The 57,100-nt window shown below is 59.3% G+C and carries 52 protein-coding genes (1 of these 52 cut by a window edge); 25 read left to right on the top strand and 27 right to left on the bottom strand.

Features of this window, described 5'->3' with window-relative positions; all coding sequences use genetic code 11:
• From KI231_RS26790 to rpsU, 4 genes are all read right to left on the bottom strand, one after another.
• Positions 1–314, bottom strand: the 5' end (the start) of a protein-coding gene (locus KI231_RS26790; protein WP_103304419.1) for a bifunctional diguanylate cyclase/phosphodiesterase. It extends 3,433 nt beyond the left edge of the window; the window shows 314 of its 3,747 coding nt (coding positions 1–314); its start codon is at positions 312–314; its stop codon lies beyond the left edge, outside the window.
• 126 nt (positions 315–440) lie between these two features.
• Positions 441–2,288, bottom strand: a complete 1,848-nt coding sequence (gene rpoD, locus KI231_RS26785) for an RNA polymerase sigma factor RpoD (protein WP_103304418.1) — start codon at positions 2,286–2,288, stop codon at positions 441–443.
• Positions 2,289–2,355: 67 nt separating this feature from the next.
• Positions 2,356–4,320, bottom strand: coding sequence for a DNA primase (dnaG, locus tag KI231_RS26780; protein ID WP_213026752.1), 1,965 nt, complete (start codon positions 4,318–4,320; stop codon positions 2,356–2,358).
• Between the two features lie 485 nt (positions 4,321–4,805).
• Positions 4,806–5,021, bottom strand: a complete 216-nt coding sequence (rpsU, locus tag KI231_RS26775) for a 30S ribosomal protein S21 (RefSeq protein WP_002551877.1) — start codon at positions 5,019–5,021, stop codon at positions 4,806–4,808.
• 199 nt (positions 5,022–5,220) lie between these two features.
• Between rpsU and tsaD the strand changes: the two genes are divergently transcribed.
• Positions 5,221–6,246, top strand: a complete 1,026-nt coding sequence (gene tsaD / locus KI231_RS26770; RefSeq protein WP_213026751.1) for a tRNA (adenosine(37)-N6)-threonylcarbamoyltransferase complex transferase subunit TsaD — start codon at positions 5,221–5,223, stop codon at positions 6,244–6,246.
• Between the two features lie 23 nt (positions 6,247–6,269).
• Here tsaD and plsY read toward each other — a convergent pair whose 3' ends face one another.
• Positions 6,270–6,839, bottom strand: coding sequence for a glycerol-3-phosphate 1-O-acyltransferase PlsY (gene plsY, locus KI231_RS26765; protein ID WP_103304415.1), 570 nt, complete (start codon positions 6,837–6,839; stop codon positions 6,270–6,272).
• Positions 6,840–6,913: 74 nt separating this feature from the next.
• On the opposite strand from plsY, the gene folB reads away from it, so the two are divergent.
• Both folB and folK read left to right on the top strand, forming a co-directional pair.
• On the top strand, positions 6,914–7,270 hold the full coding sequence (gene folB / locus KI231_RS26760) for a dihydroneopterin aldolase (protein WP_056786656.1): 357 nt from the start codon (positions 6,914–6,916) through the stop codon (positions 7,268–7,270).
• Positions 7,261–7,779 (top strand): 2-amino-4-hydroxy-6-hydroxymethyldihydropteridine diphosphokinase, encoded by a 519-nt coding sequence (gene folK / locus KI231_RS26755; protein ID WP_213026750.1) that lies wholly within the window; start codon positions 7,261–7,263, stop codon positions 7,777–7,779. Before folB ends, folK begins: the two co-directional genes overlap by 10 nt.
• A gap of 82 nt (positions 7,780–7,861) precedes the next feature.
• Here the strand turns inward: folK and KI231_RS26750 are convergent, their stop codons facing one another.
• From KI231_RS26750 to KI231_RS26700, 11 genes are all read right to left on the bottom strand, one after another.
• Positions 7,862–9,091 (bottom strand): multifunctional CCA addition/repair protein, encoded by a 1,230-nt coding sequence (locus tag KI231_RS26750; RefSeq protein ID WP_213026749.1) that lies wholly within the window; start codon positions 9,089–9,091, stop codon positions 7,862–7,864.
• Between the two features lie 63 nt (positions 9,092–9,154).
• Entirely contained in the window at positions 9,155–10,717 is a 1,563-nt protein-coding gene (locus KI231_RS26745; protein ID WP_213026748.1) for a SpoVR family protein, read from the bottom strand.
• Complete coding sequence (locus KI231_RS26740) at positions 10,714–11,985, bottom strand: YeaH/YhbH family protein (RefSeq protein ID WP_007910114.1); 1,272 nt, start codon at positions 11,983–11,985, stop codon at positions 10,714–10,716. The genes KI231_RS26745 and KI231_RS26740 overlap by 4 nt, the downstream gene beginning before the upstream one ends.
• A 121-nt stretch (positions 11,986–12,106) precedes the next feature.
• Positions 12,107–14,029 carry a PrkA family serine protein kinase gene (locus tag KI231_RS26735; protein ID WP_007910115.1) on the bottom strand — a complete coding sequence of 641 codons (1,923 nt, stop codon included), beginning with the start codon at positions 14,027–14,029 and terminating at the stop codon, positions 12,107–12,109.
• Positions 14,030–14,327: 298 nt separating this feature from the next.
• Complete coding sequence (gene glpE / locus KI231_RS26730) at positions 14,328–14,657, bottom strand: thiosulfate sulfurtransferase GlpE (protein ID WP_016983139.1); 330 nt, start codon at positions 14,655–14,657, stop codon at positions 14,328–14,330.
• Positions 14,658–14,690: 33 nt separating this feature from the next.
• Positions 14,691–15,572 (bottom strand): symmetrical bis(5'-nucleosyl)-tetraphosphatase, encoded by an 882-nt coding sequence (locus KI231_RS26725; RefSeq protein ID WP_213026747.1) that lies wholly within the window; start codon positions 15,570–15,572, stop codon positions 14,691–14,693.
• The gene (gene apaG / locus KI231_RS26720) at positions 15,572–15,952 is read right to left on the bottom strand and encodes a Co2+/Mg2+ efflux facilitator ApaG/CorD (RefSeq protein ID WP_213026746.1); all 381 of its coding nucleotides are present in this window, start codon (positions 15,950–15,952) and stop codon (positions 15,572–15,574) included. Before apaG ends, KI231_RS26725 begins: the two co-directional genes overlap by 1 nt.
• A gap of 114 nt (positions 15,953–16,066) precedes the next feature.
• Positions 16,067–16,885: a 16S rRNA (adenine(1518)-N(6)/adenine(1519)-N(6))-dimethyltransferase RsmA gene (gene rsmA, locus KI231_RS26715; RefSeq protein ID WP_103304408.1), complete on the bottom strand. Its 819-nt coding sequence runs from the start codon at positions 16,883–16,885 to the stop codon at positions 16,067–16,069.
• A complete protein-coding gene (pdxA, locus tag KI231_RS26710; RefSeq protein ID WP_213026745.1) occupies positions 16,882–17,871 on the bottom strand; it encodes a 4-hydroxythreonine-4-phosphate dehydrogenase PdxA in 990 nt (329 codons plus the stop codon). The genes rsmA and pdxA overlap by 4 nt, the downstream gene beginning before the upstream one ends.
• On the bottom strand, positions 17,868–19,184 hold the full coding sequence (gene surA / locus KI231_RS26705) for a peptidylprolyl isomerase SurA (RefSeq protein ID WP_146041241.1): 1,317 nt from the start codon (positions 19,182–19,184) through the stop codon (positions 17,868–17,870). Before surA ends, pdxA begins: the two co-directional genes overlap by 4 nt.
• Positions 19,165–21,963 carry an LPS-assembly protein LptD gene (locus KI231_RS26700; protein WP_213026744.1) on the bottom strand — a complete coding sequence of 933 codons (2,799 nt, stop codon included), beginning with the start codon at positions 21,961–21,963 and terminating at the stop codon, positions 19,165–19,167. The genes surA and KI231_RS26700 overlap by 20 nt, the downstream gene beginning before the upstream one ends.
• A gap of 130 nt (positions 21,964–22,093) precedes the next feature.
• Here KI231_RS26700 and KI231_RS26695 point away from each other — a divergent pair, with 130 nt between their 5' ends.
• From KI231_RS26695 to KI231_RS26685, 3 genes are read left to right on the top strand one after another with little or no spacing between them, the layout of a single operon-like run.
• The gene (locus KI231_RS26695; protein WP_103304405.1) at positions 22,094–23,113 is read left to right on the top strand and encodes an aminoglycoside phosphotransferase family protein; all 1,020 of its coding nucleotides are present in this window, start codon (positions 22,094–22,096) and stop codon (positions 23,111–23,113) included.
• A complete protein-coding gene (murU, locus tag KI231_RS26690; protein WP_103304404.1) occupies positions 23,110–23,781 on the top strand; it encodes an N-acetylmuramate alpha-1-phosphate uridylyltransferase MurU in 672 nt (223 codons plus the stop codon). The genes KI231_RS26695 and murU overlap by 4 nt, the downstream gene beginning before the upstream one ends.
• 1 nt (position 23,782) lies before the next feature.
• Entirely contained in the window at positions 23,783–24,550 is a 768-nt protein-coding gene (locus tag KI231_RS26685; RefSeq protein WP_213026743.1) for a TerB family tellurite resistance protein, read from the top strand.
• A gap of 135 nt (positions 24,551–24,685) precedes the next feature.
• Here KI231_RS26685 and KI231_RS26680 read toward each other — a convergent pair whose 3' ends face one another.
• On the bottom strand, positions 24,686–25,675 hold the full coding sequence (locus KI231_RS26680; RefSeq protein ID WP_213026742.1) for an alpha/beta hydrolase family protein: 990 nt from the start codon (positions 25,673–25,675) through the stop codon (positions 24,686–24,688).
• 74 nt (positions 25,676–25,749) lie between these two features.
• Between KI231_RS26680 and KI231_RS26675 the strand changes: the two genes are divergently transcribed.
• The 10 genes from KI231_RS26675 (at position 25,750) to trpE (ending at position 38,387) form a co-directional block, all read left to right on the top strand.
• Positions 25,750–28,146 (top strand): PAS domain-containing sensor histidine kinase, encoded by a 2,397-nt coding sequence (locus tag KI231_RS26675; RefSeq protein ID WP_213026741.1) that lies wholly within the window; start codon positions 25,750–25,752, stop codon positions 28,144–28,146.
• 126 nt (positions 28,147–28,272) lie between these two features.
• Positions 28,273–28,902 carry a response regulator gene (locus tag KI231_RS26670; protein WP_103304495.1) on the top strand — a complete coding sequence of 210 codons (630 nt, stop codon included), beginning with the start codon at positions 28,273–28,275 and terminating at the stop codon, positions 28,900–28,902.
• 348 nt (positions 28,903–29,250) lie between these two features.
• Positions 29,251–30,375 carry an ABC transporter ATP-binding protein gene (locus KI231_RS26665; protein WP_103304399.1) on the top strand — a complete coding sequence of 375 codons (1,125 nt, stop codon included), beginning with the start codon at positions 29,251–29,253 and terminating at the stop codon, positions 30,373–30,375.
• A gap of 49 nt (positions 30,376–30,424) precedes the next feature.
• Positions 30,425–31,468, top strand: coding sequence for an ABC transporter substrate-binding protein (locus KI231_RS26660; protein ID WP_213026740.1), 1,044 nt, complete (start codon positions 30,425–30,427; stop codon positions 31,466–31,468).
• A gap of 305 nt (positions 31,469–31,773) precedes the next feature.
• Entirely contained in the window at positions 31,774–33,021 is a 1,248-nt protein-coding gene (locus KI231_RS26655) for an ABC transporter permease (RefSeq protein WP_213026739.1), read from the top strand.
• 12 nt (positions 33,022–33,033) lie between these two features.
• The gene (locus KI231_RS26650; RefSeq protein ID WP_064589486.1) at positions 33,034–33,858 is read left to right on the top strand and encodes an ABC transporter permease; all 825 of its coding nucleotides are present in this window, start codon (positions 33,034–33,036) and stop codon (positions 33,856–33,858) included.
• A 226-nt stretch (positions 33,859–34,084) separates the two neighbouring features.
• Positions 34,085–35,233 carry an iron-containing alcohol dehydrogenase gene (locus KI231_RS26645; RefSeq protein WP_213026738.1) on the top strand — a complete coding sequence of 383 codons (1,149 nt, stop codon included), beginning with the start codon at positions 34,085–34,087 and terminating at the stop codon, positions 35,231–35,233.
• A gap of 114 nt (positions 35,234–35,347) precedes the next feature.
• Positions 35,348–36,022: a ribulose-phosphate 3-epimerase gene (gene rpe, locus KI231_RS26640; protein WP_003228808.1), complete on the top strand. Its 675-nt coding sequence runs from the start codon at positions 35,348–35,350 to the stop codon at positions 36,020–36,022.
• Positions 36,019–36,837 carry a phosphoglycolate phosphatase gene (locus KI231_RS26635; RefSeq protein ID WP_103304395.1) on the top strand — a complete coding sequence of 273 codons (819 nt, stop codon included), beginning with the start codon at positions 36,019–36,021 and terminating at the stop codon, positions 36,835–36,837. Before rpe ends, KI231_RS26635 begins: the two co-directional genes overlap by 4 nt.
• Positions 36,838–36,908: 71 nt before the next feature.
• Entirely contained in the window at positions 36,909–38,387 is a 1,479-nt protein-coding gene (gene trpE, locus KI231_RS26630; RefSeq protein WP_213026737.1) for an anthranilate synthase component I, read from the top strand.
• A gap of 306 nt (positions 38,388–38,693) precedes the next feature.
• On the opposite strand, the gene estP is transcribed toward trpE, so the two are convergent.
• Entirely contained in the window at positions 38,694–40,601 is a 1,908-nt protein-coding gene (gene estP, locus KI231_RS26625; protein ID WP_213026736.1) for an esterase EstP, read from the bottom strand.
• A 407-nt stretch (positions 40,602–41,008) separates the two neighbouring features.
• On the opposite strand from estP, the gene KI231_RS26620 reads away from it, so the two are divergent.
• The 4 genes from KI231_RS26620 (at position 41,009) to KI231_RS26605 (ending at position 44,293) form a co-directional block, all read left to right on the top strand.
• Entirely contained in the window at positions 41,009–41,602 is a 594-nt protein-coding gene (locus tag KI231_RS26620) for an aminodeoxychorismate/anthranilate synthase component II (RefSeq protein ID WP_213026735.1), read from the top strand.
• Between the two features lie 9 nt (positions 41,603–41,611).
• On the top strand, positions 41,612–42,661 hold the full coding sequence (gene trpD, locus KI231_RS26615) for an anthranilate phosphoribosyltransferase (RefSeq protein ID WP_213026734.1): 1,050 nt from the start codon (positions 41,612–41,614) through the stop codon (positions 42,659–42,661).
• Positions 42,658–43,497, top strand: a complete 840-nt coding sequence (trpC, locus tag KI231_RS26610) for an indole-3-glycerol phosphate synthase TrpC (protein WP_103304390.1) — start codon at positions 42,658–42,660, stop codon at positions 43,495–43,497. The genes trpD and trpC overlap by 4 nt, the downstream gene beginning before the upstream one ends.
• Before the next feature lie 97 nt (positions 43,498–43,594).
• The gene (locus KI231_RS26605) at positions 43,595–44,293 is read left to right on the top strand and encodes a lipoate--protein ligase family protein (protein ID WP_213026733.1); all 699 of its coding nucleotides are present in this window, start codon (positions 43,595–43,597) and stop codon (positions 44,291–44,293) included.
• Positions 44,294–44,304: 11 nt separating this feature from the next.
• Here the strand turns inward: KI231_RS26605 and crp are convergent, their stop codons facing one another.
• Positions 44,305–44,949, bottom strand: a complete 645-nt coding sequence (gene crp / locus KI231_RS26600) for a cAMP-activated global transcriptional regulator CRP (RefSeq protein WP_103304388.1) — start codon at positions 44,947–44,949, stop codon at positions 44,305–44,307.
• A 237-nt stretch (positions 44,950–45,186) separates the two neighbouring features.
• Between crp and KI231_RS26595 the strand changes: the two genes are divergently transcribed.
• Together KI231_RS26595 and speD are read left to right on the top strand one after the other, a co-directional pair.
• On the top strand, positions 45,187–45,609 hold the full coding sequence (locus tag KI231_RS26595) for an OsmC family protein (protein WP_007941657.1): 423 nt from the start codon (positions 45,187–45,189) through the stop codon (positions 45,607–45,609).
• Between the two features lie 237 nt (positions 45,610–45,846).
• Complete coding sequence (gene speD / locus KI231_RS26590) at positions 45,847–46,641, top strand: adenosylmethionine decarboxylase (protein ID WP_103304387.1); 795 nt, start codon at positions 45,847–45,849, stop codon at positions 46,639–46,641.
• A 119-nt stretch (positions 46,642–46,760) separates the two neighbouring features.
• On the opposite strand, the gene coq7 is transcribed toward speD, so the two are convergent.
• The 6 genes from coq7 to hemJ form a co-directional block, all read right to left on the bottom strand.
• Entirely contained in the window at positions 46,761–47,408 is a 648-nt protein-coding gene (gene coq7, locus KI231_RS26585) for a 2-polyprenyl-3-methyl-6-methoxy-1,4-benzoquinone monooxygenase (RefSeq protein WP_103304494.1), read from the bottom strand.
• A 194-nt stretch (positions 47,409–47,602) separates the two neighbouring features.
• Complete coding sequence (locus KI231_RS26580; RefSeq protein WP_003228789.1) at positions 47,603–47,941, bottom strand: histidine triad nucleotide-binding protein; 339 nt, start codon at positions 47,939–47,941, stop codon at positions 47,603–47,605.
• Between the two features lie 81 nt (positions 47,942–48,022).
• The gene (locus KI231_RS26575) at positions 48,023–48,811 is read right to left on the bottom strand and encodes an SDR family NAD(P)-dependent oxidoreductase (RefSeq protein ID WP_025113537.1); all 789 of its coding nucleotides are present in this window, start codon (positions 48,809–48,811) and stop codon (positions 48,023–48,025) included.
• A 61-nt stretch (positions 48,812–48,872) separates the two neighbouring features.
• On the bottom strand, positions 48,873–49,829 hold the full coding sequence (locus tag KI231_RS26570; protein ID WP_213026732.1) for a DUF805 domain-containing protein: 957 nt from the start codon (positions 49,827–49,829) through the stop codon (positions 48,873–48,875).
• A 77-nt stretch (positions 49,830–49,906) separates the two neighbouring features.
• Positions 49,907–50,875 (bottom strand): NAD(P)H-dependent flavin oxidoreductase, encoded by a 969-nt coding sequence (locus tag KI231_RS26565; RefSeq protein ID WP_213026731.1) that lies wholly within the window; start codon positions 50,873–50,875, stop codon positions 49,907–49,909.
• Between the two features lie 33 nt (positions 50,876–50,908).
• Positions 50,909–51,337 (bottom strand): protoporphyrinogen oxidase HemJ, encoded by a 429-nt coding sequence (hemJ, locus tag KI231_RS26560; protein WP_034155111.1) that lies wholly within the window; start codon positions 51,335–51,337, stop codon positions 50,909–50,911.
• Positions 51,338–51,472: 135 nt separating this feature from the next.
• Between hemJ and argC the strand changes: the two genes are divergently transcribed.
• Both argC and erpA read left to right on the top strand, forming a co-directional pair.
• Positions 51,473–52,507, top strand: a complete 1,035-nt coding sequence (argC, locus tag KI231_RS26555) for an N-acetyl-gamma-glutamyl-phosphate reductase (RefSeq protein ID WP_213026730.1) — start codon at positions 51,473–51,475, stop codon at positions 52,505–52,507.
• A 168-nt stretch (positions 52,508–52,675) separates the two neighbouring features.
• The gene (gene erpA, locus KI231_RS26550) at positions 52,676–53,026 is read left to right on the top strand and encodes an iron-sulfur cluster insertion protein ErpA (RefSeq protein WP_003228776.1); all 351 of its coding nucleotides are present in this window, start codon (positions 52,676–52,678) and stop codon (positions 53,024–53,026) included.
• Between the two features lie 74 nt (positions 53,027–53,100).
• Here erpA and KI231_RS26545 read toward each other — a convergent pair whose 3' ends face one another.
• Positions 53,101–54,192 carry an anhydro-N-acetylmuramic acid kinase gene (locus KI231_RS26545; protein ID WP_213026729.1) on the bottom strand — a complete coding sequence of 364 codons (1,092 nt, stop codon included), beginning with the start codon at positions 54,190–54,192 and terminating at the stop codon, positions 53,101–53,103.
• A 3-nt stretch (positions 54,193–54,195) separates the two neighbouring features.
• Positions 54,196–55,620 carry a peptidoglycan DD-metalloendopeptidase family protein gene (locus KI231_RS26540; protein WP_213026728.1) on the bottom strand — a complete coding sequence of 475 codons (1,425 nt, stop codon included), beginning with the start codon at positions 55,618–55,620 and terminating at the stop codon, positions 54,196–54,198.
• A 213-nt stretch (positions 55,621–55,833) separates the two neighbouring features.
• Here KI231_RS26540 and tyrS point away from each other — a divergent pair, with 213 nt between their 5' ends.
• Entirely contained in the window at positions 55,834–57,033 is a 1,200-nt protein-coding gene (gene tyrS / locus KI231_RS26535) for a tyrosine--tRNA ligase (RefSeq protein ID WP_213026727.1), read from the top strand.
• Positions 57,034–57,100 lie beyond the last annotated feature (67 nt).

The following is a 57,100-nucleotide window of genomic DNA, read 5'->3' as shown; positions in this document are numbered from 1 at the left end:
ATGATGCCCGGCAGCAGGTCGATCTTGCCTGCTTTTACCTGCTCCAGCACCACCGTCCAGCTCACCGGCTCGATGGGGGTGAGCTTGATCGCCAGCCGTTGGCGAATCACATCGATATAGTCAGCCGCGAGCCCCTGATAACGCGCCTGGTCATCGCGAAACTCGAAGGGCGGCCACGACGCATCTACACCCAGGCGCAAGTCCGGATGAGCCGCCAGCCAGCTACGTTCTTCATCGGTCAGAGTCAGCGCGTCAGCCGTTGCGGTCCAGATCATCAGTGACAGCAAAAAAAGCACGGACGCCAATCTGGGCATAACGCTCTCGTTATGGCTCGGGGATGATTGTTTCGAGTGTAGACGGGGTATGCGGGGGAGGGGCGTTGCGAGGAATTTAATCTGCCATATAAACAAAACCCCCGGCCTGGGCCGGGGATTCTGGTATCACTCGTCGAGGAAGGAGCGCAGATGCTCGCTTCGCGTCGGGTGGCGCAGCTTGCGCAGCGCCTTGGCTTCGATCTGACGGATCCGCTCACGCGTTACGTCAAACTGTTTGCCCACTTCTTCGAGCGTATGGTCGGTGTTCATGTCGATACCGAAACGCATGCGCAGTACTTTGGCTTCACGGGCAGTAAGGCCGGACAGCACTTCGCGAGTCGCTTCTTTCAGGCTCTCAACAGTGGCGACATCGATTGGCGACTGCATGGTCGAGTCTTCGATGAAGTCACCCAGATGGGAGTCTTCGTCATCACCGATCGGGGTTTCCATGGAGATCGGCTCTTTAGCGATCTTCAATACCTTGCGGATCTTGTCCTCAGGCATTTCCATGCGTTCGCCCAGCTCTTCCGGGGTCGGTTCGCGACCCATTTCCTGCAACATCTGCCGGGAAATGCGGTTGAGCTTGTTGATCGTCTCGATCATGTGCACCGGAATACGGATGGTGCGGGCCTGGTCGGCGATCGAGCGAGTGATCGCCTGACGGATCCACCAGGTGGCATAAGTCGAGAACTTGTAACCACGACGGTATTCGAACTTGTCCACCGCTTTCATCAGGCCGATATTGCCTTCCTGGATCAGATCGAGGAACTGCAGGCCGCGGTTGGTGTATTTCTTGGCGATCGAGATCACCAGACGCAAGTTGGCTTCAACCATCTCTTTCTTCGCGCGGCGGGCCTTGGCCTCACCGATCGACATGCGACGGTTGATGTCCTTGATTTCTGCGATGGTCAGACCGGTCTCGGTCTCCAGCGCAGTCAGTTTCTGCTGGCAACGAATGATGTCCGGCTGAACACGACCGATGGCCTCGGCGTACTTGCTCTTGCCTTTGGCCAGGGCGTCGGACCAGCTTTCGTCGACTTCGTTACCCGGGAACTGACGCAGGAAATCGGCGCGTGGCATACGTGCATCACGTACGCACAGTTGCATGATCGCGCGCTCTTGCTGACGCAGGCGATCCAGGGCGCTGCGAACACGCTCGACCAGGGCTTCGAATTGCTTCGGCACCAGTTTGATCGGCATGAACAGCTCGGCCAGGGCCAGCAACTCGGCAATCGCAGCCTTGTTGTGACGACCGTGCTTTTTCAGGGCCTTGCGAGTGATTTCCATCTGATCGGACACAGCGCCGAAACGCTGGGCAGCGATGACCGGATCCGGACCGCTTTCGGCTTCTTCTTCGTCATCGGAAGATTCGGCTTCATCGTCGTCGGTATCGTCGTCGGCTTTCGCCGCTTTCGCGTCGATCGGCGGCGGCACTTCCGCTGCAGGCGGCGCAATGCCGTCGTCCGGGTCGATATAACCGCTCAGGACGTCGGACAGGCGACCACCTTCGGTGGTGACGCGAGTGTACTCGGAGAGAATATGGTCAACCGTGCCAGGGAAGTGCGCGATTGCGCTCATCACTTCACGGATGCCTTCCTCGATACGCTTGGCGATTTCAATTTCGCCTTCACGAGTCAGAAGCTCGACCGTACCCATTTCACGCATGTACATGCGCACCGGGTCAGTAGTGCGACCGATATCGGTCTCCACCGCTGCCAACGCGGCGGCTGCTTCTTCCGCAGCGGCCTCGTCGGTATCGGCGTCGGCCAACATAAGGGCGTCCGCATCCGGAGCACTCTCGTGTACGGGGATCCCCATGTCGTTAATCATGCGGATGATGTCTTCCACCTGCTCCGGATCTGAAATATCCTCGGGCAGGTGGTCGTTGACCTCGGCGTAAGTCAGATACTTCTGCTCACGACCCAGTTTGATCAACTCAATAATACGAGACTGCTGTTGCGCTTTTCCGGACATAACACCCTATCCACTGAAGGTCTTGGCGGGCAAAAAACAAGCCGAGGATTATACCTGAGCTATGACCTCACGCGCCAGTTGAGGTCGGGTTTGATGCGGAAACATTGCGACTTAAAAGGTCGCGCAGTTGATTTTTCTCTTCCAGGCTCAGTTCGCTTTGACGCGCTTTCCTGAGCAGTTGTTCCAGATTTCGCTCGCGTTGGCGGGCTGACAAGCTAGTAATGGTGTCGAAAAACTGTTGTTCAAGGTTATCTCCGTCAATCAGCCATTCCTTTTCTGCCAGTGCCTTGAGCAATCGACCCTGTTCAGTGCCGTGCCATCGCGCGATCAACTGAAATGAGTTTAGCTTGGGATTCTTCTGTACGGCTTCGAGCAACGCCACAAGCAACTGGGCGTTGGTCTGATTTTCGTCCGCAATGTGCCCGGCATCTTCGACGCGCTCGGCCAGTTGCGGGTGATGAAGCAGTGTGCGCAGGGCGGTCAGGGTCGGCGATTCGACGCCAATCGGCGTGCGCGGGCGCTGCTGGTCGCGATCGCCGCCACGCTTGCCATTCTTGTCCCAGGGTTTCTTGTCCCATTTCTTGCCGCCGGCGCCGGGTTTCTTCGGCGTCCATTCCTGCTGCGGCACATACATGTCCTGTGCCTGCGGCTGATGGTAGTCGCTGTAATCCGGCATTGCGTCGTAATCGATGCCCGGATCGTAAGCGGGCGGCGCTTCCTGCGGCGCACTTTGGGCGAGTTGACTGACGGTTTCGCTGCTCAGGCCGGTGATTTCGGTCAGGCGCTGGCGCATCAGGATGCGCAGGTTGGCGCCCGGCACTTTGTCAATCAATGGTGCCGCGAGGGTGGCCATATGGGCCTTGCCTTCGAGCGAGCGCGGGTCGGCTTCTTCCGTCAGTTGCTGGAAAAAGTAATCTGCCAGTGGCTGGGCGTGCTGATTGATCCGTGCCTTGAACGCGTCAGTGCCTTCGGCGCGCACCAGGGTATCCGGGTCTTCGCCTTCGGGCAGAAACAGGAAGCGCGCACGGCGTCCGTCCTGCAGGCTTGAAAGCGTAGCTTCCAGTGCCCGCCATGCGGCGTTACGGCCGGCCTGGTCGCCGTCGAAACAGAACAATACGTTCGGTACGACTCGGAACAGGCGCTTCATATGTTCTTCGCTGGTCGCGGTGCCCAGTGTTGCGACGGCATTCTTCAGGCCTTGCTGGGCGAGGGCGATGACGTCCATATAACCTTCGACGACGATGATTTCATCGAGGTTGCGGTTGTTCTTGCGCGCTTCATAAAGGCCGTAGAGTTCCTGGCCTTTATGGAATACCGGGGTTTCCGGTGAGTTCAGGTATTTCGGCTTGTCGTCGCCGAGGACGCGACCGCCAAAAGCGATGATGCGCCCCCGGGTATCGCGGATCGGGAACATCACGCGATCGCGGAAGCGGTCATAGCGTTTACCGGTTTCGGCGTTCTCGATCAGCAGGCCGGCATCGATCATGGCTTTTTGCTGAAGCGTGTCGCTGCTCAAGTGTTTGAACAGGTTATCCCAGCCTGGCGGAGCAAAGCCGAGGCCGAAATCCCGGGCGATCTCGCCAGTCAGGCCGCGGCCCTTGAGGTAATCCACCGCAGCTTTGCGCGATGGATGGCTCTTGAGTGCCTGCCGATAAAAGTCGGCAGCGGCGGTCAGCAGCGGGTACAGCGGCGAATCGGTCGGCTGGCGCGGTTTGTGCGGACGGCCGCTTTCTTCGCGGGGAATTTCCATGCCAGCGGCTTTCGCCAGATCCTCGACTGCCTGGGGGAAATCCAGATTGTCGTGATCCATGAGGAAGCCGAGGGCGTTGCCGCCAGCGCCGCAGCCGAAACAGTAGTAGAACTGTTTGTCCGGGCTGACGCTGAAAGACGGGGTTTTTTCTTTGTGAAACGGGCAACAGGCGGTGTAGTTCTTGCCGGCCTTCTTCAATTGCACGCGCGAGCTGACCACATCGACGATGTCGGTGCGGTTCAGCAGGTCGTCTATGAAGCTCTGGGGAATCAGCCCGGCCATGGCGTTCTCGTCGTCTGCGCTGTAATGGGTCCGATACGAAAGGCTGTCGGACGCGGGTCGTTACTGTAGGCACGCAAAATATGCGGCTCGACCGGTGTCGTCTGCGTTATCGCTGTCGGGAAGTGTATCTGCCGAAAATCCACTGACGTTAGTACCGATCAGTCTTCGACTATTTGAAAGTGTTTCGCTGAATCCGCTGACGGCCGATAAAGGGCCTCGGATAGCTCAATAAAGCGGGCACGCATGCAGGTGCCTTGGGCTGATCGTCGTAAGAGGAATCAGTGGGTGTGCTCGTCAGTAGCCTTGAAAGGCTCGTCAGAAAAGACGTGCACCGCTGGCAAAAGAGCCAGGTCTGACGCGTGAAGCAGGTTTGTCTCGGTCGCGTGTGCGGCTTCGACGGTGAAGCATCAAGCGTTTTACGCAAATGCCATTAGCCCGGCTGAGGGCCGGGCTTAGGCAAGAAGCTTGCTACGAACGTCTGTGTATTAGTACAGACGAACGGCGCGGCGCTGTTCGCGCTGAACTTTCTTGGCGTGACGCTTAACAGCGGCTGCTGCTTTGCGCTTACGCTCAGAAGTTGGCTTCTCGTAAAATTCGCGGCTACGAACTTCAGCCAGTACACCGGCTTTTTCGCAGGAGCGCTTGAAACGACGCAGAGCTACGTCGAAGGGTTCGTTCTCTTTAACTTTGACGGCTGGCATCCAGAGCTACCTTCATTCATTACCGGGGTCAACATCCTCGCGGCAAAAGAGCACTTGAAGACGTCGGTTTTTAAGGGTTGCGGATGTTAACCCCTCATCGCTCGGAATGCAAAGCCTCTGATCGAAAACCGCTGGTCGGGGCATCACGCGGCGACTATTATGCGCGCCTTCGAATTCAGCCTAAACAAGGCGCAAACCCATGCTAGTACTGGGATTAGAAACCTCCTGCGACGAAACCGGCGTCGCATTATATGACAGTGAACGCGGTCTGCTGGCCGATGCATTGTTCAGCCAGATCGACCTGCATCGCGTGTATGGCGGTGTGGTGCCTGAGCTGGCCTCGCGTGACCACGTCAAGCGCATGCTGCCCTTGATTCGTCAGGTGTTGGCCGAGGCTGACTGTGTGCCGACCGAGATCGATGCGATCGCTTATACCGCGGGTCCTGGCCTGGTTGGCGCGCTGCTGGTCGGCGCCTCCTGCGCTCAAGCGTTGGCGTTCGCCTGGGGCATTCCGGCGTTGGGCGTGCATCACATGGAAGGCCATTTGCTCGCGCCGATGCTGGAGCCAAAACCGCCTGAATTCCCGTTCGTCGCTTTGTTGGTCTCCGGAGGTCATACGCAGCTGGTTCAGGTCGATGGTATCGGTCAATACAGCCTGCTTGGCGAGACGCTCGACGATGCCGCCGGCGAAGCGTTCGACAAGACCGCAAAGATGATGGGCCTCAATTATCCGGGCGGACCGGAAATCGCAAAGTTGGCGGAGAAGGGCGTCGCAGGACGTTTCACCTTCCCGCGTCCGATGTGTGATCGCCCGGGGCTGGATTTCAGCTTCAGCGGCTTGAAAACCTTCGCCCTCAACACCTGGCAGCAATGCGTCAGCGTCGGGGACGACGGCGAGCAAGCTCGTTGCGACATCGCGCTGGCGTTCCAGCAGGCCGTGGTGGAGACTTTGACAATCAAGTGCAAGCGCGCCCTGAAACAGGCGGGCATGAAGCGTCTGGTGATCGCTGGCGGCGTCAGTGCCAACAAGGCGTTGCGTGTTTCGCTGGAGAAGATGCTTGGTGACATGAAAGGCGATGTGTTTTACGCCCGTCCCGAGTTTTGCACCGACAACGGCGCGATGATCGCGTTTGCCGGTTGCCAGCGTTTGCAGGCCGGTCAGCAGGAAAGTCTGGCGATCAGCGTGCAGGCGCGCTGGCCGATGGAGCAATTGTCGGCGTTGTGATGAGCGGCGTTCATGAACGGTATTTAAAAATGCCGTTCGCGCCCGGCAAACAGGTCGCGTAGATTGCCGCGGTGGCGCCAGACGATCAGCAGTGTGAGTGCGCTCATCGGCAGCAACGCTTCCGGTTCCTGCCAGGCGAGCAACGGCAGGGTCAGCGGCGTGGCGATCAGCGCCGCCAGCGAGCTGGTGCGGGTCAGATAGAACGTCAGCAGCCAGGCGCATACGGCCAGCAGCGCGGCGGGCGGATACAGGCCCAGCAGCATGCCGGCGGCAGTGGCAACGCCCTTGCCGCCACGAAAACGGAAGTACAGCGGGAACAGGTGACCGATCACGGCGCACACGCCGATCCAGGCCTGATCCTGCAACGAAAGGCCCGCAGCCGCTGCGATCAGCACCGGCAGCAAGCCTTTGCACAGATCACCCAGCAAGGTCAGGATCGCGAGTTTGCGACCGGCCAGGCGCAGCATGTTGGTGGCGCCGGCATTACCCGAGCCACTCATTCGCGGATCCGGGTTTCCGGTCAGGCGGCTGAGCAAAATGGCGAAGGACAGCGAGCCGAGCAGGTAGGCGAGGATCGCCAGTAACCAAAACATGCTAACTATTCCGGGCGAGGACGCCCTGATTCTAACGGCGCATTGCGCCCTTGTCGTGCAGCGGAGAAAAGTGCTTGGACAGAGTGTTTATCGAGGGCCTGGAAGTTGACACCGTGATCGGTGCCTACGACTGGGAGCGCGGCATCCGACAGTGCCTGCGCCTTGATCTGAGCTTCGCTTGGGACAATCGCCCGGCCGCCGCCGGTGACGACCTCACCCTGGCGCTCGACTACGCCAGCGTTTCCACACGCATTCAGGCGTTTGCCGAGCAGGCGCAATTCCAGTTGGTCGAGACGTTTGCCGAGCGCCTGGTTGAAGTGCTGATGACGGAATTCAAGATTACCTGGGTCCGCCTGAAGCTGACCAAGCCCGGCGCTGTGCCGGCCGCCAAGGGTGGTGTGGGTGTGGAGATCGAGCGCGGATGTCGCTGACTCAGGTGTATCTTGGGCTCGGTAGCAATATCGAGCGCGAAACCCATTTGCGCGCCGGACTCGACGCGTTGGCGACCTTCCTCGTGGATATCCGCTGTTCGGCCGTGTTCGAGAGTCAACCGGTGGGCATCAAGAGCGGGCCGTTCTTCAACTTCGTGGTGTCGGCGTATACCGATTTGCCGTTGATGGAGCTGGATCGGCGCTTGAAGTTCATCGAGGCGGACAATGGGCGCTATGCGCCGGAGCGCAAGGGGTTGCCGCTGGATATCGACGTGCTGCTGTATGGCGATCTGGTGGGTAACTTCGACGGTCTGGTTCTGCCGCGGGCAGAAATCCTGAAAAACGCTTTTGTGCTGTGGCCGCTGTCGCTGATTGCGCCGGAATGTGTGCATCCGGGCGTGGGAAAAAGCTTCGCAACGTTGTGGGCCGAGGCGCAGATTGATCAGGTGTTGGCGCCGGTCGCCTTTGAATGGCGCGGCGAACAACTGACCCGTTCGGATTTGCGTTGATCTGACGGACGCTTTCGCGAGCAGGCTCGCTCCCACAGGAGATCCTATTCCAATGTGGGAGCGAGCCTGCTCGCGAAGCATTTCAGGAGGTGTAAGCCTCTTTGTAAGCCTTCAACGCCTTGAGCCGTTCGCGCTTGAGCGCTTCGCCCAGCTCCGGGCCTTTAAATCCCTTCTCCAGCAACGGCTGCACCGCCACGCCCCGCGCCTCATTGGCCGCGCCGCGCAGATAATCCGCCTGTGGATAACTGCGCTGTTCCAGCCCCTTGCGTCCGCGCGCATCCATCTCGCAAGCGATGATGAATTCCTCAAAGCGCTGCGGCCGGCGATACACATCAAAACTCTGCAGTAACTCCAGCAGCGTCGAAGCCTTCAACTCCAGAGCGCGATGTCCATGGGTATGGTACTGGCCGACCAGTAGCGCCAATTCCTGACAGTCCTTCGGTGCCTTGAAGCGCTCATTGACCGCTTTGATCAGCTTCAACCCCGTGTGTTCGTGGGCGATGTGTCGCGGCCACTCTTCTTTTGGCGTAAGCCCTTTGCCGAGGTCGTGCAGCAAGCAGGCCCAGCGTACGGTCAGTGGTTGTTTGTGCAGCGCCGATTGCTCCAGCACGCTCAGGGTGTGGATGCCGCTGTCGATTTCCGGGTGATGGATTTCCGGTTGCGGCACGCCAAACAAGGCATCGACTTCCGGCATCAGCACTTTCAGTGCTCCGCATTGACGCAAAACCTCAATGAATACCTGCGGCTGATCTTCCATCAGTGCCCGGGAGATTTCCTTCCAGCTACGTTCGGCAGTCAGCGCTTGCAGTTCGCCGGATTCGCTGAGCTGACGCATCAGCTCCAGGGTCTCGGGCGCGACGGTGAAGCCCAGTTCGGCATAGCGTGCGGCGAAGCGAGCAACGCGCAAGACACGTAAGGGATCTTCGGCGAACGCCGGGGAAACGTGGCGAAGAATTCGATCTTCAAGGTCGCGCTGGCCGTGATACGGATCGGTCAGGTTCTGCTGATCGTCCTCGGCCATGGCGTTGATGGTCAGGTCGCGGCGGATCAGGTCTTCTTCAAGCGTTACTTCGGGGCTGGCGTGAAAGGTGAAACCGCCGTACCCACGACCGCTCTTGCGTTCGGTGCGGGCGAGGGCATATTCCTCGCCGCTTTTTGGGTGAAGAAACACCGGGAAATCCGCGCCGACCGGGCGATAGCCTTGCGCGAGCATTTCCTCGGTGCTGGCGCCGACAACGACCCAGTCGATATCGGTGACCGGTTTGCCCAGCAGGCGATCGCGTACTGCACCGCCGACCTTATAAATCTGCATAAAAAACCTCCGTTAGCCCGACAGGATAACTCTTGCGTCGGACTTTCGGAGGCCAGAACCGGATCAAAGATGAATGACGGCCAGGTCGAGCCGACCGTAATCCCCTTCGCTGTGTTCACTGCGTGGCGGAACGTGATGGGTCTTCATGATCTGGTCACCCTGCAGGGTTTCCAGATGAATATCGAAGCCCCACAGGCGATGCAGGTGTTTGAGCACTTCGTCGGTGGAGTCGCCCAACGGTTTGCGGTCATGTTGCTGATGGCGCAGAGTCAGGGAGCGATCACCACGGCGATCAATGCTGTAGATCTGCACGTTCGGCTCACGATTGCCGAGATTGTACTGCGCTGCCAAGGTTTCGCGGATGATCCGGTAACCGGTTTCGTCGTGGATTGCCGGTACCAGCAGATCGTCCTTCTGGTCGTCATCGAGGATGCTGAACAGTTTCAGGTCGCGGATAACCTTGGGTGACAGGTACTGCAGGATGAAGCTCTCGTCCTTGAAGCTGCTCATGGCGAACTTGATGGTCGACAGCCAGTCGGTTCCGGCAATGTCCGGGAACCAGTGACGGTCTTCCTCAGTGGGTTCTTCACACATGCGCCTGATGTCCCGGTACATGGCAAAGCCCAAGGCGTAAGGGTTGATGCCGCTGTAGTAGGGGCTGTCAAAACCTGGCTGGAACACCACGCTGGTGTGCGACGTCAGGAACTCCATCATGAAACCGTCGGTGACCAGGCCTTCGTCATACAGATCGTTCATCAGCGTGTAGTGCCAGAACGTTGCCCAGCCTTCGTTCATCACCTGAGTCTGGCGTTGTGGATAGAAATACTGGGCGATCTTGCGCACGATACGCACAATCTCGCGTTGCCACGGTTCCAGCAACGGCGCGTGTTTCTCGATGAAGTACAGGATGTTTTCCTGCGGTTCTGCGGGGAAGCGCGCGTTGTCCTTGTCGCTGTATTTGTCCGCACCTTTGGGAATCGTGCGCCACAGATCGTTGATCTGCTTCTGCATGTGTTCTTCGCGATCCTTCTGACGTCGCCGTTCTTCCTCGGCGGAAATCGGATAGGGGCGCTTGTAGCGGTCGACGCCGTAGTTCATCAAGGCGTGGCAGGAGTCGAGCAGGTCTTCCACCGCGTCGATGCCGTGGCGTTCCTCGCATTGCATGATGTACTGCTTGGCGAACACCAGGTAATCGATGATCGAGCTGGCGTCGGTCCAGGTGCGGAACAGGTAATTGCCCTTGAAGAAGCTGTTGTGGCCGTAGCACGCGTGCGCCACCACCTGCGCCTGCATGCAGATGGTGTTTTCTTCCATCAGATAGGCGATGCACGGATCGGAGTTGATCACGATCTCGTAGGCCAGCCCCATCTGCCCGCGACTGTAGGATTTTTCGGTGCTGAGGAAGTGTTTGCCATAGGACCAGTGGTGGTAACCCAGCGGCATGCCCACCGAGGCGTACGCATCCATCATCTGCTCGGCGGTGATCACTTCGATCTGGTTGGGATAAGTATCCAGCGCATAACCGGCCGCGATACGGGCGATTTCGCGGTCGTAGGTCTGGATCAGCTCGAATGTCCATTCGGAGCCGGTGGAAATGGGTTGGCGCTTCTGCTCTTTGGCGGTCATGTCACTAACCTGCGCTGGAAGAGTTCACGGAAGACCGGATAGATATCCCCGGCCGAGACCAGTTGCTGCTGGGCAAACGTGTCGGAAAAGGCTTCGGCGATGCGCTCGTATTCGTACCAGAGGGCCTGGTGTTCGCGCGGGGTGATCTCCACATAAGTGTAGTACTGCACAAACGGCATGATCTGGTTGATCAGAATGTCGCGGCAGATCGGCGAGTCGTCGTTCCAGTTGTCGCCGTCGGAAGCCTGTGCCGCGTAGATGTTCCATTCATTGCTCGGATAACGCTCGGCCATGATCTCCTGCATCAGCTTCAGCGCACTGGAAACGATGGTGCCGCCGGTTTCCCGCGAATAGAAAAACTCTTCTTCATCGACTTCCCGGGCACTGGTGTGGTGGCGGATGAACACCACGTCGATCTTGTCGTAGTTCCGCTTGAGGAACAGATACAACAGGATGAAAAAGCGTTTGGCGATGTCCTTGGTCGCCTGGGTCATGGAGCCGGAGACGTCCATCAGGCAGAACATCACCGCTTTCGAACTGGGGTTGGGTTGTTTGATCAGCAGGTTGTATTTCAAGTCGAAGGTATCGAGAAACGGCACACGGTGGATGCGCGCGCTGAGTTTTTCGATTTCGGCTTCGAGTTCCTGAATATCGCCGAAGTTGTCCGGCTCTTCGCGTCTCAGGCGCTCCAGTTCTTCTTTGACTTCGCGCAGCTTCGCCCGGCTGCTGCCGGACAGGGCGATGCGCCGAGCATGAGCCGAACGGAGGGTGCGGATGATGTTGATCCGTGACGGATTGCCTTCGTTGCTGATCCCGGCGCGTACGGTTTTGAACGTGTCAGTGCCGCTGAGGTTGCGTTTGACCAGGTTGGGCAGTTCGAGGTCTTCGAACATGAATTCGAGGAATTCTTCCTGGGTGATCTGGAAGACGAATTCGTCCATGCCTTCGCCGGAATTGCCGGCCTTGCCCGGTCCGCGCCCGCCGCCACCACCCGGTGGCCGGGCTATGTGTTCGCCGGCCGTGAATTCTTTGTTACCAGGATGAACCACGGTCTGCTTGCCGCCACGGCCGTGGTGAAGCACCGGTTCGTCGATGTCGCGACCGGGAATACTGATTTGCTCGCCGTGTTCCATATCGGTAATGGAGCGCCGGCTGACCGCCTCTTCGACAGCCTTTTTGATGTGGTCACGGTAACGCCGCAGGAAGCGCTGACGGTTCACCGTGCTCTTGTTCTTGCCATTGAGACGTCGGTCGATCACATAACTCATAGGAGGCCCTCCGGGCAGCTTCAAGTTGTGAGCTTCAAGCTGCAAGTAAAAGCAGGTTCCCGGGCATCAGTGGGTTACGCGCTTTGTTCTTGCAGCTTGTAGCTAGAAGCTTGCAGCTGCTTCACTGCGACTTCCGGACCCGTAGGTACCATTCGGAAAGAAGCCGTACCTGTTTGTCGGTGTAGCCGCGTTCGACCATTCGTGTAACGAAGTCGTTGTGTTTCTGCTGATCCTCTTTGCTGGCCTTGGCGTTGAAGCTGATGACTGGCAGCAGATCCTCGGTGTTCGAGAACATTTTCTTCTCGATGACCACCCGCAGTTTTTCGTAGCTGAGCCAGGTCGGGTTCTTGCCGTTGTTGTTGGCTCGGGCGCGCAGGACGAAGTTGACGATTTCGTTGCGGAAATCCTTCGGATTGCTGATGCCGGCCGGTTTTTCGATTTTTTCCAGTTCCTCGTTGAGGGCCACGCGGTTGAGGATTTCGCCGGTTTCCGGATCACGGTATTCCTGATCCTGAATCCAGAAGTCCGCATACAGCACGTAGCGGTCGAAGATGTTCTGGCCGTACTCGCTGTAAGACTCGAGGTACGCGGTCTGGATCTCCTTGCCGATGAATTCGATATAACGCGGTGCCAGGTATTCCTTCAGGTAGCGCAGGTAACGCTCACGGGTTTCAGCCTGGAACTGTTCCTGTTCGATCTGCTGTTCCAGCACATAGAGCAGGTGTACCGGATTGGCGGCGATTTCGTGCGGATCGAAGTTGAACACCTTGGACAGGATCTTGAACGCAAATCGGGTCGACAGACCGTTCATGCCTTCATCAACGCCTGCAGAGTCGCGGTATTCCTGAATCGACTTGGCTTTCGGATCGGTGTCCTTGAGGTTTTCGCCGTCGTAGACGCGCATCTTCGAATAGATGTTGGAGTTTTCCGGCTCCTTGAGGCGCGACAGCACGGTGAACTGCGCGAGCATCTTCAGCGTGTCCGGTGCGCAATGGGCCTTGGCCAGAGAGCTGTTGAACAACAGTTTGTCGTAGATCTTCACTTCGTCGCTGACCCGCAGGCAGTACGGCACTTTGACGATGTAGATCCGGTCGATGAACGCTTCGTTGTTCTTGTTATTACGGAAGGTGTGCCACTCCGATTCGTTGGAGTGGGCGAGCAGGATCCCGGTAAACGGAATCGCGCCGAGACCTTCGGTACTGTTGTAGTTGCCTTCCTGAGTCGCAGTCAGCAATGGGTGCAGCACCTTGATCGGTGCCTTGAACATTTCGACGAATTCCATCAGGCCCTGGTTGGCCCGGCACAGCGCACCGGAGTAGCTGTATGCGTCGGCGTCGTTCTGTGGGTATTCCTCGAGTTTGCGGATGTCGACTTTACCAACCAGGGCAGAGATGTCCTGGTTGTTCTCGTCACCCGGTTCGGTCTTGGCCACGGCGATCTGATTGAGGATCGACGGGTAGAGTTTGACCACGCGGAACTGGCTGATGTCGCCGCCGAATTCGGCCAGACGTTTGGTCGCCCACGGCGACATGATGGTGTTCAGGTAGCGCCGTGGGATGCCGAAGTCTTCTTCGAGGATCGCGCCATCTTCGGTGGCGTTGAACAGACCCAGAGGCGATTCGAATACCGGCGAGCCCTTGATCGCATAGAACGGCACTTTTTCGATCAGTTGCTTGAGCTTCTCGGCCAAGGACGATTTACCGCCACCAACAGGGCCGAGCAGATAAAGGATCTGTTTCTTCTCTTCCAGGCCTTGGGCGGCGTGGCGGAAATACGAGACGATCTGGTCGATGCATTCTTCCATCCCGTGGAAGTCTTCAAAGGCCGGATAGCGACGGATCACCTTGTTGGAGAAGATGCGTGACAGCCTCGAGTTGGTCGAGGTGTCGAGCAGTTCCGGTTCGCCGATGGCCAGCAATAGACGCTCGGCGGCGGAAACGTAGGCGCTTCGGTCTTTCTTGCACAGCTCCAGGTACTCTTGCAGCGAGAGTTCTTCCTGGCGTGTGGACTCGAAGCGTTGTTGGAAGTGGCTAAAGATACTCATGACGTCACCTCGCTCGATACGTGGAGCCGACGCCGGATCACTCAGTCGATGCTGGCAAACAACCGTTGTGGCAGCTGTTTGTTTACCCCCCAGAACACTTTCACGACCGACAATCGTGAAAGTCACTCCCGATGACCCGTGCGCCGGTGTACCGGCTCTCCCCTGTTTTGGATGGCCTGGGCTTAAGGATAGTTGGGAATTCGGGAGGTAAAGGCGAGATACGTAATTAGTTGTGGCAGACCGTTCGTCTGCCCGGCGCAGGCCCACGGCAGCCGGGGCCTGCGCGTGACAAAAAAAATTATTCGGCGGTGCCTTGGGCAGTTTCTGCAGGATAGGTCGTACGCCACAGCTCAAAGCCGCCGTCCATGCTGTAGACGTCGGAAAAGCCCTGACTGATCAGGTACGCCGCAGCGCCTTGGCTGGAATTGCCGTGGTAGCAGACGACAACGGTCGGTGCATCGAGATCGGCGCCTTGGATGAAGGCGTGCAGTGAGTGGTTGTCCAGATGCTTCGAGCCGCTGATATGCAGGGCAGCGAAAGTCGCCGGGTCGCGCACGTCGACCACGACAGCACCTTGCTCACGCAGGGCCTGAGCCTGCTCCGGGGGGATTCGTTTGAATTCGCTCATGGCGGGTTCCTGTTGCTCGGCTGAATGCGCAGTCTAGCGCGGTGCGCTGACTGGCGAAGTTTCGGGGATAAGTGGTGCGACGGTCGGGGCGAGGCCGCCATGTTCATCGCATTTGCACGACAGGCGTTCGCCGCTGTCGACGTTCATCAGGGTCAGGCTGCCGCCCCAGACACAACCGGTGTCCAGCGCCGAGATGCCTGGCTCATGGATATTGCCTTCCAGCGCCGCCCAGTGACCAAAAATGATTCGCAGCCCTTTGGTCTTGCGTTCCTTGTGCTGGAACCACGGTTTGTAGCCTGGCGGTGCGCTGTCGAGGCCTTCCTTGCTCTTGAGGTCGAGCTTGCCCTCGGCGGTGCAGAAACGCATGCGGGTGAAATAGTTGGTGATGACGCGCAGGCGGGTCACACCTTTGAGGTCGTTGTCCCATTTCGCCGGATCGTTGCCGTACATGCCGTCGAGGTAAGCAGGAAACAGGTTGTCGTCGCGCAGGGCGGTTTCGACTTCGTCGGCGCACTTCAAGGCGCGGCGCAGCGACCACTGCGGTGGAATGCCGGCGTGGACCATGGCGACGTCGCGCTGCTCGTCGTAGTGCATCAACTTTTGTTGTCGCACCCACTCAAGCAGTTCGGCGCAGTCTGGCGCCTCAAGGATCTCGCGCAGCGTGTCCGACTTCTTCAAACGTTCGATATTCTTTGCTGCCGCCAGCAGATGCAGGTCGTGATTACCGAGGACGCAGACCAGCGAATCGCGCAGGGCATAGAGAAAACGCAGGGTTTCCAGCGACTGCGGGCCACGGTTGACCAGATCGCCCACCAGCCAGAGCCGATCGAGTTTCGGGTCGAAAGCGACTTGCTTGAGCAGGCACTTGAGCGGTTCGAGGCAGCCTTGCAGGTCGCCGACGGCATACGTCGCCATCAGTGCAGGGCTCCGGGGACGGCGAGGCGGAAGGGCTTGATGATTGCGTCGAAATGTTTGCCATCACTGGCGACCATCTCGTAAGTACCTTGCATGGTGCCGACCCTGGTGGTCATCACCGTACCGCTGCTGTAAGTGTGGCTTTTGCCTGAATCGATCAGCGGTTGCTGGCCGACGACACCCGCGCCGCGCACCTCTTCGACATGGCCGTCACCGTCGGTGATCACCCAGTGGCGCGACATCAGGCGTGCGGGTTGCTCGCCATTGTTCTGCACGGTGATGGTGTAGGCGAAGGCGAAGCGGTCGTGTTCGGGTTGCGATTGGTCTGCCAGATAGTGGGTAACGACGCTGACATCGACCTGATAACGAGGATCGGACATGCAAAAGGGCCTTAAACAAAGCGGAACGCGAGGCGTAGCTGATGGGGAATCAGTCTAGGCAAGTATCGGGCAGTAAACCAGAGTGGCGTACTGCCCGATAGCGTTCATCGCCGGTCAGTCGGCGGCGGGGGCTGGCGGGACTTGTTCGCTGAGCTTGTCAGCCAGGCGCACGAACGCGGCAAGGTCGAGTTGCTCTGGACGCAAACTGCCATCGACGCCGGCCGCTTCGATCTCGGCAGCGGTCATCAATTGCTTGAGCGTGTTGCGCAGGGTCTTGCGGCGCTGGTTGAAGGCTTCGCGCACGACGCGCTCCAGCAGGCGATGATCTTTTGCCGGGTGTGGCAGCACCGCGTGCGGCACCAGCCGGACGATCGCCGAGTCGACTTTCGGCGGCGGGTTGAACGCGCCCGGGCCGACGTTGAACAGGTGCTCTACGCGGCAGTGGTACTGAACCATGATCGACAGGCGACCCCAGTCGCCACCGCCAGGGCCTGCTGCCAGGCGCTCGACCACTTCTTTCTGCAACATGAAGTGCATGTCGCGAATGATGCCGGCGTTGTTCAGCAAGTGAAAAATCAGCGGTGTAGAGATGTTGTACGGCAGGTTGCCGACGACGCGCAGACTGTTCGGCGCGGCGTTGAGCGTGTTGAAGTCGAACTTCAGCGCATCGCCCTGATGCAGGTTGAAGTTGCTCTTGCCGGCGAACTGCTGATTGAGGATCGGGATCAGATCCTTGTCCAGTTCCACCACGTCCAGTTGCGCACCTGAGTTGAGCAGGCCGGCGGTCAGTGCGCCCTGGCCCGGGCCGATTTCCAGCAGGCGGTCTTCGGACTTGGCACTGATGGAGCGCAGGATGCGGTCGATGACGCCGGCATCGTGCAGGAAGTTCTGGCCAAAGCGTTTGCGCGCCTTGTGTTGGTATTGCTCGGTCATAAACGGGTCTCGGCCATCTGGTAGGCGGTTTCCAGGGCGACTTGCAGGCTGCCGGTGTCGATTTTGCCGCTGCCGGCCAGATCCAGGGCGGTGCCATGGTCGACCGATGTACGGATGATCGGCAAACCCAGGGTCACGTTGACGGCAGCGCCGAAGCCTTTGTACTTAAGCACAGGCAAACCCTGGTCGTGGTACATCGCCAGCACTGCATCGCAGTGCTCCAGATATTTGGGGGTAAACAGAGTGTCGGCGGGCAGCGGGCCACGAAGGTCCATGCCCTCGCCGCGCAGGCGCTCTAATGTCGGTTCGATGATGTCGATTTCTTCACGGCCCAGGTGTCCGCCTTCACCGGCGTGCGGGTTGAGCCCGCAAACGAGGATGCGTGGCTGGGCGATGCCGAATTTGTTTTGCAGGTCGCTGTGCAGAATCCGCGTGACCCGCTCCAGCCGCTCCGGCGTGATCGCATCGGCGATGTCACGCAGGGGCAGGTGAGTGGTGACCAGTGCCACACGCAAACCGCGGGTAGCGAGCATCATCACCACCTGGGCGGTATGGGTCAGGTCAGCGAGAAATTCCGTGTGTCCAGAGAAGGCGATACCCGACTCGTTGATCACGCCCTTGTGCACGGGTGCTGTGATCATCCCGGCGAAATCGCCGCAGAGGCAGCCGTTGCCGGCGCGGGTCAGGGTTTCGAGGACGAAGGCCGCATTGGCCTTGTCCAGTTGCCCGGCCACCACAGTGGCGCTGAGCGGAGTGTCCCAGACATACAGGCTGTTGGCGGGCGCCGGGGCGTCCGGCCAGTGATCCGGGCCGACATCCAGCAGATTGACGGCCAGCCCCAGCTGCGCGGCCCGCTCAAGGAGCAGGTCGCGGCTGGTGATGGCAATCAGGGGATGTGGCTGGGCTTGCGAGGCGAGCAGCAGGCACAGGTCGGGACCGATGCCGGCTGGTTCGCCGGGTGTCAGCGCGAAACGCTTGGGTTTCACTGCGCTGCCTGGTCTGCACCAGGGAGTTTGATCTCTACGTACGCTTCGTCACGGATCTGACGCAGCCAGGTTTGCAGCTCTTCGTCGTATTTGCGGTTACGCAGTACGGTCATTGCCTGCTGCTCGCGGGCCTGTTCGGTGCTGTCGGTGGCGCGACGGCCAAGGACTTCCAGAACATGCCAGCCGTATTGGGTCTGGAACGGCTTGGACAGCTGACCTTGTGGGGTCTTGGCCATCACTTCGCGGAATTCCGGCACCAGTACGTTCGGGTCGATCCAGTTCAGGTCGCCACCGTTGAGGGCGGAACCCGGGTCTTCAGAGTAGCTCTTCGCCAGAGTGGCGAAGTCTTCACCTGCCAGGATTCGCTCATACAGCGATTGAACCAGGGCTTTGGTCTTGGCTTCGTCGCGGATCGGGCTTGGCTTGACCAGGATGTGGCGCACATGCACCTCGTCACGGGTCTGGGCTTCGCCGCCGCGCTTGGCCAGCAACTTGAGGATGATGAAACCACCTGGCGTACGTGCCGGCTGAGTTACATCGCCAACGGCCATGCTGCTCAGCTCGCGATCGAACGGAGGTGGCAGTTGAGCGGCTTTACGCCAGCCCATGTCGCCACCTTCCAGTGCGTTGTCGCTGGCGGATTTGGCCACGGCCAATTGACCGAAGTCGGCGCCTTGCTTGAGCTGCTGGTAAACCTCCATGGCCTGACGTGCGGCACTCTGAATGGCTTCGGAGTTGGCGCTTTCCGGGGTCGGAATCAGGATGTTGGCCAGGTGCAGCTCTTCGGACAGTTGCATCTTGCCCAAGTCGGAGGCGAGGAAGTTCTTCACTTCCTGCTCGGAGACCTGAATGCGTTCTGCCACGCGGCGCTGACGGACACGGCTGATGACCATCTCGCGCTTGATCTGGTCACGAGCGTCGTCATAAGACAGGCCGTCGCGTGCCAGGGCGGCGCGGAACTGGTCAACAGTCATGTTGTTGCGCTGGGCGATGGTGCCGACAGCCTGGTTCAGTTCTTCATCGGTGATGCGGATGCCGGAACGTTCGCCGATCTGCAGTTGCAGGTTTTCGACGATCAGGCGCTCAAGCACCTGTTGATCCAGTACACCTGGAGGTGGCAAGCCACCTCCACGCTTGGCGATGGTCTGCTGAACTTCGTGGACGCGCTGGTCCAGTTGGCTCTGCATGACCACGTCGTTGTCGACGATCGCTACCACTTTATCGATGGACTGTACGGCGGCGTTGGCCGCCGTACCCAGGAACAGCGCGCCCAGCATCAGCGGGCGCAGACAATCAGAAAGCTTGGTCTTCACGTTCACGATAACCTTGAATGCCTTTGTCGAGGAAGCTCTCTACCTTGGCGCCAGTGAGGCCACCGAGTCCCTTCAGAACAATTTGGAGGAAGACGCCATGGTCGCCTTTTTCGTTTTGCGGAGCTTCCTGACTGAACTCGTCATAGGAAACCCAGTAACGGTTGATCAGGCGCAGTTTCCAGCAGCAGTTGTCGTACTCGAAACCACCGAAGGCTTCCAGGGTACGGTTACGGTTGTAGTCGTACTGCCAGCGGCTGATCGCGTTCCACTGTGGAACGATCGGCCAGATGACCGAGAAGTCATGCTGCTGGATCTTGTAGTAGTCCTTCACGTAGCCAGGCGTGCCCGGGGTGCCGTAGTCACCACCACCCACAGTCCATTTACCGGTGTTCTGGTCGTAACGAACCTGGTCGTTGCGATAGCGATAGCCGGCGTTGATAACCTTGTTCGGGTTGTCTTCAGGCTGGTAGTGGAACATCGCACTGCCGGAGCGTGGGCTGCGGCTGTCCGGATCCCAGTTGTAGTCAGCAGTGGTGCGCCAATCGCGGTTCCAGCGGTATTCGTATTCCAGTGCGTACGGCGAAACGTTGGATTTCGCGTCGTCACGATCGTTGAAGGCGATACCCGGTAGTTGAACCTTGCGATCCTTGAAGTACAACGCCTGGCCTACGCTGATGCGTTGACGCTCAAAGCCGTTATCTTCGATCCAGCGGCTGGTTACGCCCAGCGACAGCTTGTTCTCGTCACCGACACGGTCGGAGCCGGAAAAACGGTTGTCACGGAACAGCGAGGAGTAGTTGAACGTGGTTTCGCTGGTGTCGAATACCGGAATGTCCTCTTGATCCACCTCAGGTACATAGAGGTAGAACAGGCGCGGTTCCAGGGTCTGGCGGTAGTTTTTGCCGAAGTACGAAGTGTTGCGGTCGAAGTACAGGCCGCTGTCGATACTGGCAATCGGGACGCCACGATTCTGGTTGCTGTCGAAAGTGCCATTGAGCTTGCGTTGCTCAGGCGTCATCGCATCAATCTGCGACTTGCCAGTGCCGTCCAGGTCAAGTTGGTACTGCGTGTACTGGTACTTGAGCGATGGTTTCAGGAAACCATAGGACCAATTCATTGGCAGGCTGACACCTGGCTTCAGATTCAGACGATCGCCGTTGGCGCGGTCCAGGCCACGGATGTTGGTATCCAGACGCGGTGACGCGGTGCCATTTTCGTCGATGAAATCACCGGTTTTCAAATCACGGTCAAACCGCACAATCTCGGTCTCGTAATCGAAATTCAAACCTTCCGGGTGATACGGCAGCTGACCATTGAAGGTGATCTGCGGCAGACGACCATACGGCGTAATGTTCGAAACAGTCGCCAATTGGTACTGCTGAGCGTTCAGGCGTGCGGTGTAGTTATCACCACGATAAGTGACCGAACCCTGCTGATTCACGAAGTCGCTGGATTTCACGCCAATCTGATCGGTCTGCAGATCCTGGAAGTAGTAAGGATCGCTGATCTTGGTGTAATCAACCTGGGTGAACACACGGGAGTCGAGACCGCCCTTGTGCTGCCAGTTGTACATGTAGCGGGTTTTTTCGTAGTCGGTCTGCTTGCTGCGTTCGGTGTCGTCATCGTTCAGGTACGCAGCGCCGAACTGGCCTTCGCTGGACTTGGTCAGATAACGGAACTCGCCTTCCACCAGCATGCCGCGCTTGCTCATGTAACGCGGGTACAACGTGGCGTCGTAGTTAGGCGCCAGGTTGAAGTAGTACGGGGTGACCAGCATGAAGCCGGTGTCGGTGCCGCTGCCGATGGTCGGCGGCAGGAAGCCCGACTGGCGACGATCATCGATCGGGAAGTAGATGTATGGCGTATACAGGATCGGAATGTCTTTTACACGCAACGTCACGTTGGTCGCGGTACCGAAGCCGGTGGCCGGGTTCAGGGTGATGTTATTACCCTTGAGCTGCCAGGCGTTGCTGTTCGGTTCGCACGTGGTGTACGTGCCGTCCTTGAGACGAATGATCGCGTTTTCGGCACGCTTGGCGTACAGCGCGTTACCGCGGATGCGCGATTTGTGCATCACGTATTCGGCGTTGTCGACCTTGGCTTCACCAGTGTCGAGCTGCACATCGGCGTGGTCGCCGACGATCAGCGCGCCGTTGTCGCGGATGCGCACATCGCCGTTGAGTTCGGCGCGGCTCTCGGCCTGATACAGGCTCGCCTCATCGGACTCGACCTGCATGCTGCCCTGACGCAGGACAACATCACCGGCCAGGGTGCCAACTTGATCATCGGTGTTATAGCGCGAAGCTTTTGCGCCGATAAAGGTCGGTGCATCGCTTTTATTCGTCTTGTCATTCATGCCAGGACGAGTCGGCTCGATGTAAGCACCAGAGCAATACGGACCGGTTTCAGCCAATTGGGCAGCGGTGAGTTTCTCGCGCGGAACCCAGTCGAGGTGACTGAAGTCTTCGCTACGGGATTTCAGTCCGCGGCCCTTGGCTTCGGTCACCAGCGCTGGTTTGGCGCCAGTGTCGGAAGTCGAACCGTTCTGTGCCGGGGCTTCGCCGGTGGCGCTGACGGCACTGCCGTCATGCACTGGACGCGGAGGCAATGCAGCCGCCGGCGTCTTGGGCGAACAGTCCCAGGCACCCGTAGCCGAGACAGAGCAGTCATACTGCTCGGCGGCGACAACGAATTGACTGGCCAGAGGTTGCATAGCCAGCAGACTGCCGGTTACCAACAACGGAAATTTTTTACGAAACGCGGGGGATTTCAATGCCATCTTATTAGTCCGGGCTTCCTGCGTGCCATCTGCCCGCGGTGTGGGCCGCACGCCTCTCGATGGTCTGAAAAAGATGCTGGATAATAAAGCATGACCCGCTTGACGGCTAGCGCCGTCGGAGACCCTTGCAATGCCTGACCAAGATGTACGCTTGCAACACCTGAAAGTTTGGCTCGATGAGCAGTTGGCAATCCTGTTTGCAGATCAGGGCTGGGGCGCCGTGCCCCCGGCCACGTTGACCGCGGCCAGTAGCGACGCGAGTTTCCGCCGTTACTTCCGCTGGGAAGGCGCGGGTCGCAGCTTCGTCGTGATGGATGCGCCGCCACCCCAGGAAAACTGCAAACCGTTCGTGGATATCGCCTTTTTGCTGGCGAAATCCGGAATTAATGTGCCGAAAATTTATGCCGAAGACCTCGAACGCGGCTTTCTTTTGCTCAATGACCTGGGCAACAAGACCTATCTCGACGTGATCGATGGCGAAAATGCCGACGCATTGTTCAGCGATGCCCTGAAAGCACTGCTGGCTTTTCAGCAGTTGCCGATGGTCGCGCCGCTGCCGAGTTACGACGTCGCATTGCTGCGCCGTGAGCTGGAACTGTTCCCTGAGTGGTACGTGAAGCGTGAACTGGGCGTCGAATTCAATTCGACTCAGCAACAACAGTGGCAGCAGATCAGCGACCTGTTGATCGACAGCGCCCTGGCCCAGCCGAAAGTGCTGGTGCACCGCGATTACATGCCGCGCAACCTGATGCTCAGCGAGCCAAACCCTGGCGTGCTGGATTTTCAGGATGCGGTCTATGGCCCGGTGACCTACGACGTAACCTGCCTGTTCAAGGACGCTTTCCTCAGCTGGCCTGAAGAGCGCGTGCGTGGCTGGCTGGAAAATTACTGGCAGCAAGCCTCGGCACTGAACATCCCGGTGCAGCCGGATTTCGAAGACTTCCTGCGTGCCAGCGACCTGATGGGCGTGCAGCGTCATTTGAAAGTCATCGGCATCTTCGCGCGTATCTGCCACCGCGATGGCAAGCCGCGTTACCTGGCCGACGTGCCGCGTTTCTTCTCTTATATAGAAGCGGTGATTGCCCGTCGTCCTGAACTGGCCGAATTGCAAACGCTGTTCACCAGCCTGCGGGGTGGAGCAACAGCATGAAGGCAATGATTCTGGCGGCAGGCAAAGGCGAGCGCATGCGCCCGCTGACCCTGACCACCCCGAAACCGCTGGTACGTGCCGGCGGCGTGCCCTTGATCGAATATCACCTGCGCGCCCTCGCGGCCGCCGGTTTCAATGAGATCGTGATCAACCACGCCTGGCTCGGTCAGCAGATCGAGGATTATCTGGGCGACGGTTCGCAATTCGGCGTGAGCATTCAGTACTCGCCGGAAGGCGAGCCGCTGGAAACCGGTGGCGGGATTTTCCGTGCGCTGCCGTTGCTCGGCGACGATGCGTTCTTGGTGGTCAACGGTGATATCTGGACCGATTACGACTTCAGCGTGCTGCATCAGCCGATCAATGGTCTGGCGCATCTGGTGCTGGCGGACAACCCCGCGCATCACCCGAGCGGTGATTTCACTCTGACCGACGGGAAGGTGCACGACGGCCATCCGGACGCGCAGACCCTGACCTACAGCGGTATCGCCGTCCTGCATCCGCAGCTGTTCGATGGCTGCACGGACGGTGCCTTCAAACTGGCGCCGCTGCTACGTAAAGCCATGGCAGACGGCGAAGTGACAGGCGAGCGTCTGAAAGGTCATTGGGTGGATGTCGGTACGCATGAGCGCTTGGCCGAAGCTGAAACCTTGATAGAAGCGAGTCGCTGATATGTTGTGGCCAGGGACTCTGATTGGAGCCGGAGCGGGTTTTGCGATCGCCAGCATTCCGGGGGCCATGCTTGGGGCGTTGTTGGGACAGGCGCTGGATCGGCGCCTGCACTTGCAGAGCTGGGGGCATTTACGCGAGAAACTCGGCGGCCGGCCGATGCTGCGCAACGACGAATTATTGTTCGTGTTGCTCGGGCGTCTGGCCAAGAGCGACGGGCGGGTCACGGATGGGCATATCCAGCAGGCGCGGAACGAGATGCGCGCGCTGGAGATGAGTGAACCGGCAACGCGTCGGGCGATCGCGGCGTTCAACCGGGGCAAGTCCGGTGGCGATCATCTGCGCGGTTATCTGCGCCGCCTGAGTGCGCAGCCACACGCGGCCGAAGGTGTGTTGCGCGCCTGCTGGCGGATGGTCTGGGCCGATGGCCGGGCGGGCGTCAGTGAGCGGGAATTGTTGGCGCAGTGGGGTAAATGGCTGGGCTGGACGACGCATCAGGTGCAAGCACTGGCCAGTGATTACGAGCCCGGCAAGCGGCCCATCGTCAGTGCGGCGGTGAGCTATCAGGAGGCGATGCGCCTGTTGGGTGTGTCGGCATCCAGCGAGCCGGCGCAGATCAAGCGTGCCTATCGGCGTCTGCTCAGTCGTCATCATCCGGACAAGATTGCCGGCAGTGGTGCGACGCCAGCGCAGGTGCGCGACGCGACCGAGAAAACCCGCGAGCTGCACAACGCCTATACATTGATTCGTGAGCGGCGGGATTTTCGCTAGTCGTTAGATGTGTATCGTTTGAAGTGGCCTCATCGCGAGCAGGCTCACTCCTACAGTTGATCGGGTTCCTTCAATTGGAGCGTAATCACCTGTAGGAGTGAGCCTGCTCGCGATGGACGCGACTCGGTTTATCGGTCAGTCGGTGTTCTGCGGATTCAACCAGCCACGCACGCGGCGGAACAGCTGCTCCTGCTCAGCGTTGTTATCCGGCAGTGCCTTGAGCGCCACCTGGCTGAATGCCGACGTCTTCAAACGCTTGCTCGCCTGCATGCGCTCCAGCGCGGCATTGCGATCCAGCGGTTTGTCCATGTAGAAAATGTCCGCCGTCGGCAGCTTCAGCGTCGGCGTCAGTTCCGCCAGTGCCGGCTTGGCCTTGAGCGGTGTCTGCGCGTCGACCATGACAAATTTTTCCACCTGCGCCGTTTGCCGTTCGCTCAAGTAGCGTGCGGCCCAATACGCGCCGGTACCGTGACCGAGCACGACAATGCGCCGCGCACTTTGCTGTTCGGCGTAGGCAATGGCTGCGTCGATTCGCGTGAAGATGCGTTCGGCATCGGCTTTGGATTGTTCTTCGGTCGTCTCGGCAACCACCTGGTCAGCCACTTCAGCCCCACCGCCCGCCGCTTGCTCGATCGGTTGCGCGGTGGTGGAATCCTTGCTGCCCGACTCAGGTGCTTTCGGGGCCGCAGACGGCTCGATCACACGCGGCGCGATGGTGTCGGCTTGCAGGTCGGGCAGGGTGATGCTCAGGCTGCTCCATTCAACGTCCGGCAACTTGCGCCGCAACGGGCCGATTGCCTGAGGCCAGTCAGCGGTTTCGCCTGTGCCGGGGATGATAATCACCGCGCCTTTGGGCTCGGCGGTATTGGCCGGTTTCCACAAGGCGAGGAAGGTGTCGCTGGCGGCCTGCAACTGTTGCTGTTCCTGCGCCGGGACTTTGCGTTGCAGTGCGGCGGCTTCTTCCTGACTACGCTCAAGCAGTGGCTGGCGTTCGGCCGGTTTTTCTTCAGCGGATTTTTCCGCAGCGGCGGCCGGGGCCGGATCGGCCGCGTTGACGGAAAACGCACAAGGCAGGATCAGCGACAGGCACAATGCTGGCATTGCCAGGCGGTAGACAGAGGGCATCGGTTATTCCAGGCCAGAAAAGTATCCCGGCAGCCTAATGGGTTGGTCAGAATTTGTCAGTGTATGAGACTTCAATGAAGCGATTTTGCTGCCTGTGGGTTATCGGCTGTCTGTGGCTTCCCTTGATGGGCTGGGCGGCGCCTGCGCCACCAGCGCACGTTGCGCAGTTGTCGGCGAGTGAGCAGCAATGGCTCGCGCAGCACAACGAATTGCGCGTCGGTCTGGTGTTGCAGGCGCCGTACGCGCAATACGACCGGCGCTTGCAGCGTTTGTCCGGGGCCAACGTCGAGCTGATGAAGCTGTTGGCGAAGGCGCTCAATGTCGAGCTGAGCTGGCGCAACTTTCAGGATCTGGCGCAACTGGAAGCGGCCGCGCGCGAAGGCGAAATCGATATCGCCCCGGGGCTGACCCAGACGCCCAGCGCCCTGCGTCTTTGGCAGTTCTCCGATCCGTACATGCGTGTGCCGCAATTGGTGGTCAGCGATCAGAAGGCCAGCGGCGGGGTGGATCTGGAGAAACTCGACAGCCAGACCCGCGTCGCCGTGCGCATGCCGAGCACCACCGCCGACTATCTGCGCGGTAACTATCCGCATTTGAACCTGCAAGGCGTGCCCCTTGAGCGTCAGGCATTGCAGCTGTTGTTGAGTCAGCAAGCGTCATACGCGATCGTTGATGAGGCGCAGCTCGGTCGACTTTCGGCAGAACCGGAGTTTGCCGAACTGGTGGTGGTCGGCGATATCGGGCTGCCGCAACTGCTGCGGGTGGCATCGCGCCGTGACTGGCCGGAACTGGCCGGTATCGTCCAGAGCGCATTGCGTGTGATCCCGGCCAAGGATCTCGAACGCCTGCACAACCAATGGCTGCAACCGAAATACCCGCGACTGTCGGAGTCGCCGGGGTTCTGGCAGAACCTCAGTCTGTTGTTTGCCGTCATGTTGCTCAGTTGCGTGGCCATCGTGTTCTGGCAGCGGCGCCAGCAGCACAGTCTTGAACAGCGTCTGCTGGCCGCGCGCGAAGACATCGCCTTGCGTGCCGCCAGCGAAGAAGCCTTGCGGCTGACGCAGTTTTCCATCGACCAAAGCACCGTCGGCATCCTCTGGGTCAATTGGGACAGCCATGTGCGCTACGCCAACCGCGCGGCGGAAAACATGCTCGGTTATCCATCGGGTGGGCTGATCGAACGACCGCTGATCGACTTCGAACCGGGTTTGCACATGGACCGCTGGCTCAACCTGTGGAAACGCGCACGGGCCAGTGAAGAAGGGCCGCTGAGTTTTGAAACAAGCTGCGTACGTGCCGACGGCAGTGTTTTACCCGCGGACGTGTCGCTGAGTTTCCTGCGTTTTCGCGACAGTGAATATCTGGTGGTCTATCTCAATGACGTCACCGAGCGCCGCCGGGCACTGGCCGCGTTGCAGGAAAGCGAGGCGCGCCTGCAGGGTATCGCCGCCAACGTGCCGGGGCTGGTGTTCCGGCTGGAGCGGGCGCCGGTGACCGGGCAGATCGACTTTGCCTACATCTCCGAGGGCAGTGAAAGTCTGGTGGGTTACGCGCCAGCGGCCATCGCTCACCGCGACATGGGCCTGCGCAGTCTGGTGCATCCGGACGACAGGGCCAGTTATCACCAGACCCAGGATCAGGCGCTGGACACTGACAGCGATTGGTCGTGGCAGGGGCGAATTCTCACGCGCCAGGGGCAACAGCGCTGGGCCGAAATCAAGGCGATTACCCGACAACTGGAAGATGGCGCCTATGTCTGGGATGGCATCGTCTGGGACATCACCGAGAGCAAACGCATCGAGCTGGAACTGGCGGCGTCGCGCGAGCAACTGCGGGAACTGTCGGCGCACCTTGAGAGCGTGCGCGAAGAGGAAAAGGCGCGAATCGCCCGCGAGGTTCACGATGAGCTGGGGCAGATGCTCACGGTGCTGAAACTGGAGACGTCGATGTGCGAACTGGCCTACGCACAACTCGATCCCGGTCTGAATGAGCGGCTGAACAGCATGAAACGCCTGATCGCTCAGTTGTTTCAATTGGTGCGCGATGTGGCCACGGCATTGCGTCCGCCGATTCTCGATGCGGGGATTGCCTCGGCCATCGAGTGGCAGGCGCGACGGTTCGAGGCGCGCACGCAGATCCCGTGTCTGGTGCAGGTGCCGGACAATCTGCCGGCGCTGAGCGATGCCAAGGCGATTGGCCTGTTCCGCATCCTGCAAGAGGCGCTGACCAACGTCATGCGCCATGCTCAGGCGCATACTGTCGAACTGACGCTGGCGCTGGAGGGCGATGAATTGTGTCTGACGGTCAGTGATGACGGCGTAGGCTTTGTCGCCGCTGCCGCTCGGCCGACCTCGTTTGGCCTGGTCGGCATGCGAGAGCGGGTGCTGATCATGGGCGGGCGGCTGGTGCTGGAGAGTGAGCCGGGGGAGGGCACCAGTCTGCATGTCTGGGTGCCGGTGAATGAGGTCTGATGGTTATGTGGTGTTTGGGTCGGGCTTTCGCGAGCAGGCTCGCTCCCACATTGGAATGCTTTTCCCTGTGGGAGCGAGCCTGCTCGCGAATGACCTTGGCGCTGAATAAGAACAATGGAGAAAAACGTGATCCGTGTACTGGTAGCCGAAGACCACACCATCGTCCGTGAAGGCATCAAGCAATTGATCGGCCTGGCCAAGGATCTGCAAGTAGTGGGGGAGGCGAGCAATGGCGAACAGTTGCTCGAAACCCTGCGCAACGTGCCGTGCGAAGTGGTGTTGCTGGACATCTCCATGCCCGGCGTAAACGGTCTGGAGGCGATCCCGCGAATCCGTGCGCTGAACAACCCACCGGCGATTCTGGTGCTGTCGATGCACGACGAAGCGCAAATGGCCGCTCGCGCCTTGAAGGTTGGTGCGGCCGGGTATGCGACCAAGGACAGCGATCCGGCGCTGTTGCTCACGGCGATCCGCAAAGTCGCGGCGGGCGGGCGTTACATTGATCCGGATCTGGCGGATCGCATGGTCTTCGAAGTTGGCCTGACTGATACGCGGCCACTGCACTCCTTGTTGTCCGAGCGTGAGTTCTCGGTGTTCGAGCGCCTCGCCCAAGGCGCCAACGTCAACGACATTGCCCAGCAATTGGCCCTGAGCAGCAAAACCATCAGTACGCACAAGGCGCGGTTGATGCAGAAGCTCAACATCACCTCGCTCGCCGAACTGGTGAAATACGCGATGGAACACAAACTTCTCTAAACACACCACAAAAACCTGTGGGAGCTGGCTTGCCAGCGATGAGGGAGTGTCAGTCACATCAATGTCGGCTGACCCACCGCTATCGCTGGCAAGCCAGCTCCCACAGGTTTCTCTGTGTAGCCTGCGAATGTGGACGTACCCATTAGCGACACGCGCTTTTGCTGGTTCTTGCGGCTTGCTGCTCGGCGCTTGCAACTGCCTTATCCATTAACGCCATCCTTGTAGGGCAATCCCTACCCCCAACCTTCCATCCGGCTGAGGCGAATCTCTCCTGCGCCCCGATTTGCGTGCCTGCCGCCAGCCACTAGGCTTGATACACAAGCAGTCATCAACAACAAAGGTGTGGGTATGAGCCAGGTCGATTCAAACGCAGGGGCCAGTGATGTGCTGGTCAGCTTTCGTGGAGTGCAGAAGAGCTACGACGGCGAGAACCTGATCGTCAAAGACCTCAACCTGGACATTCGCAAAGGCGAATTTCTCACCCTGCTCGGGCCGTCCGGTTCCGGCAAGACCACCAGCCTGATGATGCTCGCCGGTTTCGAGACGCCGACCGCCGGCGAAATCCTTCTGGCGGGTCGCGCAATCAACAACGTGCCGCCGCACAAGCGCGACATCGGCATGGTGTTCCAGAACTACGCGCTGTTCCCGCACATGACCGTCGCGGAAAACCTCGCCTTCCCACTGACTGTACGTGGCTTGAACAAGAGCGACGTCAGCGACCGTGTGAAGAAAGTCCTCAGCATGGTCCAACTCGATGCGTTCGCCTCGCGCTACCCGGCGCAGTTGTCCGGTGGTCAGCAGCAACGTGTGGCCCTGGCCCGCGCCTTGGTGTTCGAACCGCAACTGGTGCTGATGGATGAACCCCTCGGTGCCCTCGATAAACAGCTGCGTGAACACATGCAGATGGAAATCAAGCACCTGCACCAGCGTCTCGGCGTGACTGTGGTCTACGTGACTCACGATCAGGGTGAAGCGCTGACCATGTCTGATCGCGTTGCAGTCTTCCATCAAGGCGAAATCCAGCAGATCGCGCCACCGCGCACGCTTTACGAAGAACCGAAAAACACCTTCGTCGCCAACTTCATCGGCGAGAACAACCGCCTCAATGGTCGCCTGCTCAGTCAGAGCGGCGAGCGCTGCGTGGTCGAGTTGGGGCGTGGCGAAAAGGTCGAGGCGCTGGCAGTCAACGTCGGCCAGACCGGTGAACCGGTGACCCTGTCGATCCGTCCGGAACGCGTGAGCCTCAACGGTTCCAGCGACCAATGCGTCAACCGCTTCTCAGGGAGGGTGGCGGAATTCATCTATCTGGGCGACCACGTCCGGGTGCGCCTGGAAGTCTGCGGCAAGACCGACTTCTTCGTGAAACAACCGATTGCCGAGCTCGATCCTGCGCTCGCCGTCGGCGACGTGGTACCGCTTGGCTGGCAGGTCGAGCACGTTCGTGCGCTTGACCCGCTGTTAGAGGCGAACTGATCGCCCCCCGTTGTACCAACACCAACCCTGCACGTGGAGAGAACAATAAATGTTGAGATCCCTGAAGTTCACCGCCCTGACCCTGGGCCTGATGGGTGCGGCAAGCGCAATGGCCGCTGGCCCGGATTTGACCGTGGTGTCGTTTGGCGGGGCGAACAAGGCGGCGCAAGTCAAAGCCTTCTATGCACCGTGGGAAGCGGCGGGCAACGGCAAGATCGTTGCTGGCGAGTACAACGGCGAGATGGCCAAGGTCAAAGCCATGGTCGACACCAAGAGCGTGTCGTGGGATCTGGTGGAAGTTGAATCGCCAGAACTGTCCCGTGGTTGCGACGAAGACATGTTCGAGCAACTCGATCCGGCGCTGTTCGGCAAAACCGAAGACTACGTCAAAGGCGCGATTCAGCCTTGCGGCGTGGGTTTCTTCGTTTGGTCGACCGTACTGGCCTATAACGCTGACAAGCTGAAAACCGCGCCGACCAGCTGGGCGGATTTCTGGGACACGAAGAAATTCCCGGGCAAGCGTGGTCTGCGCAAAGGTGCCAAGTACACCCTCGAATTCGCGTTGATGGCTGATGGCGTTGCGCCGAAAGACGTCTACAAGGAACTCGCGAGCAAGGGTGGTCAGGATCGTGCGTTCAAGAAGCTTGATGAACTCAAGCCGAATATCCAGTGGTGGGAAGCTGGCGCGCAACCGCCGCAATACCTCGCTTCCGGTGACGTGGTCATGAGCTCGGCCTACAACGGTCGTATCGCGGCGGTGCAGAAAGAATCCAACCTGAAAGTGGTGTGGAACGGCGGTATCTACGATTTTGACGCGTGGGCCATCCCGAAAGGCCTGGACAAGGCGCGTGCTGAAGCGGCGAAGAAATTCATCGCCTACTCGGTCCAGCCACAGCAGCAGAAGACCTACTCGGAAAACATCGCCTACGGCCCGGCCAATACCCAAGCCGTTCCGCTGCTGAGCAAGGACGTGCTGAAAGACATGCCGACCACCCCGGAAAACATCGCCAACCAGGTGCAGATCGACGTCAGCTTCTGGGCTGACAACGGCGAGCAACTGGAACAGCGCTTCAATTCCTGGGCTGCGAAGTAACCCGAGGCCCGCTCTCGTTTGAGGGCGGGCTTATGGTGTGCTGAGTTTGTGTGGGGAGTGAGATTTTTGTGGCGAGGGGATTTATCCCCGATCGGCTGCGTAGCAGTCGTAAAACCTGAGACTTCAATCTTCCTGACACAACGAGCTGCGTGGTCTTGGGGCTGCTTCGCAACCCATCGGGGATAAATCCCCTCGCCACAAAGGTTCGCTCTCTCAGGAAGGCTCGCTCCCAGCGGTAGTAGTGTTTCAACACAACAGCGGTGGCTCGCCACCTCTGTAACGATCAAAGATTTGCGGAGTACGTCATGGCCATCGCCGTTCCCCTGAACGAGGGCGCCAGCCCCACCTTGAAGCAGAAGCTCAAACGCGCCGAGCGGGTCAACCGCTGGAAGGCCCAGGCGCTGATTGCGCCGCTGGTGCTGTTTCTGTTGCTGGTGTTCCTGGTGCCGATCGTGGCGCTGCTCTACAAAAGCGTCGGCAACCCCGAAGTGGTCGGCGGCATGCCGCGCACGGTGGCGGCCATCGCCAGTTGGGACGGCCGTGGCTTGCCCGCTGAGCCGGTCTACAAAGCCGCCGGCGAAGACCTCGCCGAAGCACGCAAAAACCAGACGCTGGGCGATCTGTCCAAGCGCTTGAACATGGAGTTGGCCGGCTATCGCAGCCTGCTGACCAAAACCGCCCGGGCGCTGCCATTCGCCAGCGAACCGGCCTCCTATAAAGAAGCACTGGAAGCGCTCGACGAGCGTTGGGGCGATCCGGCCTACTGGCAAGCGGTGGAACGCAACACCAGCAGTATCACGCCTTACTACCTGCTGGCGGCGGTCGACCACCGTATCGACGACCTCGGCGAAATCGCCCCGGCCACGCCGGATCAGGCGATCTACCTCGATATCTTTGCCCGCACCTTCTGGATGGGCCTGATCATCACGGTGATCTGCCTGCTGCTCGCTTATCCACTGGCGTATCTGCTGGCGAACCTGCCTTCTCGCCAAAGCAACCTGTTGATGATTCTGGTGCTGCTGCCGTTCTGGACTTCGATTCTGGTACGGGTCGCCGCATGGATCGTGCTCCTGCAATCAGGCGGGTTGATCAACAGTGCGCTGCTGGCCATGGGCATCATCGATAAACCGCTGGAACTGGTGTTCAACCGGACCGGCGTGTACATCTCGATGGTGCACATCCTGCTGCCATTCATGATCCTGCCGATCTACAGCGTGATGAAAGGCATCTCGCCGACCTACATGCGCGCCGCGATCTCGCTGGGCTGCCACCCGTTCGCCAGTTTCTGGCGGGTGTACTTCCCGCAGACCTATGCCGGTGTCGGCGCCGGTTGCCTGTTGGTGTTCATCCTCGCCATCGGCTACTACATCACCCCGGCGCTGCTCGGCAGTCCGAACGATCAGATGGTCAGCTACTTCGTCGCGTTCTACACCAACACCAGCATCAACTGGGGCATGGCCACTGCGTTGGGCGGCTTGCTGCTGCTGGCGACCGTGGTGCTTTATCTGATCTACAGCTGGCTGGTGGGCGCCAGTCGCCTGCGCCTGAGCTAAGGGGAATTTGAAATGCTGAGTCCTTACATGTCGCCCATCGAACGGGTGTGGTTCTACAGCTTGCGGATTCTCTGCGGCTTGATCCTGCTGTTCCTGATTCTGCCGGTGCTGGTGATCGTGCCGCTGTCGTTCAACTCGGGCAGTTTTCTCGTGTACCCGCTGCAGGGCTTTTCGCTGCATTGGTATCAGGATTTTTTTGCTTCGGCGGAATGGATGCGCGCCCTGAAGAACAGCATCATCGTCGCCCCGGCCGCGACGGTGCTGGCGATGGTCTTCGGCACACTGGCGGCGATCGGTCTGACCCGCGGCGACTTCCCCGGAAAATCGCTGGTGATGGCGCTGGTGATTTCGCCGATGGTGGTGCCGGTGGTGATCATTGGTGTGGCGAGTTATCTGTTCTTCGCACCGCTGGGTTTGGGTAACAGCTTCTTCTCGCTCATCGTGGTGCATGCGGTGCTGGGTGTGCCGTTTGTGATCATCACGGTGTCGGCGACGTTGCAGGGGTTTAACCACAATCTGGTGCGTGCGGCCGCGAGTCTCGGTGCATCGCCGCTGACGGCGTTCCGCCGGGTGACCTTGCCGCTGATTGCGCCGGGGGTAATTTCCGGGGCGCTGTTTGCCTTCGCGACGTCGTTTGATGAAGTGGTGGTGACGCTGTTTCTGGCCGGGCCTGAGCAGGCGACGTTGCCAAGGCAAATGTTCAGCGGGATTCGGGAGAACTTGAGCCCGACCATCGCTGCTGCGGCTACGTTGCTGATCGCCTTTTCCGTCATCCTGCTGCTGACCCTGGAATGGTTACGAGGCCGCAGCGAAAAACTGCGTACCGCTCAGGTCTGACGCCGATCGTTCCCACGCTCTGCGTGGGAATGCCTCTCGGGACGCTCCGCGTTCCAGCTCGCGGATGGAACGCAGAGCGTCCCCGGCTGTATTCCCACGCGGAGCGTGGGAACAATCAGTGTGTACCATCCTCGCGACTGGGTCATTCACCACCTGAATAGCAGACAACCCCAAACCCTCAGCTAATCTTGTGCCCAGCTCCCACATCTATAAGAGGCTGCGCACGATGAGTCTGTCCCAGTTCAAAATCGCTCACAAACTGATCACCGGCGCCGCCGCCATCGAGCAACTGGCCGCCGAACTCACGCGCCTCGACATCGACAACCCGCTGATCGTCACCGACGTCGCGCTGGTCAAGTCCGGCACCGTCGAGTTGGCGCTGGTACAACTCGGCGGGCGCGACTACGAGATCTTCGACCGCGTACTGCCGGACCCGGAAATCGCCATCGTCGAAGACTGCATGCGCGTTTACCGCGAGGGCGGGCATGACGGTTTGATCGGCCTCGGTGGCGGCAGCGCCATCGACATCGCCAAAAGCGTGGCGGCGTACGCCGGTTACCACGGCGCGCTGGAGGACCTGTTCGGCGTCGACCAGGTGCCGCGCAAAGGCCCGCCGCTGATCGCCATTCCGACCACCGCCGGCACCGGCTCGGAAGTAACCAACGTGGCGATCCTCTCCGACAAAGTCGCGCAGTTGAAGAAAGGCATCGTCAGCGACTATCTATTACCGGACGTGGCGCTGGTCAGCCCGCAGATGACCCTGACTTGCCCGCGCAGCGTCACCGCCGCCAGTGGCGTCGACGCGCTGGTTCACGCCATCGAGTCCTATCTGTCGGTAAATGCCTCGCCGATCACCGACTCGCTGGCCATCGGTGCCATCAAACTGATTGCCAAGGCGTTGCCCAAGGCCTACGCCAACGGCGCCAATCTGCAAGCCCGCGAAGACATGGCCACCGCAAGCCTGATGGCCGGCATGGCGTTCGGTAATGCCGGGGTTGGCGCGGTGCATGCGCTGGCGTATCCGTTGGGCGGGCGCTACAACATCGCTCACGGGGTCAGCAATGCCTTGTTGCTGTCGTATGTCATGACCTGGAACAAAATGGCCTGCGTCGAACGCATGCAGGATATTGCCGAAGCCATGGGGGTGAAGACCGCTCATCTGAGTGCCAGCGAAGCGGCAGACAAAGCCGTGCAGGCCATGACCGATCTGTGCGCAGCGGTGGAAATTCCTGCCGGTCTGCGCAGTTTCGGTGTGCCGGAAGAGGCGATCCCGGCCATGGCCGTGGAGGCCGCGGGCATCGAGCGCTTGATGCGCAACAACCCACGCAAGCTCAGCGCCGTGGATATCGAGAAGATCTATCGCGCGGCGTACTGAGTCGACATCGGTCACCGCTCATGGCACAACCCAATCATCGCGGTCACGGTGCGCGCGCGGAAACTTGAGGTATACAATGCGCGCCATCGTGATTTAGCTCAGAAAAGGTGCGTCATGCAGCCCTTCGTAATTGCTCCGTCGATTCTCTCTGCCGACTTCGCTCGCCTCGGCGAAGAAGTAGACAACGTTCTGGCCGCTGGTGCCGACTTCGTTCACTTCGATGTCATGGACAACCACTACGTGCCCAACCTGACCATTGGTCCGATGGTCTGCGCGGCACTGCGCAAGTACGGCATCACCGCGCCGATCGACGCGCACCTGATGGTCAGCCCGGTGGACCGCATCGTCGGCGACTTCATCGAGGCCGGCGCGACTTACATCACCTTCCACCCGGAAGCCACGCTGCACGTCGATCGCTCGCTGCAACTGATCCGTGAGGGCGGCTGCAAATCCGGTCTGGTGTTCAACCCGGCGACCCCGCTGGACGTGCTCAAGTACGTGATCGACAAGGTCGACATGGTCTTGCTGATGAGCGTCAACCCGGGCTTTGGCGGGCAGAAGTTCATTCCCGGCACCCTCGACAAACTGCGCGAAGCGCGGGCGATCATCGATGCCTCGGGCCGTGACATCCGTCTGGAAATCGATGGCGGCGTCAACGTCAACAACATCCGTGAAATCGCCGCCGCTGGCGCCGACACGTTCGTGGCCGGCTCGGCGATCTTCAACGCGCCGAACTATCAGGAAGTCATCGACAAGATGCGTTCCGAGCTGGCGCTGGCACGTCCATGAGCGGTTTTGAGCAGCTGTTCCCGGGCAAACTGCCACGGTTGGTGATGTTCGATCTGGATGGCACGCTGATCGACTCGGTTCCCGACCTGGCGGCAGCGGTGGACAACATGCTGCTCACCCTCGGCCGCCAACCTGCGGGCATCGACGCGGTGCGCGAGTGGGTTGGCAACGGCGCGCCTGTACTGGTGCGCCGCGCACTGGCCGGTGGCATCGATCACTCCGCCGTGGATGACGTCGAGGCCGAGCACGCGCTCGAGGTTTTCATGGAGGCTTACGGCGCCAGCCATGAGCTGACCGTGGTTTATCCCGGCGTGCGCGACACCCTCAAGTGGCTGCACAAGCAGGGCGTGGCCATGGCGCTGATCACCAACAAGCCGGAGCGCTTCGTCGCGCCGTTGCTGGATCAGATGAAGATCGGCCGCTACTTCAAGTGGATCATCGGCGGTGACACGCTGCCGCAGAAGAAGCCTGACCCGGCCGCGCTGTTCTTCGTGATGAAAATGGCCAACATCCCGGCCTCGCAATCGTTGTTCGTCGGCGACTCGCGCAGCGACGTGCTGGCGGCGAAAGCGGCAGGGGTCAAATGCGTGGCACTGAGTTACGGCTACAACCATGGCCGACCGATTGCCGAGGAATCCCCGGCGCTGGTGATCGACGATCTGCGCAAGCTAATTCCCGGTTGCCTCGGTACGGCCGCTGAGATAACGTTGCCCGACGCTTCTCAATCCCCTTCTGGAAACGCCATCGTGGTGGTCACCCGCAAACTCTGGATGAAAGTCATCAAGGCCCTGGCCCGCTGGCGTTGGCGCGCCTGACTTGTTCCTGGCCGGCCTGCCGGCGCGTTTGCACACCTGACTGATTTGCCCCTCACACCACGAGGCACCTTATGATCCGCGAAGAATTCCTGCGCTTGGCCGCCGACGGCTACAACCGCATCCCGCTGGCCTGCGAAACCCTGGCCGACTTCGACACGCCGCTGTCGATCTACCTGAAACTGGCCGACCAGCCCAACTCCTACCTGCTCGAATCGGTGCAGGGCGGCGAGAAATGGGGCCGATATTCGATCATCGGCCTGCCGTGCCGCACCGTGCTGCGGGTTCACGATCATCACGTGAGCATCACCGTCGACGGCGTCGAGACCGAAAGTCATGACGTCGAAGACCCGTTGGCCTTCGTCGAAACCTTCAAGGCGCGCTACAACGTGCCGACCATCGCCGGCCTGCCGCGTTTCAACGGTGGCCTGGTCGGTTACTTCGGTTACGACTGCGTGCGTTATGTCGAGAAGCGCTTGGGCAAATGCCCGAACCCGGATCCGCTGGGTGTGCCAGACATTTTGCTGATGGTCTCCGACGCTGTCGTGGTGTTCGACAACCTTGCCGGCAAGATGCACGCGATCGTCTTGGCCGATCCTTCGCAGACTGATGCCTACGAGCAAGGTCAGGCGCAATTGCAGGAACTGCTGGAGAAATTGCGCCAGCCGATCACTCCGCGCCGTGGCCTGGACTTCAGCAAGCAGCAAGCGGCTGATCCGGTGTTCCGTTCCAGTTTCACCCAGGACGATTACGAAAAAGCCGTCGACACCATCAAGGAATACATCCTCGCCGGTGACTGTATGCAGGTCGTGCCGTCGCAGCGCATGTCGATTGACTTCAAGGCTGCGCCGATCGATCTGTACCGCGCACTGCGTTGTTTCAACCCGACGCCGTACATGTATTTCTTCAACTTCGGTGACTTCCATGTCGTCGGCAGTTCGCCGGAAGTGCTGGTGCGGGTCGAAGACAACCTGATCACCGTGCGCCCGATCGCCGGTACGCGCCCGCGTGGGGCGACCGAAGAAGCGGATCTGGCGCTGGAAGAAGACTTGCTGTCGGACGACAAAGAGATCGCTGAGCACTTGATGCTGATCGATCTGGGGCGTAACGACACGGGGCGTGTTTCGGAAATCGGCTCGGTGAAGCTCACCGAGAAAATGGTCATCGAGCGTTATTCCAACGTGATGCACATTGTTTCCAACGTCACTGGCCAGTTGAAAGAAGGGCTGACGGCGATGGATGCATTGCGGGCGATTCTGCCGGCGGGCACCTTGTCCGGCGCGCCGAAAATTCGTGCGATGGAAATCATCGACGAACTGGAGCCGGTCAAACGTGGCGTGTATGGCGGTGCAGTCGGTTACTTCGCCTGGAACGGCAACATGGACACTGCGATTGCGATCCGCACCGCGGTGATCAAGAACGGCGAGTTGCACGTGCAGGCCGGTGGCGGCATCGTCGCCGACTCGGTGCCGGCGCTGGAATGGGAAGAAACCCTGAACAAACGCCGCGCGATGTTCCGCGCCGTGGCCCTGGCCGAGCAAACCCCGGACTGACCACACATCCCCCTGTAGGCGTGAGCCTTTGTGGCGAGGGGATTTATCTCCGATGGGGCGCGAAGCGGCCCTGAAAGCTGCAACACGGATTCTTCAGGTGTACCGTGCGCAATGGGTTTTCGACTGCTGCGCCGCCGATCGGGGCGGTGCGACGTTTCGCTAAATCCCCTCGCCACAGGTCAATGTCGCCCATCCCGGAAAATATGATCCATAAAAAAAGCGGCGCCTGTGAGGGCGCCGCTTTTTTATGGCCTGCAACAAACCCCTGTAGGAGCCGCCGTAGGCTGCGATCTTTTGATCTACCGCTTAAAAATCCAGTACCACCCCAACATTCACGCCCTGCTGGGTAAAGTCATCATCCTTGCGCAATGTGTACCCGCCACGCAGCGCCAGATCCGCCGTGAGCTTGTGGCTGACGCCCAAGCTCAAACGGTTCAAGTGGCTCTGCGGCGTATAGCCCTCAAGCTTGAAGTCATTCGCCGGCAAGGTATTAAGCGCGATGTTGACCTTCTGCACATCATCTTCGTACTCACGCTCATGCGCGTACTCACCAAACACCTGAGTTTGCGGAGTGAAGTTGTACTTGCCCTGAATGCCGACGCCCAAACGTTTCGAATCGCGAGCCTGGTCATCGAAGGTCAGCGCCGTGGCGCGGTTGCTCTTCTCCGAGTAGCCATCGACATCGACGCTGGCGTAATCGGCGCTGACGAACGGCGACAGATGCCATTCGCTGCCCGGCTGAGCGATGTCGTAACCGACACGGGTGCTGAAGGCCCACAGATGGCCGTCGGTATCACCCTTTTCCGCACCCTCGCTGGCGCCCAGGTCGAACTTGCGCTTGAGGTTGTCGTAGTCGAGTTTGCCGCCGGTCAATGCCGCGTCAGCCCACCAACGGTTTTGCTGGAATTGGGCAAACGCTGTAGCCAGATAGCTGTTGAGTTTGTAGTCCGAATCGTTATGACCGGCCTCCAGGTTCTGCCGGTAGAAGCCCGCTGCCACGCCAACGCGCCAAGCATCGTTGAGGCGATAACTGCCGCCGACATTCAGGTTGTAACCGCTGCCATCGGCGCTGGCGCCGCTGCTTTGGCTGTCGACATCCAAGTGTTGGCCGCCGGCGGAGACAATCGCCCGCCATTGGCCGACCGCTTGCCAGTTCTCCCAGTCCGCCTGCCATTGGCTGCGCAGCTCATCCTGATGCGCACGCACGGTGGCGTGGGCCATTTCCGGCAACAGTGTCAGTTCCCACGGCGCGGCGAGCAGTGAATAGGCGTAATCGGAGATGAGTTTCTGTCCGGCTTCGGTCGGGTGTACGCCGTCGTTGTAGATCAACTTGCTCGGATCCGGTGTCGCACTGTTGATGCCGTAACGGGCGTTTTCCGGGCAACTGCTGCCGCTGAAGCAGGTCGCGGTCAGGTTTTGATCGGTGGCGAGGCCGAAGCGCCCCGGGTCGGCGAACACTTCCGACAACAACGCCGGAATGTTCAACGGAATGATTTCGGCGTTGATGCCTTGCAGGCGGGTCACCAGTTGACTGTTGAACTGGCTGGCGAGCTGACTGCTGAACGCCTGCAACGGGGTGCCGTTGATGGCCGGGGTCAGGCCGACGTCAGGCAACAGCCAGACCATCACGTATTTGGCGCCGGCGGTTTGCAGCGCTTGCACACTGTCGGCCAATCGGTCGGCACCGGCGTTGGCCTGGGGCAGGCTGAGAATCCGCCCTTGCAGGAAGTCGTTGCCGCCGCCGGAGATGTAGTACAGCGCGTTCGGATCGGCGCGCAAACCGTTCGACGGCAAGTAGCCTGCGCGGGTGCGTTCGCCGGTCGCGGATTGAGTGGTGATCGAATCGAGAATCTGGTCGGTACGATATCCGCCCACTGCCCAGTTGTTGCCATCCGGCAGGCCTTCGTTGGCGCGCACAGCCGAACTGGAAGACGCTGTCTGGTCCGGGGTGAAACCGAGGCGGCCACCGAGTAGTTGGGTGGCATTCAGCGAGCGCTGTTCACCGCTGCCGTCCAGATAAACCGGGCCGGTACGGTTGGTGTAGCGCTGAGTGGCACCGGCCGGGCCGCCGGTGTCGGTGAAGGTCCCGGCATCGTTGAGGCTGTCGCCGAAGACAATGAAATTCGAGTAGGGATTTGGCGCTGCATTCGCCTGGGCGCAGGCCAGTGCGAGCAAGCATCCGGCCAGCGGTACAAACAACGTCTGTTTGATCATGAGCAAGTCCGTTTATTTATTGTTGTAGGTGAACGAAACGACAGTACCAAAAACTTCCGGCCTTTTGCCATCGGTCGCGAATCCTCCCCCGGTTTTATCTCCCGCAGGCCCGGCCATATTGCACGCTCCGCCCAGCTAAGTTACTGTGCCGGAACGTATGAACGAGACCTTCCCCGTGTTGATCACCAGCAAACTTCTGGATCAAGTCATCAAGGCACACGCCCGCTGGCGTTGGCGCGCCTGAATCTTTTCTGCCGGCTCCGCCGGATCTGTATCGCTTTGCCTTCCTTGCCCGTTTGAAATACCGCTTTGCCGACGCCACTGGCGCGTCCGACATCGTGCAGCGCTCTGCGGGCAGGTCATCTGAAGGCTGTCTTCAAGTCAGAATTCAAGAGGTTCGAAACGCCATGTTGCTGATGATCGACAACTACGACTCCTTTACTTACAACGTTGTGCAATACCTCGGCGAGCTGGGTGCCGAAGTCAAAGTCGTGCGCAACGACGAACTGACCATCGCCGAAATCGAAGCGCTCAACCCCGAGCGTATCGTGGTGTCCCCCGGTCCGTGCACGCCGAGCGAAGCCGGCATCTCCATCGAAGCCATCAAGCACTTTGCCGGCAAACTGCCGATCCTCGGTGTCTGCCTCGGCCACCAGTCCATCGGCCAGGCCTTCGGTGGCGACGTAGTACGTGCCCGCCAAGTCATGCACGGTAAGACTAGCCCGGTATTCCACGAGGACAAGGGCGTTTTCCAAGGCCTGAATCATCCGCTGACCGTTACCCGTTATCACTCGCTGATCGTCAAGCACGAGACGTTGCCCGATTGCCTGGAGCTGACCGCGTGGACACAACACGATGACGGCAGCGTCGACGAAATCATGGGCCTGCGTCACAAGACCCTGAACATTGAGGGCGTACAGTTCCACCCCGAGTCGATCCTGACCGAACAGGGCCATGAACTGTTTGCCAACTTCCTCAAACAAACCGGCGGCACGCGCTAAGGACTTCCCATGAATATCAAGACAGCCCTGAGCCGTATCGTCGATCACCTCGACCTCAGCACCGATGAAATGCGCGACGTGATGCGCGAAATCATGACTGGCCAATGCACCGACGCGCAGATCGGCGCGTTCATGATGGCCATGCGCATGAAGAGCGAGAGCATCGACGAAATCGTCGGCGCCGTGTCGGTCATGCGCGAGCTGGCCGATCAGGTTGAACTGAAAACCCTCGACGGCGTGGTCGATGTGGTGGGTACCGGCGGTGACGGTGCCAACATCTTCAACGTGTCGACCGCTTCTTCCTTTGTTGTCGCCGCTGCCGGTTGCACCGTGGCCAAACACGGCAACCGCGCGGTCTCGGGCAAAAGCGGCAGTGCCGATCTGCTGGAGGCGGCCGGCATTTATCTGAACCTGACGCCGGTGCAGGTCGCCCGTTGCATCGACAACGTCGGCATCGGTTTCATGTTTGCCCAGACGCACCACAAAGCCATGAAGTACGCCGCCGGCCCGCGCCGCGATCTCGGTCTGCGTACGCTGTTCAACATGCTCGGCCCGCTTACGAATCCGGCCGGTGTGAAACATCAGGTGGTGGGCGTTTTCACTCAAGCCTTGTGCCGGCCGCTGGCCGAAGTCTTGCAGCGTCTGGGCAGCAAACACGTACTGGTCGTGCATTCGAAAGATGGCCTGGACGAATTCAGCCTCGCTGCGCCGACTTTTGTCGCCGAGCTGAAAAACAACGAAATCACTGAATATTGGGTCGAACCCGAAGACTTGGGCATGAAGAGCCAGAGCCTGCACGGTCTGTCGGTCGAAGGCCCGGAAGCGTCGCTGGCGCTGATTCGCGACGCGTTGGGCAAGCGCAAAACCGAAAACGGCCAGAAAGCCGCCGAAATGATTGTGCTCAATGCCGGTGCGGCGATGTATGCCGCTGACCTGGCCAGCAGTTTGAAACAGGGCGTGGAGCTTGCGCACGACGCTCTGCACACTGGGCTCGCTCGGGAAAAACTCGAGGAGCTGGGTGCCTTTACCGCGGTATTCAAAGTGGAGAATGAGGGATGAGTGTACCGACGGTTCTGGAAAACATTCTGGCGCGCAAAGTTCAGGAAGTTGCCGAGCGTAGCGCTCGCGTCAGCCTGAGCGAGCTGGAAAGTCTGGCCAAGGCGGCCGATGCACCCCGTGGTTTTGCCCAGGCATTACTGGCGCAAGCCAAGAAGAAGCAGCCTGCGGTGATTGCCGAAATCAAAAAGGCCTCGCCGAGCAAAGGCGTGATCCGCGAGAACTTCGTGCCGGCCGACATCGCCAAAAGCTACGAGAAGGGCGGGGCGACCTGCCTGTCGGTGCTGACCGACATCGATTACTTCCAGGGCGCCGACATCTACCTGCAACAGGCGCGTGCGGCGTGCAAGTTGCCGGTGATCCGCAAGGACTTCATGATCGACCCGTACCAGATCGTCGAAGCCCGTGCGCTCGGCGCCGACTGCGTACTGTTGATCGTCTCCGCACTGGATGACGTGAAAATGGCCGAGCTGGCATCCGTCGCCAAAGGCGTCGGTCTCGACGTGCTGGTGGAAGTGCATGACGGCGATGAGCTGGAGCGCGCGTTGAAAACCCTCGACACGCCGTTGGTTGGGATCAACAACCGCAACCTGCACACCTTCGACGTCAGCCTGGAAACCACCCTCGACCTGTTGCCGCGTATTCCGCGTGATCGCCTGGTCATTACCGAGAGCGGCATTCTCAACCGCGCCGATGTCGAGCTGATGGAAATCAGCGACGTTTACGCGTTTTTGGTCGGCGAGGCGTTCATGCGCGCGGAAAACCCGGGCACCGAACTGCAGCGGTTGTTCTTCCCGGAGCGCGGTGGTCCGGTAGTCAGCGGTTCGACCCTCGACTGATCAAGTCTTCTCAGGCGCCCGCGTCCCCTGTGGGAGCGGGCTTGCCCGCGAAGGCGGCATAAGACTCACCTCAGACTCATCGTCCTACGGAACCCTTATGATCCCCACCCCCCTGACCATCGAAGCCGGCCTGCAAGCCGAACAGGATTTACTGGCCTCGATCTGCGCCGGCGACGCCGAGTTCGGCCTGCTGTTCTGGCAACCCAGCGACCGCGCCCTGGTCATGCCGCGCCGCCTCAATCGCCTGCCCGGATTCGAACACGCCTGCGAAGTCTCCGCTGCTGCCGGTTGGCCGGTCCTGTTGCGTGAAACCGGCGGTGAACCGGTCCCGCAATCGACCGCAACCATCAACATCGCCTTGGTCTACGCCCCGCCACGCAGCGAAGGCGATCTGAACCGGATCGAAACCGGCTATCGACGTCTGTGCGATCCGATCTGTCAGTTACTCGATGAGTTGGGTGGTGTTTCGTCGTTGGGTGAAATCGAAGGCGCGTTCTGCGATGGTCGCTTCAACGTTAATCTCGACGGTCGCAAAATGGTCGGCACGGCTCAACGTTGGCGCCAGAGTCAGGGCGGGCAACGTCCGGTTGGCTTGGTTCACGGTGCAATGCTGATGGATAACGAGCGTGAATCGATGGTGGCGGCCGTCAATCGCTTCAACGAAGCTTGCGGCCTGGAGCAGCGGGTGCGGGCGCAAAGCCACATTGCCCTGCACGAAAAATTCAACGCGCCACAGGCGTTGGCGCGTCTTGATGAGTTGTTTCGTCTGATGCTGGCGCAGATGTACAGCGCCTGATTTTTACCGGCTTACCGTGTACCGAAGACCACCATGGTCTTGCCTTTCACATCGACCAGGTTGCGTTCCTCAAGATCCTTGAGCACGCGACCGACCATCTCCCGTGAACAGCCGACAATCCGTCCGATTTCCTGGCGGGTCACCTTGATCTGCATGCCGTCCGGGTGGGTCATGGCGTCCGGCTGCTTGCACAACTCCAGCAGGCAACGGGCGACACGACCGGTGACGTCGAAGAATGCCAGATCGCCGACCTTGCGCGTGGTGTTGCGCAGGCGTTGTGCGATTTGTCCGCTCAGCACGTAAAGAATGTCTGGATCCTGCTGGGACAATTCGCGGAACTTGGCGTAGCTGATTTCGGCGATTTCGCACTCGACCTTGGCGCGCACCCAGGCACTGCGTTCTTGCTCCTGGCCGGCCTGTTCGAACAGGCCCAGTTCACCGAAGAAATCTCCGGCGTTGAGGTAAGCGATGATCATCTCGCGGCCATCGTCATCTTCGATCAGGATCGTCACCGAGCCCTTGATGATGAAGTACAGCGTATCGGAACGGTCGCCAGCACAAATAATGTTGCTCTTGGCCGCATGGCGACGACGCTGGCAATGCATCAGCAGCTTGTCGAGGTTCTTGATTTTGGGTGTTGGGGTAATAGCAACCATGGTTGTATCCCGAAAAGACTGCACGGTGATGTTTGATTTTTTTATGAGGCGCTGAAGGCGGTCGCTACACAGCTGGCATGGGCGCCAGCGAATTGGCGCCAGCTTACCAGACACTTCGTCGAAAATTCGAGAAATTACCTACGTCCTAGAGGCATCCGTCCTAGGATCGCCGCTGGCTGTCAGACCGGGGCGCTGTGCTAAGCTGGCGACCCTTTTTTCTACAGTGGAGTCTTGGCGATGAAGGCACGCATCCAATGGGCTGGCGAAGCCATGTTCCTCGGCGAGTCCGGCAGTGGTCATGTCGTGGTCATGGATGGTCCGCCGGACGCCGGTGGCCGTAATCTGGGTGTTCGCCCGATGGAGATGCTGCTGCTGGGCGTCGGCGGCTGCAGTAACTTCGACGTGGTCAGCATTCTGAAGAAGTCCCGTCAGGCTGTTGAGAGCTGCGAAGCCTTCCTTGAAGCCGAGCGCGCAACCGAAGATCCGAAGGTGTTCACCAAGATTCACATGCACTTCGTGGTCAAGGGCCGTGGCCTGAAAGAAGCCCAGGTCAAACGCGCCATCGAGCTGTCCGCCGAAAAGTATTGCTCGGCCTCGATCATGCTTGGCGCCGCAGGTGTGGCAATTACCCACGACTACGAAATCATCGAACTCGGTTGAGCCGACATTCAACTATCATAAAAGCAGTGCAGACTCTGGCGATCCCCCGCTGACGTCTGCATAATGCGCCACTTTTTTCAGGGCAGTGATCGGTCAACCGACGGGTCATCCGCCTGAACAGATAACCAAAATCGCCATCGCGAAGAGGTGTTAACCGTCCTACGCAGGTGCGTTGTTCGCACTTGACGGGCATGCTTGATCACGCGGCCGTGCCGCATACATAGAGAGTTTTTAACGGTGAAAAGCAAACTCAAGCTCCACGGGTTCAATAACCTGACAAAGACCTTGAGCTTCAACATCTATGACATCTGCTACGCGGAGACCCCGCAAGACCAGCAGGCTTACGTCGAGTACATCAATCAAGAGTACAACGCCGAACGCCTGACGCAGATCCTCACGGAAGTTGTCGAAATCATTGGTGCCAACATTCTGAACATTGCGAGTCAGAACTATGAGCCTCAGGGTGCCAGCGTCACGATTCTGATCTCGGAAGAGCCGGTAACCCCGACCGAAAGCCAGATCGAAGAATCGCCGGGTCCTTTGCCCGAAATTATCCTGGCCCACCTCGACAAGAGCCACATCACGGTGCATACCTACCCGGAAATCCATCCGGACGCCGGTATCGCGACTTTCCGTGTGGACATCGATGTGTCGACCTGTGGTGTCATTTCACCGCTTAAAGCGCTCAATTTCCTCATTCACCAGTTCGATTCGGACATCGTGACTGTGGATTACCGTGTGCGCGGCTTCACCCGTGACGTTGAGGGCAACAAGCACTTCATCGACCACGAGATCAATTCGATCCAGAACTACCTGTCCGAAGACACTCGCGACGCGTATCAGATGACCGACGTGAACGTGTACCAGGAAAACCTGTTCCACACCAAAATGCTGCTGAAAAACTTCGAACTGGACAACTACCTGTTCGGCGATGCCACCAGCAACCTGTCCCCTGAGCAACGTGCCCAGGTGACCGATCGTGTGAAACACGAAATGCTCGAGATTTTCTACGCGCGCAACATGCCAGCGTAAGAGTTTCAGGCACAAAAAAAGGCGACTGTCTCAGGACCGTCGCCTTTTTTATTGCTCAAACAAAGAACCCTGTAGGAGTGAGCCTGCTCGCGATGAGGCCCTCAGCACCCAAACAGATCTCAGATCCGATAAGTGCTTTTGGTCATCACCTTGGCCAAAAGACTCATCCCGAATTTCACCGGCGCCGGAAACCGGAAGCCACCAGCCTCCAGCGCACTCTCCGCATGGTGCTCTTCATCTATACGCATCTGCTCAAGAATCGCCCGGGACTTCTCATCCTCGGCCGGCAGTTGCTCCAGATGCTCATTCAAATGCTTGCACACCTGATGCTCGGTCGCCGCAACAAACCCGAGGCTGACCTTGTCGCTGATCAGCCCGGCAACCGCGCCAATGCCGAACGACATGCCGTAGAACAGCGGATTCAACACGCTGGTATGGCTGCCTAACTGGTGAATGCGCTGTTCGCACCAGACCAGATGATCAATCTCCTCTTCGGCCGCGTGCTCCATGGCTTCGCGTACCTGCGGCAGCTTGGCGGTCAGCGCCTGCCCCTGATACAGCGCCTGGGCACAGACTTCGCCGGTATGGTTGATGCGCATGAGGCCGGCAACATGGCGAGTGTCTTCGTCGCTCATTTGCGTTTCCGGCTGCAGAATCGCCGGCGACGGACGGTACGGCTGACCGCTGAAGGGCAGCAAGGTACGCATCGCGGCATCGGCTTGCAGCAGAAGACGGTCAATTGGCGAATAGTGACGTTGGGTAGTCATGCTGACCTCCGGGAAGAATCTCGGCGGCCAGTTTAACCGAATCGGCCGGAGAAGGTTTGCGCTGGGTCATTTGATGCGCGGTCAAGCTTTCGTGGGAGCGAGCCTGCTCGCGAAGGCATATTGTCAGGCGCTGATGAATTGAATGTGCCGACGTCTTCGCGAGCAGGCTCGCTCCCACAGTGTGCGTGTGACGTTTAGCCCGGCGGCCAGTTCATCTGGCGTTGACCGAGTACATGCATATGAATGTGGTAGACGGTCTGCCCACCTTTTTCATTGCAGTTCATCACCACCCGGAAGCCTTCTTCACAGCCCAGCTCCAGCGCCAGACGTTGCGCTGTGAACAGGATGTGCCCGGCCAGTGCCTTGTCGTCTTCGGTGAGGTCGTTGAGGGTGCGCACCGGTTTCTTCGGGATCACCAGAAAATGCACTGGTGCCTGTGGAGCGATGTCATGGAACGCCAGAACCTGGTCGTCCTCGTAAATGATCTTGGCCGGGATCTCCCGGTTGATGATCTTGGTGAACAGAGTATCCACTGCTGTTTTCTCCGTTGTGTGGGCGAGTCTGAGTCTACTCATGGGGAATGAACCCGCCCAGTTGTTTTGCCGTAGGACGGTTCAGCGCGGGCAGTAGGCCTTGTTGACCATGCCAACGATGGTGCGATTGAGCCAGCGCGAACCCAGTCGCGGTAGAAAGGCGAACCAGCGATTGCGTCGTCCCGGAATGATGATCGCGCGGTTCTTCTCCAGTGCTCGCACGGTGTAAAGCGCGACTTCTTCCGGGCTCATCAGCAATTTGCTGTCTTTGAGTTTGTCGCTGTTCAGTTGTGCGGTACGAAAGAAAGCCGTGCGGGTAGGGCCGGGGCAGAGCACCGATACCTTTACCGCGCTTTGTTTGAGCTCGACCCGCAGTGCTTCGGAGAAGTGCAGCACGTAGGCTTTGCTGGCGTAATAGGTGCTCATCCACGGGCCAGGATTGAACGCCGCTACCGAGGCGACGTTGAGAATCTGGCCGCCACCCTGCAGCGCCATGCTGTTGCCGATGGCATGGCACAGGCGGGTGAGGGCGAGGATGTTCACTTCAATCAGGTCCTGCTCGGTCATCCAGTCCTGAGCGAGAAACGGGCCGCAGGTGCCAATGCCGGCGCAGTTCACCAACAGATCGATCTGCCGGTCGCCTTCTTCCAGCTCCAGCAGGAAACCGGACAGGCGCAACGGCTCGCCCAGGTCGCAGGCACGAAACAACACCTCAACGCCGAAGCGTTGGGTCAGTTCGATTGCAATACTTTCCAGCTGATCACGCTGTCTTGCCACCAGAATCAAGCTGCGGCCGCGCCGGGCCAGGGCTTCGGCCATGGCCAGGCCAATGCCGCTGGAGGCGCCAGTGATCAGAGCGTAACGGGTCATGCAATTCTCCATCGCAACAGCTCCGCGCCAGCGACGCGGGTGTCACGGCGGGGAGCGCTGTTCATTCTTTCGCAGAGTCTACAGGGGCCTGCGCCGCTTCGGCTGCATCGTCAGCAGAATTCGCTGCCGGTTCGACCTCTACGTCGATTTCATCGGTGGTCACCGAGCCGCTGTCGTAGCTGCTTTCGAGGCTGGTTTCGTACTCCTGCTGAATGGCCGAGATCCCTCCGAGCATTCCACCCACAAAAAACAGCCCGATAAACACGATCCACAGTGCGCTCAGCACTTTGACCGCCGTGCTGTTGGGCGGCGGTGGTGGGCCGTAGCGATTGGCGCCGGTATTGCCTGGTACGACCATGATCACAAAAGGAAAAATGCTGCCGACCAGCGGGACGAGGTTGAGCAACCACAGCCAGCCGGACCAGCCGATATCGTGCAGGCGTTGAACAGTGAACAGAATACTGATGATGATCAGCGCCAAGCCTAAAAAGACCGCGACGATGCCGCCGATGATCAGACCACCGGTGGAGTCGGAACTGACAAGTCCCACGGCAATCAGCGCGAATATGCTGAGAATCGGCAGGCTCACCAGCGTTACGACCATGGTCCAGGCCAGAAAGCGCAGGCGCCCGATCCGGCCTTCGACGCTGAACGGCTTGAGCATAGCGAATGCCGGAAGGTTTTCACCGACGTTGGCCTGGGGAGGTGCATAAGGCGAGCTAGGCTCTGCATAGGCTGGAGCAGGGGAGTGCTCGTGGACGTCCGAGAGATTCAGCTCGATGGCAGTTTCAGTTTCGACGCGTGCATCGATCCCGGTTTTGCTCAGCGCTTGCAGATAGGCTTGCGCGTCGCTATGGGACAGATCGCGTTTGAGTGCCACTGTGCGGCCGTTGAACAGGCGCTCAATGGCGGCCACGTCGCTTTTGAACAGGTCTGCCAGATTGAGCTTGGCAGTGGTGATGTCGACGCCGGGCTGTAGAGCACCGTCGAAAACGATCTTGTAACGGGGGTCGCTCATGGCCGAGGCATCCTTGTCGCGATTAGATTCAAAGGTCGTCAGTGTAAGGCCAGTCTGCTCGCGACTGGCCTGATTTTTTAGCGCGGCCAGCGCTTCGGCAACTGTGCTGCACGTTCCTGGGCCTGACGATATTCCGCGTCGAGGCGCGTGATCAACTGATCGACGCTTGGCAGATCATCGATCTGCCCCACACCCTGGCCGGCTGACCACACGGTCTTCCAGGCCTTGGCTTCGTCGCTGATCGGTTTGAGCTTGTCGCCGAAATTCACTTCACCTTTGCCTTGCAGTGCGGCCAAGTCGAAACCGGCCGCCTCCAGGCTTTGGCGCATGAAACTGGCCGGTACTCCCGACACCGCTGGAGTATGGATGATGTCTGCCGCTTTGGCTGTCAGCAGCATCTCCTTGTAGGCGTCAGGCGCATGACTTTCGGTGGTGCCGATAAAACGCGTACCGAAGTAGGCCAAATCCGCACCAAGCATCTGCGCAGCCAGAATCTCATGACCATGGTTCAGACATCCTGCAAGCAGCAGCGTCTTGTCGAAGAACTCGCGGATCTCGGCGATCAGCGCAAACGGGCTCCAGGTACCAGCATGGCCCCCGGCGCCGGCCGCAACCGCGATCAAACCGTCGACACCGGCCTCGGCAGCCTTCTCGGCATGCCGGCGCGTGGTGACGTCGTGAAAGACCAGGCCACCATAGCTGTGCACCGCATCCACCAGTTCCTTGACGGCGCCAAGGCTGGTGATGACGATCGGCACTTTATGTTCGACGCAGATGTTCAAATCCGCCTGCAAGCGCGGGTTGCTGTTGTGAACAATCAGGTTCACTGCGTATGGCGCCGGGTTGTCCAGTGTCGCTAGGCCCGCCTCGATCTGCTCCAGCCAGGCTTTGAACCCGCTGCTTTCGCGTTGATTCAGTGCCGGAAAGCTGCCGACCACGCCGTTTCGGCAACAGGCCAGCACCAGTTCCGGGTTGGAAATCAGGAACATCGGCGCCGCCACTACCGGCAAACGCAGACGTTGTTCGAGCAAAGCGGGCAACGACATTATGAACACCCCAAAGAGTTGTACTTGTTGAAGTTAGAACGGCTTGACCACGACCAGAATTACGATAGCCAGCAATATCAGAACCGGGACTTCATTGAACCAGCGATAAAAGACATGGCTGCGGGTGTTCTCGCCACGGGCAAAACGTTTTACCTGCGCGCCGCACATGTGGTGGTAACCGATCAGCAGGACCACAAGGGTCAGCTTGGCGTGGATCCAGCCGCCCATGCTGAAGATGCTCGGGTTGAGATAGATCAGCCAGCCGCCGAAGATCAACGTGGCGATCATCGCCGGCCCCATGATGCCGCGATACAACTTGCGCTCCATGACGCTGAAGCGTTCTTTGCTGATCGTGTCTTCACTTTGCGCGTGATAAACGAACAGTCTCGGCAGATAGAACAGGCCGGCAAACCAGCACACGATGCTGACGATATGAAACGCTTTGATCCATAGATAGAGCATTTTTAGTTATTCCCAGGTTCACGGTAGCCCGGATAGTAGAGGCTTGAGCGTCCGCACGTCACCTTGACGGTTGTCGCAGGCGCGCGCGGCCCCTATTATCGACGGCTTTCCAGTGGGTTCGTTGAGGGCAGGTTTATGGTCAAGGTCGGTATCGTCGGCGGCACGGGTTACACCGGTGTCGAACTGCTGCGTCTGTTGGCACAGCATCCGCAGGCAGAAGTGGTCGTGATCACTTCCCGATCCGAGGCCGGTCTGGCCGTGGCTGACATGTACCCGAACCTGCGCGGTCATTACGACGGCCTGGCATTCAGCGTGCCGGACATCAAAACTCTGGGCGCTTGCGACGTGGTGTTCTTCGCCACGCCGCATGGTGTTGCTCACGCACTGGCGGGTGAACTGCTGGCAGCGGGCACCAAGGTCATTGACCTGTCGGCTGACTTCCGTCTGCAGGATGCAGAAGAGTGGGCCAAGTGGTACGGTCAGCCGCACGGCGCGCCGGAGCTGCTGGATGAGGCGGTTTACGGTCTGCCTGAAGTCAATCGCGAGCAGATCAAAAAAGCGCGCCTGATTGCTGTTCCGGGCTGCTATCCGACTGCTACTCAGCTCGGTTTCCTGCCGTTGCTTGAGGCGGGTCTGGCCGATGCCTCGCGTCTGATCGCCGACTGCAAATCCGGTGTCAGCGGTGCCGGTCGCGGTGCGGCTGTAGGTTCGCTGTACTCCGAGACGTCGGAAAGCATGAAGGCTTACGCGGTAAAGGGTCACCGTCACCTGCCGGAAATTCGTCAGGGCCTGCGTCGTGCAGCAGGCAAGGACGTTGGTCTGACCTTCGTTCCGCACCTGACGCCAATGATTCGTGGTATCCACTCGACGCTTTACGCGACGGTGGTCGATCGTTCGGTGGGTTTGCAGGCATTGTTCGAAAAGCGCTATGCCAATGAACCGTTCGTCGACGTGATGCCGGCTGGCAGCCATCCGGAAACCCGCAGCGTGCGCGGTGCCAACGTCTGCCGTATCGCGGTGCATCGTCCGCAGGATGGTGATCTGGTGGTGGTGTTGTCGGTGATCGATAACCTTGTCAAAGGCGCGTCGGGTCAGGCTGTGCAGAACATGAACATTCTGTTTGGCCTGGATGAGCGCTTCGGCCTGTCCCATGCCGGTATGCTGCCGTAACACTTTATCGCGCACAGCAAAAAGGCCCGTTAAGCGGGCCTTTTTGCATTCTGAACCGGTGATCGGCTTTATTGATATACCGTAACAATAGTTGACCGATTTTCTAGGACAAGCGGATAATGCGCGTCATCACGCATTATGGCGGCGTAACGCCGGGAGATAGTCAGCATGAGCGTCGAATCCTTCACCCCCACGGCTTTGCAATTCACCCAGGGTGCCGCGCACAAGGTGAAGAGCCTGGTCGATGAAGAGGGGAATGATCGCTTGAAGCTGCGCGTATTCGTTACGGGCGGCGGTTGTTCGGGGTTTCAGTACGGTTTCACCTTCGATGAAGATGTGGCCGAGGACGACACCATTGTCGAGCGCGAAGGCGTGAGTCTGGTGGTGGATCCGATGAGTTTCCAATACCTGGCGGGTGCCGAAGTGGACTACCAGGAAGGTCTGGAAGGTTCGCGCTTCGTGATCAAGAATCCGAACGCCACCACCACGTGTGGTTGCGGGTCTTCGTTCTCGATCTGATTGCACTCGCTGCACACAACAAAGCGCCGCAGAGCCTCACGGTTCTGCGGCGTTTTTTGTTGTCGGCGTTTGACTCAGTTGGGATAGATGGCGCCGAGTACGCGCAGGCCTTTGGCGCCGGTGACGCTTGGGCGATTGGCAGCAATGCCTTCTAGGCAGCAATGAGCCAGCCAGGCAAAGGCCATGGCTTCGACCCAGTCTGGATCTACGCCGTGGGTAGCGGTGCTGGCGACTTTTGTGTTCGGCAGCAAATCGGCCAAGCGTTGCATTAGCGTTGCGTTGTGCGCGCCGCCGCCGCAGACCAACAGTTCCTGAGTATCCGGCTGAGCGTTTTGCAGCGACTCGACAATGGTCAGAGCGGTCAGATCGAGCAGCGTGGCTTGCACGTTTTCAGCGGGGAAGGCTGGCAGGTGCGAAAGGTGTTGCTCCAGCCAGGGTAGGTTGAACACCTCTCGTCCGGTGCTTTTCGGGCCCTTGGTGACGAAGAATGGATCGCTGAGTAGCGCTTCCAGTAATGTCGGCTCAACGGTACCTGTTTTCGCCCAGTCTCCATTGCGATCATAGTTTTCGCCGCGTTGCTGCTGAATCCAGGCGTCCATCAGAACGTTCCCAGGGCCGCAGTCGAAACCGGCTACAGGCTTGGTCGGCTCAATCAGGCTGAGATTGCTGAAACCGCCGACATTCAAGACCGCCTGGTTGCCGGTACGCTCTTCGAACAACGCTTCATGGAAGGCTGGCACCAGAGGCGCGCCTTGGCCGCCGGCGGCGACGTCTCGACTGCGGAAGTCACTGACGACGGTAATGCCCGTCAGCTCGGTCAACAGGGCAGGGTTACCAATCTGTACGGTGAAACCGCGAGCGGGCTCATGGCGGATGGTCTGGCCATGGCTACCGATTGCGCGGATGTGTTCAGGTTTGAGTTGCTGCTGATCGAGAAGGGTATGAATGCCCTGGGCTGCAAGCTTCACCCAGTGCTGCTGAGCAATCGCCGAGCGGGCGATCTCGTCGGGACCGCTGGCGCACAAGCCGAGGAGCTCGGTGCGCAGCGATTCAGGCATGGGAATGTAATGCGTAGCGATCAGCTTGATCGCCGAGGTCTGTTCGATCAGGGCGATGTCCAGACCGTCGAGGCTGGTTCCGGACATCACGCCGATATACAGGGCCATGACTCAGCGTTTGCTCGAGGCCAGCATGGTGGCCTTCTCTTGGTCCATACGCGCCATCAATGGCTGGCTCTGAGCCAAGAAGCGAGCACGCTCGGCTTTGGCAATCGGATCGGCCATTGGCAGCTTCTGGCCCAGCGGGTCGACGTGCACGCCGTTAACCTGGAACTCGTAGTGCAAGTGCGGGCCAGTCGACAGGCCGGTAGTGCCGATGTAGCCGATCACTTGCCCCTGCTTCACGGTGCCGCCGGTTTTCACGCCTTTGGCGAAGCCCTGCATGTGGCCGTACAGCGTGCGGTAGGTGTTGCCGTGCTGGATGATCACCGTGTTGCCGTAACCGCCGCGGCGGCCGGCGAGCAGCACTTTACCGTCACCGGCAGCCTTGATTGGCGTGCCGCGTGGGGCTGCGTAATCAACGCCTTTGTGAGCGCGGATCTTGTTGAGGATCGGGTGTTTGCGGCCCATGGAGAACTTGGAGCTGATACGGGCAAAGTCCACCGGCGTACGGATGAACGCCTTGCGCATGCTGTTGCCATCGGCGGTGTAATAGCTGCTGTTGCCTTGCTTGTTGGTGTAACGCACGGCGGTGTAGGTCTTGCCGCGGTTGGTGAAGCGCGCCGAGAGGATCGGGCCATTGCCGACAGCCTTGCCGTTGACCACTTTCTGTTCGTAAATCACGTCGAATTCGTCGCCCTGACGGATGTCCTGAGCAAAGTCGACGTCATAGCCGAATACGCTGGCCATATCCATGGTCAGGCTATGTGACAGGCCGGCGCGGGCAGCAGACTGAGACAGCGAGCTATTGATTACGCCGTGGACGTAAGCGGTGCGAACGGTTGGCTTTGCAGTGACGCGGTTAAACGCATAACCCTTGTCATTCTTGGTCAGGGTGATGGTTTCAACGTCACTGACCTTGCTGTGCAGGCTGGTCAGTTGGCCTTCGGGGTTGAGTTCAAACTCGAGCTTCTGGCCGTGTTTGAGCTGGCTGAACTGCTTGGCTCGCTTGTCGCTGGCCAGAATTTCATGCACGGCCGCGGCCGGCAAGCCTACCTTTTCAAACAGCGTAGATAGCGTATCGCCTTTCGCGACAACAACTTCTCGATGACCTGGGGCTTTTGGTTTTTCGGCGACGGGTGCTGGCGCGGGTGCGGCTTCAGCCGTTTGCGAAGTGGTTTCGTCGCTGTTTTCTATCTGTGCAAACGGGGAGGTTACAGGCTCATTTGTGGCTTGAGCCGCGTCGGCAGCGTCTTGATCTTGTGTCAGTTGTTCAGCAGGACTTTCCAGTTCAAGGCTCAGGGTCGTCTTTTTGGCTTCAACATCGCTGGAAGGAAATACCAGGAGCGCCAGGCTAAGTAGGGCGGCGATTCCACTTGCGGCGAGCAGGTGGGTCTTCGGGTAAAGCGGTGGCGCTTTAGACGGTTCGGTGGTCATAAGTAATTTTGACTTTTGAAAAGTGATGAATTGGAAAAGATGAATGACATGATGAAGATGAAATAACTGTATAAAATATAACCAAATCATCTCTGAAGCAAGTCTACAGACGTCGCGTCTGTGGATTGGTGTCCGTGCGCCGGGCAAAACTTGTAATTGGTGCACGATCTTGTATGGTTGGTTCCCTTTGAATCTGAGCCTTGCGGGTCTGTTATGAAGTCGGTTGAAGAGCAGCTAGCGCTGATTAAACGTGGTGCGGAAGAACTATTGGTCGAGTCCGAGCTGATCGAGAAGCTCAAGCGCGGCCAACCGCTGCGTATCAAGGCTGGTTTCGATCCGACCGCCCCGGATCTGCACTTGGGTCATACCGTGCTTATTAATAAGCTGCGTCAGTTCCAGGAGCTGGGGCATCAGGTGATCTTCCTTGTAGGTGACTTCACCGGGATGATCGGTGACCCGAGTGGCAAGAGCGCCACTCGTCCGCCACTGACTCGCGAGCAGGTTCTCGAGAATGCCGAGACCTACAAGACTCAGGTTTTCAAGATTCTTGATCCGGCGAAAACCGAAGTTGCGTTCAACTCCACCTGGATGGATCAGATGGGGCCGGCGGACTTCATTCGCCTGACTTCGCAATACACTGTCGCTCGTATGCTTGAGCGTGATGACTTCGACAAGCGCTACACCACCAATCAGCCGATTGCCATTCATGAGTTCCTCTATCCGCTGGTTCAGGGTTACGACTCGGTTGCTCTGCGCGCGGATGTCGAGTTGGGTGGTACCGATCAGAAGTTCAATTTGCTGATGGGTCGTGAGTTGCAGCGTGGTTATGGTCAAGAGGCTCAGTGCATTCTGACCATGCCGTTGCTTGAAGGTCTGGATGGCGTGAAGAAGATGTCCAAGTCGCTGGGCAACTATGTCGGTATTCAGGAAGCTCCGGGTGTCATGTATAGCAAGCTGGTTTCGATTCCGGATGCGCTGATGTGGCGTTACTTCGAATTGCTCAGCTTCCGTTCGATGGATGAGATCAATGCGTTCCGTGCTGATGTAGAGGCGGGTGCCAATCCTCGTGACATCAAGATCAAGCTGGCTGAAGAGATCGTTGCGCGTTTTCATGGCGAAGAAGCAGCAGCGAATGCTCACCGCGGTGCGGGCAATCGCATGAAAGAAGGTGAGTTGCCGGATGATCTGCCGGAAATCGAACTGACCTCTGCTGAGGATATGCCGATTGCCGCTGTCCTTAATAAGGCAGGCCTGGTGAAGAACTCGGCAGCTGCTCGTGATCTGCTGGCAGCTGGCGGTGTACGTATAGATGGTGAGGTGGTTGATCGCTCCTTTATATACGCAGTGGGCGCGACCCACGTTTGCCAGGCTGGCAAGAAGGCTTTTGCACGCATTACGTTGAAATCTGAATAAAGTTGGAATTAGGGGTTGACGGCGAATTCTAGAGGTCTATAATTCGCCCCACTTCCGGCGCAGTCGA

This window comes from Pseudomonas sp. Seg1 (assembly GCF_018326005.1).
In the GTDB taxonomy this organism is placed as follows: domain Bacteria; phylum Pseudomonadota; class Gammaproteobacteria; order Pseudomonadales; family Pseudomonadaceae; genus Aquipseudomonas.
The sequence above is the reverse complement of the archived record's forward strand: the minus strand, read 5'-3'. Positions and strand labels throughout refer to the sequence as shown.

Excerpts from the sequence above, each read along its gene's own strand:
- rpoD (WP_103304418.1), bottom strand. The coding sequence starts at position 2,288 with ATGTCCGGAAAAGCGCAACAGCAGTCTCGTATTATTGAGTTGATCAAA.
- dnaG (WP_213026752.1), bottom strand. The coding sequence starts at position 4,320 with ATGGCCGGGCTGATTCCCCAGAGCTTCATAGACGACCTGCTGAACCGC.
- rpsU (WP_002551877.1), bottom strand. The coding sequence starts at position 5,021 with ATGCCAGCCGTCAAAGTTAAAGAGAACGAACCCTTCGACGTAGCTCTG.
- tsaD (WP_213026751.1), top strand. The coding sequence starts at position 5,221 with ATGCTAGTACTGGGATTAGAAACCTCCTGCGACGAAACCGGCGTCGCA.
- plsY (WP_103304415.1), bottom strand. The coding sequence starts at position 6,839 with ATGTTTTGGTTACTGGCGATCCTCGCCTACCTGCTCGGCTCGCTGTCC.
- folK (WP_213026750.1), top strand. The coding sequence starts at position 7,261 with ATGTCGCTGACTCAGGTGTATCTTGGGCTCGGTAGCAATATCGAGCGC.
- KI231_RS26750 (WP_213026749.1), bottom strand. The coding sequence starts at position 9,091 with ATGCAGATTTATAAGGTCGGCGGTGCAGTACGCGATCGCCTGCTGGGC.
- KI231_RS26745 (WP_213026748.1), bottom strand. The coding sequence starts at position 10,717 with ATGACCGCCAAAGAGCAGAAGCGCCAACCCATTTCCACCGGCTCCGAA.
- KI231_RS26740 (WP_007910114.1), bottom strand. The coding sequence starts at position 11,985 with ATGAGTTATGTGATCGACCGACGTCTCAATGGCAAGAACAAGAGCACG.
- KI231_RS26735 (WP_007910115.1), bottom strand. The coding sequence starts at position 14,029 with ATGAGTATCTTTAGCCACTTCCAACAACGCTTCGAGTCCACACGCCAG.
- glpE (WP_016983139.1), bottom strand. The coding sequence starts at position 14,657 with ATGAGCGAATTCAAACGAATCCCCCCGGAGCAGGCTCAGGCCCTGCGT.
- KI231_RS26725 (WP_213026747.1), bottom strand. The coding sequence starts at position 15,572 with ATGGCGACGTATGCCGTCGGCGACCTGCAAGGCTGCCTCGAACCGCTC.
- apaG (WP_213026746.1), bottom strand. The coding sequence starts at position 15,952 with ATGTCCGATCCTCGTTATCAGGTCGATGTCAGCGTCGTTACCCACTAT.
- rsmA (WP_103304408.1), bottom strand. The coding sequence starts at position 16,885 with ATGACCGAGCAATACCAACACAAGGCGCGCAAACGCTTTGGCCAGAAC.
- KI231_RS26700 (WP_213026744.1), bottom strand. The coding sequence starts at position 21,963 with ATGGCATTGAAATCCCCCGCGTTTCGTAAAAAATTTCCGTTGTTGGTA.
- KI231_RS26695 (WP_103304405.1), top strand. The coding sequence starts at position 22,094 with ATGCCTGACCAAGATGTACGCTTGCAACACCTGAAAGTTTGGCTCGAT.
- murU (WP_103304404.1), top strand. The coding sequence starts at position 23,110 with ATGAAGGCAATGATTCTGGCGGCAGGCAAAGGCGAGCGCATGCGCCCG.
- KI231_RS26685 (WP_213026743.1), top strand. The coding sequence starts at position 23,783 with ATGTTGTGGCCAGGGACTCTGATTGGAGCCGGAGCGGGTTTTGCGATC.
- KI231_RS26680 (WP_213026742.1), bottom strand. The coding sequence starts at position 25,675 with ATGCCCTCTGTCTACCGCCTGGCAATGCCAGCATTGTGCCTGTCGCTG.
- KI231_RS26675 (WP_213026741.1), top strand. The coding sequence starts at position 25,750 with ATGAAGCGATTTTGCTGCCTGTGGGTTATCGGCTGTCTGTGGCTTCCC.
- KI231_RS26665 (WP_103304399.1), top strand. The coding sequence starts at position 29,251 with ATGAGCCAGGTCGATTCAAACGCAGGGGCCAGTGATGTGCTGGTCAGC.
- KI231_RS26660 (WP_213026740.1), top strand. The coding sequence starts at position 30,425 with ATGTTGAGATCCCTGAAGTTCACCGCCCTGACCCTGGGCCTGATGGGT.
- KI231_RS26655 (WP_213026739.1), top strand. The coding sequence starts at position 31,774 with ATGGCCATCGCCGTTCCCCTGAACGAGGGCGCCAGCCCCACCTTGAAG.
- KI231_RS26650 (WP_064589486.1), top strand. The coding sequence starts at position 33,034 with ATGCTGAGTCCTTACATGTCGCCCATCGAACGGGTGTGGTTCTACAGC.
- KI231_RS26645 (WP_213026738.1), top strand. The coding sequence starts at position 34,085 with ATGAGTCTGTCCCAGTTCAAAATCGCTCACAAACTGATCACCGGCGCC.
- rpe (WP_003228808.1), top strand. The coding sequence starts at position 35,348 with ATGCAGCCCTTCGTAATTGCTCCGTCGATTCTCTCTGCCGACTTCGCT.
- KI231_RS26635 (WP_103304395.1), top strand. The coding sequence starts at position 36,019 with ATGAGCGGTTTTGAGCAGCTGTTCCCGGGCAAACTGCCACGGTTGGTG.
- trpE (WP_213026737.1), top strand. The coding sequence starts at position 36,909 with ATGATCCGCGAAGAATTCCTGCGCTTGGCCGCCGACGGCTACAACCGC.
- estP (WP_213026736.1), bottom strand. The coding sequence starts at position 40,601 with ATGATCAAACAGACGTTGTTTGTACCGCTGGCCGGATGCTTGCTCGCA.
- KI231_RS26620 (WP_213026735.1), top strand. The coding sequence starts at position 41,009 with ATGTTGCTGATGATCGACAACTACGACTCCTTTACTTACAACGTTGTG.
- trpD (WP_213026734.1), top strand. The coding sequence starts at position 41,612 with ATGAATATCAAGACAGCCCTGAGCCGTATCGTCGATCACCTCGACCTC.
- trpC (WP_103304390.1), top strand. The coding sequence starts at position 42,658 with ATGAGTGTACCGACGGTTCTGGAAAACATTCTGGCGCGCAAAGTTCAG.
- KI231_RS26605 (WP_213026733.1), top strand. The coding sequence starts at position 43,595 with ATGATCCCCACCCCCCTGACCATCGAAGCCGGCCTGCAAGCCGAACAG.
- crp (WP_103304388.1), bottom strand. The coding sequence starts at position 44,949 with ATGGTTGCTATTACCCCAACACCCAAAATCAAGAACCTCGACAAGCTG.
- KI231_RS26595 (WP_007941657.1), top strand. The coding sequence starts at position 45,187 with ATGAAGGCACGCATCCAATGGGCTGGCGAAGCCATGTTCCTCGGCGAG.
- coq7 (WP_103304494.1), bottom strand. The coding sequence starts at position 47,408 with ATGACTACCCAACGTCACTATTCGCCAATTGACCGTCTTCTGCTGCAA.
- KI231_RS26575 (WP_025113537.1), bottom strand. The coding sequence starts at position 48,811 with ATGACCCGTTACGCTCTGATCACTGGCGCCTCCAGCGGCATTGGCCTG.
- KI231_RS26570 (WP_213026732.1), bottom strand. The coding sequence starts at position 49,829 with ATGAGCGACCCCCGTTACAAGATCGTTTTCGACGGTGCTCTACAGCCC.
- KI231_RS26565 (WP_213026731.1), bottom strand. The coding sequence starts at position 50,875 with ATGTCGTTGCCCGCTTTGCTCGAACAACGTCTGCGTTTGCCGGTAGTG.
- hemJ (WP_034155111.1), bottom strand. The coding sequence starts at position 51,337 with ATGCTCTATCTATGGATCAAAGCGTTTCATATCGTCAGCATCGTGTGC.
- argC (WP_213026730.1), top strand. The coding sequence starts at position 51,473 with ATGGTCAAGGTCGGTATCGTCGGCGGCACGGGTTACACCGGTGTCGAA.
- erpA (WP_003228776.1), top strand. The coding sequence starts at position 52,676 with ATGAGCGTCGAATCCTTCACCCCCACGGCTTTGCAATTCACCCAGGGT.
- KI231_RS26545 (WP_213026729.1), bottom strand. The coding sequence starts at position 54,192 with ATGGCCCTGTATATCGGCGTGATGTCCGGAACCAGCCTCGACGGTCTG.
- KI231_RS26540 (WP_213026728.1), bottom strand. The coding sequence starts at position 55,620 with ATGACCACCGAACCGTCTAAAGCGCCACCGCTTTACCCGAAGACCCAC.
- tyrS (WP_213026727.1), top strand. The coding sequence starts at position 55,834 with ATGAAGTCGGTTGAAGAGCAGCTAGCGCTGATTAAACGTGGTGCGGAA.